At 63.7% G+C, this 57,671-nt stretch carries 43 protein-coding genes and 1 other RNA gene (1 of these 44 cut by a window edge); 19 read left to right on the top strand and 25 right to left on the bottom strand.

Annotated features, from left to right (window positions below; genetic code table 11):
- The 7 genes from PVZ78_RS16535 to PVZ78_RS16505 all read right to left on the bottom strand — a co-directional run.
- A protein-coding gene (locus tag PVZ78_RS16535) for a nitrate reductase (RefSeq protein WP_273828962.1) crosses the window boundary here: on the bottom strand, positions 1-1,429 show its 5' portion. It extends 1,289 nt beyond the left edge of the window; the window shows 1,429 of its 2,718 coding nt (coding positions 1-1,429); the start codon lies at positions 1,427-1,429; the stop codon falls past the left edge of the window.
- Positions 1,429-1,746, bottom strand: coding sequence for a nitrite reductase small subunit NirD (gene nirD / locus PVZ78_RS16530; protein ID WP_009047906.1), 318 nt, complete (start codon positions 1,744-1,746; stop codon positions 1,429-1,431). The genes PVZ78_RS16535 and nirD overlap by 1 nt, the downstream gene beginning before the upstream one ends.
- Positions 1,743-4,196, bottom strand: coding sequence for a nitrite reductase large subunit NirB (gene nirB, locus PVZ78_RS16525; protein ID WP_273828961.1), 2,454 nt, complete (start codon positions 4,194-4,196; stop codon positions 1,743-1,745). The genes nirD and nirB overlap by 4 nt, the downstream gene beginning before the upstream one ends.
- Positions 4,197-4,657: 461 nt before the next feature.
- Positions 4,658-6,328 carry a bifunctional protein-serine/threonine kinase/phosphatase gene (locus PVZ78_RS16520; protein ID WP_038631177.1) on the bottom strand — a complete coding sequence of 557 codons (1,671 nt, stop codon included), beginning with the start codon at positions 6,326-6,328 and terminating at the stop codon, positions 4,658-4,660.
- 7 nt (positions 6,329-6,335) lie between these two features.
- Positions 6,336-7,547 carry a nitrate/nitrite transporter gene (locus PVZ78_RS16515; protein WP_273828960.1) on the bottom strand — a complete coding sequence of 404 codons (1,212 nt, stop codon included), beginning with the start codon at positions 7,545-7,547 and terminating at the stop codon, positions 6,336-6,338.
- Positions 7,548-7,880: 333 nt separating this feature from the next.
- Positions 7,881-8,456: an ANTAR domain-containing response regulator gene (locus tag PVZ78_RS16510; RefSeq protein WP_007932173.1), complete on the bottom strand. Its 576-nt coding sequence runs from the start codon at positions 8,454-8,456 to the stop codon at positions 7,881-7,883.
- Between the two features lie 15 nt (positions 8,457-8,471).
- Positions 8,472-9,683 carry a CmpA/NrtA family ABC transporter substrate-binding protein gene (locus PVZ78_RS16505; protein ID WP_110176059.1) on the bottom strand — a complete coding sequence of 404 codons (1,212 nt, stop codon included), beginning with the start codon at positions 9,681-9,683 and terminating at the stop codon, positions 8,472-8,474.
- Positions 9,684-9,937: 254 nt separating this feature from the next.
- Between PVZ78_RS16505 and PVZ78_RS16500 the strand changes: the two genes are divergently transcribed.
- On the top strand, positions 9,938-10,957 hold the full coding sequence (locus PVZ78_RS16500) for a quinone-dependent dihydroorotate dehydrogenase (RefSeq protein ID WP_009047911.1): 1,020 nt from the start codon (positions 9,938-9,940) through the stop codon (positions 10,955-10,957).
- Positions 10,958-11,085: 128 nt separating this feature from the next.
- On the opposite strand, the gene rmf is transcribed toward PVZ78_RS16500, so the two are convergent.
- Complete coding sequence (gene rmf, locus PVZ78_RS16495; protein WP_002553055.1) at positions 11,086-11,301, bottom strand: ribosome modulation factor; 216 nt, start codon at positions 11,299-11,301, stop codon at positions 11,086-11,088.
- A 556-nt stretch (positions 11,302-11,857) separates the two neighbouring features.
- Between rmf and rlmKL the strand changes: the two genes are divergently transcribed.
- Complete coding sequence (gene rlmKL, locus PVZ78_RS16490) at positions 11,858-14,128, top strand: bifunctional 23S rRNA (guanine(2069)-N(7))-methyltransferase RlmK/23S rRNA (guanine(2445)-N(2))-methyltransferase RlmL (RefSeq protein WP_273828959.1); 2,271 nt, start codon at positions 11,858-11,860, stop codon at positions 14,126-14,128.
- A 126-nt stretch (positions 14,129-14,254) separates the two neighbouring features.
- Positions 14,255-16,654: a sensor domain-containing diguanylate cyclase gene (locus tag PVZ78_RS16485; RefSeq protein WP_273828958.1), complete on the top strand. Its 2,400-nt coding sequence runs from the start codon at positions 14,255-14,257 to the stop codon at positions 16,652-16,654.
- A gap of 60 nt (positions 16,655-16,714) precedes the next feature.
- On the opposite strand, the gene dacB is transcribed toward PVZ78_RS16485, so the two are convergent.
- On the bottom strand, positions 16,715-18,175 hold the full coding sequence (dacB, locus tag PVZ78_RS16480) for a D-alanyl-D-alanine carboxypeptidase/D-alanyl-D-alanine endopeptidase (protein WP_028682010.1): 1,461 nt from the start codon (positions 18,173-18,175) through the stop codon (positions 16,715-16,717).
- Positions 18,176-18,408: 233 nt separating this feature from the next.
- Here dacB and PVZ78_RS16475 point away from each other — a divergent pair, with 233 nt between their 5' ends.
- Positions 18,409-18,753 carry a YggL family protein gene (locus PVZ78_RS16475; RefSeq protein ID WP_007932191.1) on the top strand — a complete coding sequence of 115 codons (345 nt, stop codon included), beginning with the start codon at positions 18,409-18,411 and terminating at the stop codon, positions 18,751-18,753.
- 240 nt (positions 18,754-18,993) lie between these two features.
- On the opposite strand, the gene PVZ78_RS16470 is transcribed toward PVZ78_RS16475, so the two are convergent.
- A complete protein-coding gene (locus PVZ78_RS16470) occupies positions 18,994-20,184 on the bottom strand; it encodes a benzoate/H(+) symporter BenE family transporter (protein WP_009047915.1) in 1,191 nt (396 codons plus the stop codon).
- A 299-nt stretch (positions 20,185-20,483) separates the two neighbouring features.
- On the opposite strand from PVZ78_RS16470, the gene PVZ78_RS16465 reads away from it, so the two are divergent.
- On the top strand, positions 20,484-21,248 hold the full coding sequence (locus PVZ78_RS16465) for a GntR family transcriptional regulator (RefSeq protein ID WP_007932193.1): 765 nt from the start codon (positions 20,484-20,486) through the stop codon (positions 21,246-21,248).
- Positions 21,249-21,425: 177 nt separating this feature from the next.
- Here the strand turns inward: PVZ78_RS16465 and guaD are convergent, their stop codons facing one another.
- The 4 genes from guaD to xdhA all read right to left on the bottom strand — a co-directional run bounded on the left by guaD (position 21,426) and on the right by xdhA (position 27,574).
- Positions 21,426-22,730 carry a guanine deaminase gene (guaD, locus tag PVZ78_RS16460; RefSeq protein ID WP_028682012.1) on the bottom strand — a complete coding sequence of 435 codons (1,305 nt, stop codon included), beginning with the start codon at positions 22,728-22,730 and terminating at the stop codon, positions 21,426-21,428.
- A 24-nt stretch (positions 22,731-22,754) separates the two neighbouring features.
- Positions 22,755-23,597, bottom strand: a complete 843-nt coding sequence (gene xdhC, locus PVZ78_RS16455; protein WP_009047917.1) for a xanthine dehydrogenase accessory protein XdhC — start codon at positions 23,595-23,597, stop codon at positions 22,755-22,757.
- Between the two features lie 130 nt (positions 23,598-23,727).
- Positions 23,728-26,127, bottom strand: coding sequence for a xanthine dehydrogenase molybdopterin binding subunit (gene xdhB / locus PVZ78_RS16450; protein ID WP_273828957.1), 2,400 nt, complete (start codon positions 26,125-26,127; stop codon positions 23,728-23,730).
- Positions 26,120-27,574, bottom strand: coding sequence for a xanthine dehydrogenase small subunit (gene xdhA, locus PVZ78_RS16445; RefSeq protein WP_273828956.1), 1,455 nt, complete (start codon positions 27,572-27,574; stop codon positions 26,120-26,122). Before xdhA ends, xdhB begins: the two co-directional genes overlap by 8 nt.
- Positions 27,575-27,842: 268 nt before the next feature.
- Between xdhA and PVZ78_RS16440 the strand changes: the two genes are divergently transcribed.
- The 5 genes from PVZ78_RS16440 (at position 27,843) to PVZ78_RS16420 (ending at position 37,057) form a co-directional block, all read left to right on the top strand.
- A complete protein-coding gene (locus tag PVZ78_RS16440; RefSeq protein WP_053268572.1) occupies positions 27,843-28,502 on the top strand; it encodes a GntR family transcriptional regulator in 660 nt (219 codons plus the stop codon).
- A 2-nt stretch (positions 28,503-28,504) separates the two neighbouring features.
- Positions 28,505-31,993, top strand: a complete 3,489-nt coding sequence (smc, locus tag PVZ78_RS16435; RefSeq protein ID WP_053268573.1) for a chromosome segregation protein SMC — start codon at positions 28,505-28,507, stop codon at positions 31,991-31,993.
- A gap of 261 nt (positions 31,994-32,254) precedes the next feature.
- Complete coding sequence (zipA, locus tag PVZ78_RS16430) at positions 32,255-33,103, top strand: cell division protein ZipA (RefSeq protein WP_009047922.1); 849 nt, start codon at positions 32,255-32,257, stop codon at positions 33,101-33,103.
- A 128-nt stretch (positions 33,104-33,231) separates the two neighbouring features.
- A complete protein-coding gene (ligA, locus tag PVZ78_RS16425; protein WP_009047923.1) occupies positions 33,232-35,598 on the top strand; it encodes an NAD-dependent DNA ligase LigA in 2,367 nt (788 codons plus the stop codon).
- A 292-nt stretch (positions 35,599-35,890) separates the two neighbouring features.
- Complete coding sequence (locus PVZ78_RS16420) at positions 35,891-37,057, top strand: zinc-binding metallopeptidase family protein (RefSeq protein WP_273828955.1); 1,167 nt, start codon at positions 35,891-35,893, stop codon at positions 37,055-37,057.
- Positions 37,058-37,169: 112 nt separating this feature from the next.
- Here PVZ78_RS16420 and PVZ78_RS16415 read toward each other — a convergent pair whose 3' ends face one another.
- On the bottom strand, positions 37,170-37,556 hold the full coding sequence (locus PVZ78_RS16415) for a DUF6124 family protein (protein ID WP_038631199.1): 387 nt from the start codon (positions 37,554-37,556) through the stop codon (positions 37,170-37,172).
- Between the two features lie 671 nt (positions 37,557-38,227).
- On the opposite strand from PVZ78_RS16415, the gene ffs reads away from it, so the two are divergent.
- An RNA gene (gene ffs, locus PVZ78_RS16410) (signal recognition particle sRNA small type) lies at positions 38,228-38,324 on the top strand.
- A 268-nt stretch (positions 38,325-38,592) separates the two neighbouring features.
- Positions 38,593-39,081 carry an OB-fold protein gene (locus tag PVZ78_RS16405; RefSeq protein ID WP_051408725.1) on the top strand — a complete coding sequence of 163 codons (489 nt, stop codon included), beginning with the start codon at positions 38,593-38,595 and terminating at the stop codon, positions 39,079-39,081.
- A gap of 151 nt (positions 39,082-39,232) precedes the next feature.
- Here the strand turns inward: PVZ78_RS16405 and PVZ78_RS16400 are convergent, their stop codons facing one another.
- Positions 39,233-40,099 carry a LysR family transcriptional regulator gene (locus tag PVZ78_RS16400; RefSeq protein ID WP_038631201.1) on the bottom strand — a complete coding sequence of 289 codons (867 nt, stop codon included), beginning with the start codon at positions 40,097-40,099 and terminating at the stop codon, positions 39,233-39,235.
- Positions 40,100-40,201: 102 nt separating this feature from the next.
- Here PVZ78_RS16400 and PVZ78_RS16395 point away from each other — a divergent pair, with 102 nt between their 5' ends.
- Positions 40,202-41,185 carry a DMT family transporter gene (locus PVZ78_RS16395; RefSeq protein WP_273828954.1) on the top strand — a complete coding sequence of 328 codons (984 nt, stop codon included), beginning with the start codon at positions 40,202-40,204 and terminating at the stop codon, positions 41,183-41,185.
- Here PVZ78_RS16395 and PVZ78_RS16390 read toward each other — a convergent pair.
- Together PVZ78_RS16390 and PVZ78_RS16385 are read right to left on the bottom strand one after the other, a co-directional pair.
- A complete protein-coding gene (locus PVZ78_RS16390) occupies positions 41,119-41,493 on the bottom strand; it encodes a VOC family protein (protein ID WP_080710511.1) in 375 nt (124 codons plus the stop codon). The genes PVZ78_RS16395 and PVZ78_RS16390 overlap by 67 nt on opposite strands.
- Before the next feature lie 142 nt (positions 41,494-41,635).
- Positions 41,636-41,950: a helix-turn-helix domain-containing protein gene (locus PVZ78_RS16385; RefSeq protein WP_007922376.1), complete on the bottom strand. Its 315-nt coding sequence runs from the start codon at positions 41,948-41,950 to the stop codon at positions 41,636-41,638.
- 601 nt (positions 41,951-42,551) lie between these two features.
- Between PVZ78_RS16385 and PVZ78_RS16380 the strand changes: the two genes are divergently transcribed.
- Positions 42,552-44,252, top strand: coding sequence for a putative bifunctional diguanylate cyclase/phosphodiesterase (locus PVZ78_RS16380; RefSeq protein WP_103331033.1), 1,701 nt, complete (start codon positions 42,552-42,554; stop codon positions 44,250-44,252).
- 3 nt (positions 44,253-44,255) lie between these two features.
- Here PVZ78_RS16380 and PVZ78_RS16375 read toward each other — a convergent pair whose 3' ends face one another.
- Positions 44,256-45,029, bottom strand: coding sequence for a substrate-binding periplasmic protein (locus PVZ78_RS16375; RefSeq protein ID WP_273828953.1), 774 nt, complete (start codon positions 45,027-45,029; stop codon positions 44,256-44,258).
- A gap of 139 nt (positions 45,030-45,168) precedes the next feature.
- On the opposite strand from PVZ78_RS16375, the gene dnaX reads away from it, so the two are divergent.
- The 5 genes from dnaX to PVZ78_RS16350 all read left to right on the top strand — a co-directional run bounded on the left by dnaX (position 45,169) and on the right by PVZ78_RS16350 (position 50,953).
- Positions 45,169-47,277 (top strand): DNA polymerase III subunit gamma/tau, encoded by a 2,109-nt coding sequence (gene dnaX, locus PVZ78_RS16370; RefSeq protein ID WP_009047930.1) that lies wholly within the window; start codon positions 45,169-45,171, stop codon positions 47,275-47,277.
- A gap of 66 nt (positions 47,278-47,343) precedes the next feature.
- The gene (locus tag PVZ78_RS16365) at positions 47,344-47,682 is read left to right on the top strand and encodes a YbaB/EbfC family nucleoid-associated protein (protein ID WP_009047931.1); all 339 of its coding nucleotides are present in this window, start codon (positions 47,344-47,346) and stop codon (positions 47,680-47,682) included.
- Positions 47,683-47,968: 286 nt separating this feature from the next.
- On the top strand, positions 47,969-49,003 hold the full coding sequence (locus tag PVZ78_RS16360; RefSeq protein WP_009047932.1) for an NADP-dependent oxidoreductase: 1,035 nt from the start codon (positions 47,969-47,971) through the stop codon (positions 49,001-49,003).
- Between the two features lie 65 nt (positions 49,004-49,068).
- Entirely contained in the window at positions 49,069-49,671 is a 603-nt protein-coding gene (recR, locus tag PVZ78_RS16355) for a recombination mediator RecR (protein WP_009047933.1), read from the top strand.
- A 133-nt stretch (positions 49,672-49,804) separates the two neighbouring features.
- Positions 49,805-50,953, top strand: a complete 1,149-nt coding sequence (locus PVZ78_RS16350; protein WP_016704965.1) for an acyl-CoA dehydrogenase family protein — start codon at positions 49,805-49,807, stop codon at positions 50,951-50,953.
- A 74-nt stretch (positions 50,954-51,027) separates the two neighbouring features.
- Here PVZ78_RS16350 and PVZ78_RS16345 read toward each other — a convergent pair whose 3' ends face one another.
- The 6 genes from PVZ78_RS16345 to PVZ78_RS16320 form a co-directional block, all read right to left on the bottom strand.
- Complete coding sequence (locus tag PVZ78_RS16345; RefSeq protein WP_009047935.1) at positions 51,028-51,576, bottom strand: adenine phosphoribosyltransferase; 549 nt, start codon at positions 51,574-51,576, stop codon at positions 51,028-51,030.
- Between the two features lie 83 nt (positions 51,577-51,659).
- Positions 51,660-52,394 carry a Crp/Fnr family transcriptional regulator FnrA gene (fnrA, locus tag PVZ78_RS16340; protein ID WP_009047936.1) on the bottom strand — a complete coding sequence of 245 codons (735 nt, stop codon included), beginning with the start codon at positions 52,392-52,394 and terminating at the stop codon, positions 51,660-51,662.
- 308 nt (positions 52,395-52,702) lie between these two features.
- Positions 52,703-54,085, bottom strand: a complete 1,383-nt coding sequence (gene hemN, locus PVZ78_RS16335; protein WP_009047937.1) for an oxygen-independent coproporphyrinogen III oxidase — start codon at positions 54,083-54,085, stop codon at positions 52,703-52,705.
- Between the two features lie 141 nt (positions 54,086-54,226).
- Positions 54,227-54,910 carry a sulfite exporter TauE/SafE family protein gene (locus PVZ78_RS16330; protein ID WP_009042956.1) on the bottom strand — a complete coding sequence of 228 codons (684 nt, stop codon included), beginning with the start codon at positions 54,908-54,910 and terminating at the stop codon, positions 54,227-54,229.
- Positions 54,903-55,133, bottom strand: coding sequence for a cbb3-type cytochrome oxidase assembly protein CcoS (gene ccoS, locus PVZ78_RS16325; RefSeq protein ID WP_009047938.1), 231 nt, complete (start codon positions 55,131-55,133; stop codon positions 54,903-54,905). Before ccoS ends, PVZ78_RS16330 begins: the two co-directional genes overlap by 8 nt.
- Before the next feature lie 24 nt (positions 55,134-55,157).
- Positions 55,158-57,608 (bottom strand): heavy metal translocating P-type ATPase, encoded by a 2,451-nt coding sequence (locus tag PVZ78_RS16320; protein ID WP_016704964.1) that lies wholly within the window; start codon positions 57,606-57,608, stop codon positions 55,158-55,160.
- Positions 57,609-57,671 lie beyond the last annotated feature (63 nt).

Here is a 57,671-nt window from a genome sequence, read left to right as displayed (position 1 = left end):
GTGCTTCGCCCGGCGCGGCCACGGCGCGGCGCACATGGGAGATGCGCCGTTCCGAGTTGGTCACGCTGCCTTCCTTCTCGCCCCAACTGGCGGCGGGCAGCAGCAGGTCGGCAAAGGCCGCGGTCTCGGTGGTGCGAAAGGCTTCCTGCAGGACCACGAACGGACAGGCCAGCAAGGCCTCTCGTACCGCGTTCTGGTCGGGCAGCGACTGCGCCGGGTTGGTGCAGGCGATCCACAGTGCCTTGATCTTGCCGCCGCGCAGTTGTTCGAACAGCTCGATCGCGGTCAGGCCAGGGGTGGCCGGCAATTGCTCGACGCCCCAATAGGCCGCGACTTCAGCCCGATGCTCCGGGTTGGCCGCCTCCCGGTGCCCTGGCAGCAGGTTCGACAGGCTGCCGGTTTCCCGACCACCCATGGCATTCGGCTGGCCGGTGAGGGAGAAGGGGCCGGCCCCAGGGCGACCGATCTGCCCGGTGGCCAGGTGCAGGTTGATCAACGCGCTGTTTTTCGCGCTGCCGGCACTGGACTGGTTCAGCCCCATGCACCACAGCGACAGGAAGCTCGGCGAGGTGCCGACCCATTCGGCACACTGGCGCAGTTGCTCGACGCTGATGCCGCACAGCTGCGCGACCATATGCGGGGTGTAGTCGTGGACCAGGTTCTTCAGCTCGGCCAGGCCTTCGGTATGCGCCTGGATGAAGTCACGGTCGATCCAGTCCTGCCACAGCAGCAGATGCAGGATCCCGTGGAACAGCGCGACATCGGTGCCGGGCAGGATCGCCAGGTGCAGGTCGGCCAGGTCGCAAGTGTCGGTGCGCCGTGGGTCGATGACGATCACCTTCATCTGCGGCCGCAGGCGTTTGGCCTGTTCCAGGCGGCGGAACAGCACCGGATGGGCGTAGGCCATGTTGCTGCCGACGATCATCACGCAGTCGCTCAGCTCGAGGTCTTCGTAGCTGCAGGGCGGGGCGTCGGCGCCCAGGCTGCGTTTGTAGCCGACCACCGCCGAGGACATGCACAGCCGCGAATTGCTGTCGATGTTGTTGGTGCCCACCAGGGCCCGGGCCAGCTTGTTGAAGGCGTAGTAGTCCTCGGTGAGCAATTGCCCGGAGATATAGAAGGCCACGCTGTCCGGGCCGTGTTCGGCGATGGTTTCGGCAAATACGTTGGCCGCGTGCTCCAGCGCGGTGTCCCAGTCGGTGCGGCTGCGCGCCAGGGCCTTGCCCAGGCGCAACTCCGGGTACAGGGCGCGGGCTGCGAGGTCGCCGGTCAGGTGCAGGGTGGAACCCTTGCTGCATAGTTTGCCGTGGTTGGCCGGGTGGCTCGGGTCGCCACTGACGCCGAGGATGCGTTCGCCGTCGTGCTCGATCAGCACGCCACAGCCAACGCCGCAGTAACAGCAGGTCGAGGCGGTCGTCTGGCGGTTCATCAGCCGGCATCCCGCAGGGCCAGCAGCACGCGGCCGTTTTCCACCCGCGCCAGGTGGTGATGGGCGCAACCGATATCCGGTGCCTGCGCTTCTCCGGATTCCAGGTCGATCTGCCAGTTGTGCAGCGGGCAGGCGACCTTCTTGCCGTAGATCAGCCCCTGGGACAGCGGTCCGCCCTTGTGCGGGCAACGATCGTCGAGGGCGAAGACTTCGTCGTCGCTGGTGCGGAAGATCGCGATGTCGCCCTTGGGGCCGTTGACGATGCGCGAGCCCAGGGCATTGATCTCGTCCAGGGCGCAGATATCCAGCCAGTTCATAGCGGCACCTCCAGTTGCTTGACGCGGATCGGCTCGAACTCTTTTTTCAGCAGCGGCTGTTCCAGGCGCTCCTTCCACGGGTCCTGTTCGAACGACAGGGCGAACTGCAGGCGCTCGTTGAGGGCCTTGCGCCGTTGCGGGTCTTCGATGATGGCTTGCTTGATGTGCGCCATGCCGACCCGTTGCAGGTAGTGCACGGTGCGCTCCAGGTAGAAGGCTTCCTCGCGGTACAGTTGCAGGAAGGCGCCGTTGTATTCGCGTACCTCGTCGGCTGTTTTCAGCTTGACGAAGAATTCCGCGACCTCGGTCTTGATCCCGCCATTGCCGCCGATGTACATCTCCCAGCCCGATTCGACGCCGATGATGCCGACGTCCTTGATCCCGGCCTCGGCGCAGTTGCGCGGGCAACCGGAGACCGCCAGCTTGACCTTGTGCGGCGACCACATGTTGAACAGGTCGTGCTCCAGTTCGATGCCCAGCTGAGTGGAGTTCTGCGTGCCGAAGCGGCAGAACTCGCTGCCGACGCAGGTTTTCACGGTGCGGATGGACTTGCCGTAAGCATGGCCGGAAGGCATGTCCAGGTCCTTCCAGACCCCGGGCAAATCCTGCTTCTTGATGCCCAAAAGGTCGATGCGCTGGCCGCCGGTGACCTTGACCATCGGCACCTGGTACTTGTCCGCCACGTCCGCGATGCGCCGCAGTTCGGAGGGGGTGGTGACGCCGCCCCACATCCGCGGCACCACCGAATAGGTGCCGTCTTTCTGGATGTTGGCGTGGGCCCGTTCGTTGATCAGCCGCGATTGCGGATCGTCCTTGGCCTCGCCCGGCCAGGTGGAAATCAGGTAGTAGTTCAGCGCCGGGCGGCAGGTGGCGCAGCCGTTGGGCGTGCGCCAGTTCAGGTAGCTCATGGTGCCGGCGATGGTCAGCAGGTGCTGTTCGCGGATCGCCCGGCGGATCTGCCCGTGGTTGAGGTCGCTGCAACCGCAAATGGCTTTCTCGCTTTTCGGCTTGACGTCGGCCGCGCCACCTACGGTGTTGATCAGGATCTGTTCCACCAGGCCGGCGCAGGAGCCGCAGGAGCTGGCGGCCTTGGTGTGCTTCTTGACCTCATCGACGCTGAACAGGCCATGCTCCTGGATCGCCTTGACGATGGTGCCCTTGCACACGCCGTTGCAGCCGCAGACTTCGGCACTGTCGGCCATGCTCATGGCCTTGTCCTGGCCCTGGTGGCCGACATCGCCCAGGGCGTTCTCGCCGAACATCAGGTGGTCGCGGATCTCGCCGATGACGTGGTTCTCGCGGATCTGCCGGAAGTACCAGCCGCCGTCGGCAGTGTCGCCGTACAGGCAGGCGCCGACCAGGACGTCGTCCTTGATCACCAGCTTCTTGTACACGCCGCCGATGGGGTCGGAGAGAGTGATGGTCTCGGTGCCTTCGCCGCCCATGAAGTCGCCGGCGGAGAACAGGTCGATGCCGGTGACTTTCAACTTGGTCGAGGTCACCGAACCCTGGTAGCGGGCGAAGCCCAGTTGCGCCAAGTGGTTGGCGCAGACCTTGGCCTGTTCGAACAATGGCGCCACCAGGCCGTAGGCGATACCGCGGTGGCTGGCGCATTCGCCGATGGCATAGATGCGCGGGTCGTAGGTCTGCAGGGTGTCGTTGACCAGGATCCCGCGGCTGCACGGCAGGCCGGCTTTTTCCGCCAGCTCGGTATTGGGCCGAATGCCGGCGGCCATCACCACCAGGTCGGCGGGGATGATGTCGCCGTTCTTGAATTGCACCGACCCGACCCGGCCATTGCCTGAGTCATGCAGGGCCTGGGTCTGTTCGCTCAGGCGGAATTTCAGGCCGCGACTTTCCAGGGCGGTTTGCAGCAGTTGGCCGCTGGTCTTGTCCAGCTGGCGCTCCAGCAGCCATTCGCCGATGTGCACCACAGTCACATCCATGCCGCGCAGCATCAGGCCGTTGGCGGCTTCCAGGCCGAGCAGGCCGCCACCGATGACCACCGCGTGCTTGTGGGTCTTGGCGGTGTCGATCATCGCCTGGGTGTCGGCGATATCGCGGTAGCCGATCACGCCCTGCAGGTCGTTGCCGGGAATCGGCAGGATGAACGGAGTCGAGCCGGTGGCGATCAGCAGGCGATCGTATTCGGCTTCGCTGCCGTCTTCGGCGATCACCCGGCGCTTGACCCGGTCGATCTCCACCACCTTGCGGTTGAGCAGCAGCTTGATGTTGTTGTCCAGGTACCAGCTCAGGTCGTTGAGCACGATCTCTTCGAAGGTCTGTTCGCCGGCCAGTACCGGGGAGAGCAGGATGCGGTTGTAGTTGGTGTGGGGTTCCGCGCCGAAGACCGTGATGTCGTACAGTTCATTGCTCAGCTTGAGCAGCTCTTCCAGGGTGCGTACCCCGGCCATGCCGTTGCCGATCATCACCAGCTTGAGTTTCTTCATTTCGCTCTCCGCGTAGACAGGCCGTCGGGCATGCCGGCCTGGCTCGATAAACGTTGCGCAAACAAAAAAGGCGTCCCGCCAGTTGCCTGGCAGGACGCCTTTGTCCGGTCCCGTTCTCTCGGGAAAACCCATCCTTCGTCGTTGAAGGCCGGGTCGTATGTGCTGTTGGGAGAGTTAATGCAGTGGTTGTGCCAAGTTCCGCCAAGCGCGGTTTTAGCGGGGCTGAAAGCCTGCCTCAGGCCCGGGAGGGGGATTTTCTGCACCGAATCAAAGCGTCTTGCCCGTTTCTGGAGCAACCTGTAGCCGCTGCCGAGCCCCGGCGAGACTGCGATCGGGGCGCAGCCCCGTAAAACTGATAGCTCGGTGTGCCTGACCTGCACGGTCGCCTGGCTTGGCGCCCGCTACGCGGTCGAGCGCAGCCTCGCCGGGGCTCGACAGCGGCTACAGGGTTATAGTCGCTATCAGTGATGCAGGAACAGGTACAACAACAGCAGGTTGAGCAGCAGCGAGACCAGCGCCAGGGTGCGCCAGACCTTCAAGGGCTCGCGTTCCAGCAGTGGCCTGGGGCGCACGCTGAGGCTGCGGCGTTCGCCCTGTTCCAGCAGCAGCAACCACTCTTCGGCGGTTTCATAGCGTTGGGCCGGATCGGCCTGTACCGCGCGCTCCAGGCTCTGTTCGAGCCAGTCCGGCAGGTCCGGGCGATAGCGGCTGGCGCTGACCGGGGTGGTGAAGCGCGGGCGCTGGAAGGCTTCGATTTCACCGTAGGGAAAATGCCCGGTCAGCAAGTGGTAGAGGGTCACGCCCACTGCGTACAGGTCCTGGCGCGGTGTCGGCGCCACGCCGGTGAAAGCCTCCGGGGCGATATAGCTCGGGGTGCCGGGCAGCAGGTGCGCCTGATCCTCGGACAGGCCGGGGCAATAGGCCAGGCCGAAGTCCAGCAGGCGCAGTTCGCCGTCGTCGCCGAGCAGCAGGTTTTCCGGCTTGATGTCGCGGTGCAGGATCTGCCGGCGGTGCAGCAGGCCCACGGCCCGCAACAGACGCTCAGCCAGGTCCTGCCACTGCGCCAGCGGCAAGGGGCCATGCTGTTGCAGATAATCGGCCAGGGTCTGCCCCGGGTATTCGCGCATCACGTAATACAGATGCTGGCGGGCGGTCGCGGCATGCACTTCGGGAAAGTGCCGTCCAGCCACCCGCCGCAGGAACCATTCCTCTGACAGCAGCGCTTGCCCGGCCTGGTGATCGTCGTGCAGATGGCCGGGCAGGGTTTTCAGCAGCCAGGGTTGTTGTTGCGCATCGAGTACGCGGTACAGCAGGGATTGCTGGCTCTGCCCGACCACCTCGGCGACCTGCCAGCCTTCGAAGTGCTGGCCCGGCTTGAGGGGCGGCGGCAGAGGCCATTGCTGCAAGTGAATCAGGGCGTCGCCAATGGAGCTTTCGCCCAAGGCTTCGACCCGCACCAGCAGGGCGCTGGCATTGTCCTGGCTGCCGGCCAGGTGCGCGGCGCTGACCAGGGTCTGCACCGCACTGTCGAGGTCGGGCTGGTCGCGCAGGATCGCAGCGATGGCGGTGTCGCCCAGGGTGGCCCAGACCCCGTCGCTGAGCATCAGGAAGCTTTCGTTTTCCCGCAGCTCACCGTCGAGGAAGTCCACCACCAGGTGCTGGTCCAGGCCCAGGGCACGCTTGAGCACGTGCTGCATGCCGGGCTGGTCCCAGACGTGATCGTCGCTGATGCGCTGCAACTGATCGGCGTGCCAGCGATAGACCCGGCAATCGCCGACATGGGCCAGGGTAAAGCGCCGGCCGCGCAGCACCAGGGCGCTGACGGTGGTCAGCAGCGGCTGGCCGCCGCCGTTGGCCTGCAGCCAGCGGTTCTGCGCCAGCAGCAGGCGCTCCAGGGCCTGGGCCACGGCCCAGGTTTCCGGGGTGGCGTAGTAGTCCAGCGCCAGCGCCTGCAAGGTCGAGCGCGCGGCCAGGCCGCCGTCGGCGCATTGGCTGACGCCGTCGGCGATGGCGAACAGCAGGCCCTTGCTGGCGGCCAGGGTCGGCGCCGGGGTAACCAGGCGCAAGGCGTCCTGGTTCTCCGCGCGCGGCCCGATGGCGCTGGCCTGGGCGTGGCTCAGTCGCAGGCTCATGGACGGCTCAGACCCGGGCCGCGGTGACGGCGGCGGAGCCCCAGGTGGTCCGCCAGCGGCGTTTCACCCCGTGCAGGCCGAACCAGGCCAGTATGCCCAGGCTGGCGAACAGCCACAGCGCCAGCTGATAGCTGCCGGTGCTTTGCTTGATCGCGCCCATGCCCGCGGCCAGGGCGAAACCACCGATGCCGCCGGCCATGCCGATCAGCCCGGTCATCACCCCGATCTCGCGGCGGAAGCGTTGTGGCACCAGCTGGAACACCGCGCCGTTACCCGCACCGAGGCCGAGCATGGTGCACACGAACAGGGCCAGGGCCGCGTAGGAGCTGGGCAGGTTGAAACCGACCGCGGCGATGCACACTGCCGCGACGCTGTACATCACCAGCAGGGTGCGAATGCCGCCGAAACGATCGGCCAGCGCGCCACCCAGCGGCCGCATCAGGCTGCCACCGAACACGCAGGCGGCGGTGTAGTAGCCGGCGGTGACCGGGCTCAGGCCGTACTGGTCGTTGAAGTAGCCGGGCAGGGCACTGGCCAGGCCGATGAAGCCGCCGAAGGTCACGCTGTAGAAGAACATGAACCACCAGCTGTCGTGGTCGCCCAGGGCCTTGAAGTAGTCGGCCATGGATTTGGCCTTGGGCCGTTCCGGGGCGTTCTTGGCCAGCCAGGCGAACAGCACCAGAGTCAGGACCAGCGGGATCAGGGCGAAGCCGAACACGTTGCTCCAGCCGAAGGCGCCGGCCAGCAAGGGGGCGAACAGGGCCGCGAATACCGTGCCGGAGTTGCCGGCCCCGGCGATGCCCATCGCCTTGCCCTGATGTTGCGGTGGATACCATTGCGAGGCCAGCGGCAGGGCCACGGCGAACGAGGCGCCGGCCATGCCCAGGAACAGCCCCAGCAGCAGGGCCTGTTCATAGCTGTGGATGCCCAGCTTCCAGGCGCAGAACAGCGCGCCGATGACGATCACCTGGCCGATCAGCCCGGCGGTCTTGGGGGACAGGCGATCGGCCAGCAGGCCCATGGCGAAGCGCAGCACGGCGCCAGCCAGGATCGGCGTGGCCACCATCAGCCCGCGCTGCTGGGTGGTCAGTTGCAGGTCGGCGGCGATCTGCACGGCCAGCGGGCCGAGCAGGTACCAGACCATGAAGCTCAGGTCGAAGTAGAGGAAGGCCGCGAACAGTGTCGGGGTGTGGCCGGATTTCCAGAAGCTTGAATTCATCGCGCACCTCAGCTGTAAAGAGTCTCGAAAGGAGTCATGAGCTTTTGCGTGGGGCGCCATTACGGCCGCTCCACCGGCCCCGGGCTGTGGGGCCAAAACGAAAAAACGCCGCAACCCGCATCGCCTGGGGCGAGAAGGGTGTGCGACGTCTTTGTCGTAGGTGGGGCAACCGCCGTTGGTTACCTGTGTCGATTACATAGCCAGATCTGTGCCAAGAGTTGCAGTCCTGCTGTCCCTGATCGCGGGCAAGCCTCGCGCCTGCGGAAACTCACGGTCTTCTTCCGTAGGAGCGAGGCTTGCCCGCGATAGGCCGCCGCACCGCAGCCGTGGGATTCAGCCCAGCAACTCGCTCATGGCGATGATCTGCTCCGCCACCTGGATCAGCTTCTGCTGCCGGCTCATGGCCTGGCGGCGCATCAGGGTGTAGGCCTGTTCTTCGTTGCAGTCTTTCATCTTCATCAACAGGCCCTTGGCCAGCTCGATGCGCTTGCGCTCGGCCAGTTGCTGGTCGCGGGCCTGCAGTTGCGCGCGCAGGGCCTGGTCGCTCTCGAAGCGGGCCATGGCCACATCGAGAATGGGCTGCAGGCGCTGGGCCTGGATGCCTTCGACTATGTAGGCACTGACCCCGGACTTGATGGCGTGGCGCATCACGTCGGGGTCGTGCTCGTCGGTGAACATCACGATCGGCCGTGGCTGGTCGCGGCTGACCAGCACCACTTGCTCCATCACATCGCGGCTCGGTGATTCGGTATCGATCAGGATCACGTCCGGACGCACCGTTTCGACGCGCGTCGGCAGGTCGATGGTCAGCCCCGACTCGTCGATCACCTCGAAACCGGCTTCCATCAGGGCCGCCTTGAGCCGACCGACCTTCTTGGCGGTGTCGTTGATCAGCAGGATACGCAACATGGTCTCGGGCTCCTGTCAGCGGCTGGCGAGAAGAGGCGAGCTGTCGCTCATGGCGTGCAGCTGGAAGCTGCGGGCATAGGCGGCCGGGTCCGACCCATCCCACCGCTTGCCGTCGATCAACTGGCTGCTGCGCATGTCCTGGCCCCGGGACGCGACACCGACGGCGGTGGCGGCTTGACGATAAAGCTCGAGTTGCTGCACCTGACGCGCGATGCCCAGGTAGTCCGGGTCTTCGCGCAGCAGGCCCCAGCGGCGGAACTGGGTCATGAACCACATGCCGTCCGACAGATACGGCAGGTTGACCGCGCCTTCATTATGAAAGCGTAGCGCGTGCGGGTCCTGCCAGCGGTTGCCGAGGCCGTCGGCATACTCGCCGAGCAGGCGCGGCTCGATGCAGCCCAGCGGCGCATCGAGGTACTCGCGGGCGCTCAGCAGTTGCGCGGTGCTCTGGCGGTTTTCGCGGCTCTGCTCGATGAAGCGGCTGGCCTCGAGGATCGCCATCACCAGCGCGCGCGCGGTGTTCGGGTACTGCTCGACAAAGGCGCGGGTGCAGCCGAGGACTTTTTCCGGGTGGTCGGGCCAGATCGCCTGGCTGGTGGCCAGGGTGAAGCCCAGGTTCTGGTTCACCGCGCTGGCGCTCCAGGGTTCGCCCACGCAAAAACCGTCGATGCGCCCCGCCTGCAGGTGCGCGACCATTTGCGGTGGCGGCACCACCACGCTGTCGACGTCCTGCAACGGGTGGATACCCTGGGCGGCCAGCCAGTAATACAGCCACATGGCGTGGGTGCCGGTGGGGAAGGTCTGGGCGAAGGTCAGTCTTGCCCGGCTTTGGTGCACGTGTCGGTCCAACGCTTCAGGACTGGTCACGTTCAGTGCCTGCAGCTCCCGCGAGAGGTTGATGCTCTGGCCGTTCTGGTTCAGGCCCATCAGCACCGCCATGTCGTTGGCGTTGACCCCGCCGATACCCAGGTGCACGGCGTAGATCAGGCCGTACAGGCTGTGGGCGGCATCCAGCTCGCCGCTCACCAGCTTGTCCCGCAGGTTGGCCCAGGACGCCTGGCGCTTGAGGTTCAGGGTCAGGCCGTAAGGCTGGGCGAAGCCCTGGGTGGCGGCGACCACCACCGAGGCGCAGTCGCTCAAGGCCATGAAACCGAGGTTGATCGCGGTCTTTTCCGGGGCGTCGCTGCCGTTGACCCAGGCCAGCGGGCTGACGGGGAGTTCATTCATGGGGTGGCGTCCTCCATAAAAAAGCGGCCATAAAAAGCTTCCATAAAAAAACGTCGCACCCGCGCCAGGCAGAGCCGGCGGGGTAACGACGCCTTTGTCTTTCGACCCACGCCGCCATTGGCCTGGGTGCTGATGCAGCTTGTGGTGCAAGGCATATGCCATCCACCGCTGATTTCGCCGCGTGCCTCGCCTGCGAGCCCCATGCCCGGCTATAATCGCCGCCTCATTTCGCCGCCACCGAGTCAAGCCCGCCCATGTATACCCTGGCCCGCCAGCTGTTGTTCAAACTCTCCCCGGAAACCTCCCACGATCTGTCCCTGGACCTGATCGGCGCGGGCGGGCGTTTGGGCCTCAATGGCTTGCTGTGCAAGGCGCCGGCGCAGATGCCGGTGAAGGTCATGGGCCTGGACTTCCCGAACCCGGTCGGCCTCGCGGCCGGCCTGGACAAGAACGGCGCGGCCATCGACGGTTTTGCCCAATTGGGTTTCGGCTTCGTCGAAATCGGCACCATCACCCCGCGCCCGCAGCCGGGCAACCCCAAGCCACGGATCTTCCGCCTGCCGGAAGCCGAAGCGATCATCAACCGCATGGGCTTCAACAACCTGGGTGTCGATCATTTGCTGGCCCGGGTGGCGGCGGCCAAATACAAGGGCGTGCTGGGGATCAACATCGGCAAGAACTTCGACACCCCGGTCGAGCGCGCGGTGGATGACTACCTGATCTGCCTGGACAAGGTGTATGCCCACGCCAGCTATGTGACGGTCAACGTCAGTTCGCCCAACACCCCGGGCCTGCGCAGCCTGCAGTTCGGCGAGTCGCTCAAGCAGTTGCTCGGCGCCCTCAGCCAGCGTCAGCAGGAGCTGGCGGTGCAGCATGGCAAGCGGGTGCCGCTGGCGATCAAGATCGCCCCGGACATGACCGACGAAGAAACCGCCGAAGTGGCGCAGGCGCTGATCGAAACCGGGATGGACGCGGTCATCGCCACCAACACCACCCTGAGCCGCGTCGGCGTCGAAGGCATGGAGCATGGCGACGAGGCGGGCGGCCTGTCCGGCGCGCCGGTGCGCGACAAGAGCACCCACACCGTGAAGGTGCTGGCGGGCGAGCTGGCCGGGCGTTTGCCGATCATCGCGGTAGGCGGTATCACCGAAGGCAAGCATGCGGCGGAAAAGATCGCCGCCGGCGCCAGCCTGGTGCAGCTGTATTCGGGCTTCATCTACAAGGGCCCGGCGCTGATTCGCGAGTCGGTGGACGCGATCGCGGCGTTGCGCTGAGTTTTTTGCGCGGCCAATAAAAAGGGCTCCTGAAAGGAGCCCCTGGGCCGCAGCCCGCCGTCCGGATGGGACGTGCGTGGTTAAGTCGTTACGTATTCAGATTTTGGTGTCGGAATGTGTGCCCTGTTTTAGCCGACGGCGTGAAGTTCGTTGAGTCTGTGGATTCCCGCAGTGCCGGTCATACCGTCCCAGTTGTCGCCGCGTCCTTCGCGCCAGCCATTGATCCAGGCTTGGCGTACCGACGGTAGAGTAAATGGGCAAAGCTCACGGGACTTGCCATGAACGCCATACTGATATCCGCGCAAAAATGCTCTTTCCAACGGATCACGCTTAAGTCTTCTCATAGGGTGTTTCCCTCACTTGTTGACTGTCTTATGTCCCGTCGGCCTCGTTTGAGGCCGGGCAGATTGCTTCTGCCGTTGGTGCTCGCTGCCGGCGTCGCGAGCGTGGTGTTGGCGTCGTTGCGGCGCCAACCTGAGTTGATTTCTAACCAATGCGTCACAGCGTGGGAATGATCGTTTTGTCATAAGGACGTAACGATAATGATGCTAAGGCCATAAGAACGGCCTGCTTTACCTCGGCTCAGTCAGGCAAACCTCGCTCTGATCAGCCTCTTACTGGATGATGGGCTTAATGCTTTAGTGAGAATTCCACTCCGTTGCACTCAGGTATTATTCGATGAAAGGTCGAGTTATGACCTTTTGTTTCACTGACTTATTTATCTGCCCCGGCATCTAAGCTCTTTTGGCCCCCGTGGTCACCGCTAGCGGCGAGCTGAACAGCAGGGGCGGGACGGCACAGATTCGTGCCACGCGAGCGCTCTTCAAGAAAAGCGCTTGATTGAAAACCGGGCGGACGATGCGTTGTCCGTTCACTTATTGCTAAAGGCCCTGAACTCCCATGTCGGATCGCTACGAACTCTTCCTCACCTGTCCCAAAGGCCTTGAAGGCCTGCTCATCGAGGAAGCCGCCGGGCTTGGCCTTGAAGACGCGCGCGAACATACCTCGGCCGTGCGCGGCATGGCCGACATGGAGACCGCCTACCGCCTGTGCCTCTGGTCGCGCCTGGCCAACCGGGTACTGCTGGTGCTCAAGCGCTTCCCGATGAAGGACGCCGAAGACCTCTACCACGGCGTGCATGACGTCGACTGGCAGGACCACATGCTGGCGGACGGCACCCTGGCGGTGGAGTTCAGCGGCCACGGCTCGGGCATCGACAACACCCACTTCGGCGCCTTGAAGGTCAAGGATGCCATCGTCGACCGGCTGCGCACGCCGACTGGTGAGCGTCCCTCCATCGACAAGCTCAACCCGGACCTGCGCATTCACCTGCGCCTGGACCGCGGCGAAGCCATCCTCTCCCTCGACCTGTCCGGCCACAGCCTGCACCAGCGCGGCTATCGCCTGCAGCAGGGCGCGGCACCGCTGAAGGAAAACCTCGCGGCGGCGATCCTGATCCGTTCCGGCTGGCCACGTATCGCGGCCAATGGCGGCGCCCTGGCCGACCCGATGTGCGGCGTGGGCACCTTCCTGGTCGAGGCGGCGATGATCGCCGCCGACATCGCCCCCAACCTCAAGCGCGAGCAATGGGGTTTCACCGCCTGGCTCGGTCACGTCCCGGCCCTGTGGCGCAAGCTGCACGAAGAAGCCCAGGCGCGGGCCCAGGCTGGCCTGGCCAAGCCGCCGCTGTGGATTCGCGGTTACGAAGCCGACCCACGGCTGATCCAGCCAGGGCGCAACAACGTCGAGCGCGCCGGCCTCAGTGAGTGGATCAAGATCTACCAGGGCGAAGTGGCGACCTTCGAGCCGCGCCCGGACCAGAACCAGAAAGGCCTGGTGATCAGCAACCCGCCCTACGGCGAGCGCCTGGGTGACGAAGCCAGCCTGCTGTATCTCTACCAGAATCTCGGCGAGCGCCTGCGCCAGGCTTGCCTGGGCTGGGAGGCGGCGGTGTTCACCGGCGCGCCGGACCTGGGCAAGCGCATGGGCATCCGCAGCCACAAGCAGTATTCGTTCTGGAACGGCGCCTTGCCGTGCAAGCTGCTGCTGATCAAGGTGCAGCCGGATCAGTTCGTCACCGGTGAGCGTCGTACCCCGGAGCAGCGGCAGATCGAGCGTGAACAGGCCGAGGCCGACAAGGCGCCGCTGGTTCCGCAGGAGCGCCAGTACAACAAGAACGGCAACCCGATCAAGCCGGCGCCGGCGCCAGCCCCCGTGGTCGAGCAGGCGCGCCTGAGCGAAGGCGGGCAGATGTTCGCCAACCGCCTGCAGAAGAACCTCAAGGTGCTGGGCAAGTGGGCCAAGCGCGAAGGCGTCGAGTGCTATCGCGTCTACGATGCCGACATGCCGGAATACTCCCTGGCCATCGACCTGTACCACGACTGGGTGCACGTGCAGGAATACGCCGCGCCGAAATCCATCGACCCGGAAAAGGCCCAGGCCCGTCTGTTCGATGCCCTGGCGGCGATTCCGCAGGCGTTGAACGTCGACAAGAGCCGGGTGGTGATCAAGCGTCGCGAGCGCCAGAGCGGCACCAGGCAGTACGAACGCCAGAGCGCCCAGGGCAAGTTCACCGAAGTCAGCGAAGGCGGCGTGAAGCTGCTGGTCAACCTCACCGACTATCTCGACACCGGGCTGTTCCTCGACCACCGGCCGATGCGCCTGCGGATTCAGAAAGAAGCCGCCGGCAAGCGTTTCCTCAACCTGTTCTGCTACACCGCCACCGCCAGTGTGCACGCGGCCAAGGGCGGGGCGCGCAGCACCACCAGCGTCGACCTGTCGAAGACCTACCTGGACTGGGCGCGGCGCAACCTGTCGCTCAACGGTTTTTCCGACAAGAACCGTCTGGAGCAGGGCGATGTCATGGCCTGGCTGGAGACCTGCCGCGATGAGTTCGACCTGATCTTCATCGACCCGCCGACCTTCTCCAACTCCAAGCGCATGGAAGGGGTGTTCGACGTGCAGCGTGACCACGTGCAACTGCTCGACCTGGCCATGGCCCGGTTGGCCAGCGGTGGCGTGCTGTATTTCTCCAACAACTTCCGCAAGTTCCAGCTCGAGGAAAACCTGGCGGCGCGCTACTCCGTCGAGGAGATCACCGCCAAGACCATCGACCCGGATTTTGCCCGTAACGGCAAGATCCACCGGGCCTGGAAAATCACCGCCCGCTGACGTTGATTGGATCCACAGAGCCTTGATTTTCAAGGCTCTTTGCTCTAGCCAAATTAGTGGCGAATAGCTATAACTCAATGCAAGCCCATGTGACGCTCATGTTCGCTGGCGTTATGAGTTTTGCTTATGTCGTTGCACTCGGTACGCCCGAAAATCTTGGGCTTCATCAGCGAAGACGTGTCGGCCTGGCTGGTCGCGCTACTGGTATTGCTGTTTGGCTGTGTATTGACCGGGCTGCTGGCCTGGTCGACCCTCAATCTGTATCAGCAGCAGTTGCGCCAACGCTTCCAGCTGTTGGCCAGCGAACGTTATAGCCGCATCGAAGAGCGCTTCGAAGACCAGGAGCAGCGCCTGGATGGTCTCAAGCGCTTCTTCATCAATTCCGGTACGGTCTCGCGCCAGGACTTCGACGGTTACACCAAACCTCTCTTGCATCGGACCCAGGCCTACGCCTGGGCGCCGCGCGTCAGCCGCGCCGAGCGTGCGTCGTTCGAGCGCATGGCGCAGGAGCAGGGGGCGCCGGATTATTTCATCGCCGACCTGAATGCCGAGGGCAAGCTGCAGCGAGCCGCCGAGCGCGATGAGTACATACCGGTGCTCTACAGCCAGACCCAAAGCCCGCTGGGCTCGCCCCTGGGGTTCGACCTGCTGGCCCAGCCGATGCGTCGCGATACCCTCGAACGGGCGCGGCAGCGCGGGGGCGTGGCGGTTTCGCAGCCGGTGCGCTTGGTCGGAGTCGAGCCTTCCTACGCGCGTGGCATCATCCTGGCGACTCCGGTCAGCCTGCGCGCCGATGTGGCCCTGTCGACCCCCGAGCCATACGGTTATGTGATCGCGGTGATCAGCATGCGCCAGCTGGTGGTCGATGGCCTGCCCGAGCAGAGCCAGGACAACCTGTTCGTGCAGATCATCGACCTGTCGACCGCCGAGTCGTACGGCAAGCTCTATGAATCGAGCAACGGCCCGGGGGACAGCCCGCTGGCGGTGAGCCGGGTGCTGAGCCTGGCTGATCATGATTACCAGGTGAACATCCGCCCCAGCGCGGTGTTCCTCCAGGCCAACCATTCTTCGGTGTCCAGCCAGGTGATCCTCGGCACGCTGCTCAGCCTGCTGCTCAGCGCCTTGCTGTATGTCCTGGTCAGCCAGCGGCAGCGCGCGCTGCGGCTGGTGGAACAGCGCACCGAGGAGCTGCGGGTCCGGGAGCAGGAATTGCGCGGCACCCATGGGCAGCTGCGCAGCGTGCTCAATGCGGCGACCCAGGTAGCGATCATCGCCACGGACCTGCGGGGTGTGATCAGCACCTTCAATGCCGGCGCCGAACATATGCTCGGCTACAACAGCGCCGAGGTGGTGGGCCACCTGACCCTGGAAAGCCTGCACCTGCCCGCGGAGCTGAATGCGCGCGCGCAAGCCCTCAGCCAGCGTTACGGCCGGCAGATCCCGATGTGCCAGGCGATGCTGGTGGACGGTTCCGAAGAGCGTGGCGAGGAAACCCGCGAGTGGACCCTGGTGCGCCGCGATGGCAGCCATCTGGTGGTGAACATGCTGGCCACCCCGGTCCTGGACGATCACGGTTTATGGGTCGGGCACCTGGCCGTCTGCATCGACATCACCGAACGCAAGCGGGTCCACGAGGCGCTGGCGGCCCGCGATCGCCTGCTGAAGAAACTCAGCGCCCATGTGCCCGGCGCTATCTACCAATTCCAGGTGGATGCCGAAGGCCATTCCAGCTTCAGCTACGTCAGTGACGGCATCCGCGACATCTACGAGATCGATCCGCAGCAGTTGCAGCGCGATGCCAACCCGGTGTTCGAGCGTATTCACCCGGACGATGTGGCCCGGGTGCGTGGCTCGATCTGGACCTCGGCACGCAACCTCAGCCCCTGGCGCGAGGAGTATCGGGTGCAGCTGCCACAGCGCGGCCTGCGCTGGGTGCGTGGCGAGGCGACCCCGGAAAAGCTGGCGGGGGGTGGAGTGCTGTGGCATGGCTATCTGTCGGACATCTCCGACCTCAAGCGGGTCGAGGAGGAGTTGCGGGCGCTGTCGGTCACCGACTCCCTGACCGGCATCCACAACCGCCGCTATTTCCAGGAGCGCCTGCAGACGGAAATGGCGCGGGTCGAGCGCGGGGTGGGCAATCTGGCGGTGATCATGCTGGATATCGACCACTTCAAGCGGATCAACGACCAGCATGGGCATGCCATCGGCGACATGGTGCTGCGCGGTGTCTGTGAGCGCATCAGCCTTCGTCTGCGGCGCACGGATGTGTTTTGCCGCTTGGGCGGCGAAGAATTCATGGTGCTGTGCCCGGACACCGATGGCCAGCAGGCCTATGTCCTGGCCGAGGAGCTGTGGCGCGGGCTGCGCAGCTCGCCGATCGATGGCGTGGGCATTGTCACGGCCAGTTTCGGCATCGCCAGCTGGCGGGAGCACGAAGGGGCCGACGGGCTGTTGCTGCGGGCGGATTCCGGGGTCTATGCGGCCAAGCAGGCAGGGCGCGACCGGGTCCAGGCCGAGATGGCTTGAGGCGAGTGGGGCAGAGGAGCGAGGTGGCGCGGGGTTGCCGCGCCACCTGCAAGTGACGGCTTACAGGGTCGAAGCGGTGTCTGCCAGTTTCGGCTGGCGATACAGATCCAGCAGCACCTGGTCGAGCACCGAGGACGCGCCCCATGGCTTAGGATCGTTGAGGATCGCCACCACGGCCCAGGTGTTGCCGTTGCTGTCGCGGCTGTAGCCGGCGATGGCGCGCACGGTGTTCAGGGTCCCGGTCTTCACATGGGCTTCACCGGACATGGCGGTGCGCTTCAGGCGCTTGCGCATGGTGCCGTCCATGCCGGCGATCGGCATCGAACTGATGAACTCCGCCGAGTACGGGCTTCTCCAGGCCGCTTGCAGCATGGAGGCCATTTCGCGGGCGCTGACCCGTTCGGCACGGGACAAGCCCGAACCGTTCTCCATCACCAGATGCGGCGCGGTGATGCCTTTCTTGGCCAGCCACTGACGCACCACTCGTTGCGCTGCCTTGGCATCGTCGCCATCGGCTTCGGTGCGGTATTGCGCGCCGAGGCTGAGGAACAGCTGCTGGGCCATGGTGTTGTTACTGTATTTGTTGATGTCGCGGATGATTTCCGCCAGGTCCGGCGAGAAGGCCCGGGCCAGCACCTTGGCGCTGGATGGCACGGCGGCCAGGCGGTCCTTGCCCTGGATGCTGCCGCCCAGTTCCTTCCAGATGGCGCGTACGGCGCCGGCGGTGTAGGTCGCGTGGTCAAGCAGCGACAGGTAGGTCTGCGAGCTGCAGCCGTCGCCCAACTGGCCGTTGACGGTCACGGTGACGCCGCCGTCCGCCTGCGGGACCGGGTTGTAGCGAACGTTGCCGGTGCACTGTTTACCGCCGACGGCCTTGACCTGATTGTCGATGCGAATGCTGGCAATCGGCGGTTCGACGGAAATCAGCACCTTGCCCGAGTCATTGCGCGCCACGAAGCGCAGGGCCTTGAGGTTGACCAGCAGCGAGTCGGGCTTGACCAGGAACGGCTTGTTCTCGTCATTGCCGTCGTCGTTGAACTGCGGCAGTTGCGGCTGCACGAAGAAGTTGCGGTCCAGCACCAGGTCGCCGGTCACTTGCTGCACGCCGTTGGCCCGCAGGTCGCGCATCAGCAACCAGAGTTTTTCCATGTTCAGCTTGGGGTCGCCGCCGCCCTTGAGGTACAGGTTGCCATTGAGGATGCCGCCGCTCAGGGTGCCGTCGGTATAGAACTCGGTTTTCCACTGGTGGGTCGGGCCGAGCATTTCCAGGGCGGCGTAGGTGGTGACCAGTTTCATGGTGGAGGCCGGGTTGACCGACACGTCGGCGTTGTAGATCGTGGCCGTGCCCGGGCCGTTGAGCGGGATCATCACCAGCGACAGGGCGTTGTCTTGCAGTTTGCTGGCCTTGAGGGCCTGTTGAACCTTGGGCGAAAGGGTGGTGTTGACGGGGGCTGCGGAAACGGAAATGGCCAGGGGCAGAAGAAGACCGGCAAGAAAAAGTGGGCGCAAAGATTTGATCATGTGAAGTAAAACCCTACAGCCGAGGGGAGAAAAGACGAGGGCATGACGATAAATTCCCTCAGTGGTCACGAAAGTGTCGGCATTATGCCCCAAGGTATAGCGGCTTGTGCCGTGCCGCGTCGGGCGAATCCGCTATTTTTTTCCCAATGGCCGGCCAAGGCCCTCATAGAGTCAGGCAATCGGTTGCTTAAACTGGTAAAGTGCCGCCCGTTATTACTTATGAGGATTGTTCCATGGCCACTAACCGTTCCCGCCGTCTGCGCAAAAAACTGTGCGTAGATGAATTTCAGGAGCTGGGTTTTGAGCTGAACCTGGATTTCAAAGAAGATCTGGCCGAAGAGGCTATTGACGCTTTCCTCGACGCGTTCCTCAAAGAAGCGATGGAAGCCAACGGCCTCGGCTATGTTGGTGGCGATGACTTCGGCCTGGTTTGCCTGAGCAAACGCGGTTCGGTCAGCGAAGAGCAACGTGCCAAGGTCGAAGCCTGGCTCAAGGCCCGCACCGAGCTGACCAGCGTTGAAGTCAGCCCGCTGCTGGACGTCTGGTACCCGGAAAACTCGATCAATCCGGTAGCCTGATGTGCTGAGTCGTGAGTCGGTGGCCCGTCCGGGCTACCGGCTCACGGCTGTCGCTGTACAGCCTTCATCTATTTATTCCCCCCGCAGAACCTTTATATGCCTCGGGCCTGTTTCCCGGGATTTCGCGTGGGCAGGTTGTAGCCGCTGCCGTAGGCTGCGATAAGCCCGAAGGGCTTCAGCGATCCTGAGGCCTTGCGCACCCTTCGGTCGCGATCGCAGCCTGCGGCAGCGGCCACAGGCTTATTCGTTGTTCCAGTTCAGGATCACCAGGGTCAGCACGCCGGCCACGATTCCCCAGAACGCCGAGCCGACGGAAAACAGGGTCAGGCCCGAGGCCGTCACCATAAAGGTGATCAACGCTGCCTCGCGCTCCTTCACCTGGCTCATGGCGATGCTCAGGCCGTTGATGATCGAGCCGAACAGCGCCAGGGCGGCGATCGACAGCACCAGCTCCTTGGGCAGTGCCGCGAACAAGGCCGCCAGGGTGGCGCCGAAGATCCCGGCGATGCCATAGAAAATCCCGCACCAGACCGCCGCGGTGTAGCGCTTGTTGCGGTCCTCGTGGGCATGGGGGCCGGTGCAGATCGCCGCGCTGATGGCCGCCAGGTTGATGCCGTGGGAGCCGAATGGCGCCAGCAGCAGGGAGGCGATACCGGTGGTGGTGACCAGCGGCGAGGCGGGCACGTTGTAGCCGTCGGCGCGCAGCACCGCGACCCCGGGCATGTTCTGCGAGGTCATGGCCACCACGAACAGCGGGATGCCGATGCTGATGGTCGCCGCCAGGGAGAAGTGCGGAGTGGTCCACACCGGTGTGGCGACTTCCAGGTGGAACTGGCTGAAGTCCAGCAGGCCCATCACGCCGGCCAGCGCGGTGCCGATCAACAGCGCGGCGAGCACCGCGTAGCGTGGTGACAGGCGCTTGACCAGCAAGTAGCTGAAGAACATGCCCAGCACCAGGCCAGTGCGGTGCTGCGCCGCGACGAAGATCTCGCTGCCGATCTTGAACAGGATGCCCGCCAGTAGCGCCGCGGCGAGCGAGGCCGGAATGCGCTTGACCAGGCGTTCGAAGCTGCCGGTCAGGCCGCAGATGGTCACCAGCACCGCGCAGGTGATATAGGCGCCGATGGCTTCGCCGTAGCTCACCCCGGACAGGCTGGTGATCAACAGCGCGGCGCCGGGGGTCGACCAGGCGACGGTGATCGGGGTGCGGTAGCGCAAGGACAGGCCGATGCTGCACACGGCCATGCCGATGGAGATGGCCCAGATCCAGGAGGAAATCTGCCCGCTGGTCAGCCCGGCGGCCTGTCCGGCCTGGAACATCAGCACCAGGGAGCTGGTGTAGCCGGTCATCATGGCGATGAAGCCGGCGACTACGGCCGAGGGCGAAGTATCGGCCAGGGGACGTAACGGCGCGAGGGAGGCGTCGGACATGGAGCACTGTTCCTTGTTCTGATGAAGATATCTGCCACCCGAAAGCCCGGTGCAGGGGCGTTGGGTGGCGAAAGCAGGGGCCAAGCCTAAACGTAAAAGTAACCATTCATTGCAATACAGCCAGGGCGGCAAATGGCCGTACAGTCGTTGCGACAGCCCGTGGACCATAGAGTTATTGCGAATAAACCCTATGGGTTGTGTACAATGTGCCATTGTTTTTACGCGATACTTGTCAGCGACCCACTGTGCCGTATTACAGTCACGGTCAATTCGCCGCAGTTCTCCCGACTCGAGTGCCCATGAACGAACAGTTGCAACCCCTCAAGAAACAACCGCGAGCAGGCAAGGCCGGTCGCAGCGGGACCCAGGACGATATTGTCTACGCGCATATCTTCGAGGCCATCCTCGAACAGCGCCTGGCGCCCGGCACCAAGTTGAGCGAAGAGGCGCTGGGGGAAATTTTCGGGGTCAGCCGCACTATCATTCGTCGGGCGCTGTCGCGCCTGGCCCATGAAGGCGTGGTGCTGCTGCGGCCCAATCGCGGCGCGGTCGTGGCCAGCCCGAGTGTCGAGGAAGCCCGCCAGGTGTTCATGGCGCGCCGGCTGGTGGAGCGGGCGATCACCGAACTGGCGGTGCAGCATGCCACGGCCGAGCAGCTTGCCGAGCTGCGGCAGATGGTCAACGACGAGCGCGACAGCTTCTCCCGCGGCGATCGCGGCGCCGGTATCCGCTTGTCGGGCGAGTTCCACCTGAAGCTTGCCGAAGCGGCGAAGAATGCCCCGCTGATCAGCTTCCAGCGCAGCCTGGTGTCGCAGACATCGCTGATCATCGCCCAGTATGAAAGCGGCAACCGCTCGCACTGTTCCTACGACGAGCACACCCAGTTGATCGACGCCATCGAGGCCCGCGACGCGGAGCTGGCGGTGACCCTGATGATGCATCACATGGATCACATCGACAGCAAGCTCAACCTCGACGAAGAAAGCGCCTCGGACGACCTGCACGCGGTGTTCTCGCACCTGCTGCAAACCAAGAAGCCGGGCCGTTCTCCCGCCAAGCTGTAACGCCATCTCTCTGTAGGAGCGAGCTTGCTCGCGATAGCCGCGAAGCGGCGACCTGTCTGCCAAGACGCGTCATCGTTGGCGATCTTTTCGCGAGCAAGCTCGCTCCTACAGGGTTTACAGCAGGTAAAAAAATCCCCCGCCCCAGAATCTGAGGCGGGGGATTTTTCGTTTTCGGGATTAGCGCTGGTGCACCAGATTACCCGCGGCATAGGTCTGCGCCACGGTGCGGTCGTCGCCCAGGGTCATCAGCACGAACAGGGTCTCGGCGATGCTCTTGGACTGCTTCAGGCGATAGCTCAGCAGCGGCGTGGCGTTGTAGTCGAGCACCAGGAAGTCGGCGTCGGTGCCCGGCTGCAAGGTGCCGATCCGCTCTTCCAGGCGCAGTGCGCGGGCGCCGCCGAGGGTGGCCAGGTACAGCGACTTGAACGGGCTCAGGCGCGCGCCCTGCAGTTGCATGACCTTGTAGGCTTCGTTCAGGGTCTGCAGCAGCGAGAAGCTGGTGCCACCGCCGACGTCGGTACCGAGGCCGACATTCAGTTTGTGTTTCTCGGCCATCGGCAGGTTGAACAGGCCGCTGCCGAGGAACAGGTTCGAGGTCGGGCAGAAGGCCACGGCCGAACCGGTCTGCGCCAGGCGCGCGCATTCGTCGTCGCACAGGTGCACGCCGTGGGCGAACACCGAGCGTTCGCCCAGCAATTGGTAGTGGTCGTACACATCCAGGTAGCCCTTGCGCTCCGGGAACAGCTCCTTGACCCATTCGACTTCCTGCAGGTTCTCGCTGATGTGGGTCTGCATGTACAGGTCGGGGTACTCACCGAGCAACTGGCCGGCGAGGGTCAGTTGTTCCGGGGTGCTGGTCGGGGCGAAACGTGGTGTCACCGCGTAGTGCAGGCGACCCTTGCCATGCCAGCGCTCGATCAGTGCCTTGCTTTCCAGGTAGCTGGATTCGGCGGTGTCGGTCAGGTAGTCGGGAGCGTTGCGGTCCATCATCACCTTGCCGGCGATCATCCGCAGATCGAGCTTTTCGGCCGCTGCGAAAAAGGCATTCACCGATTGCGGATGCACGCTGCCGAAGACCAGGGCGGTGGTGGTGCCGTTGCGCAGCAGCTCCTTGATGAAAATCTCCGCCACTTCCTCGGCATGGGCCCGGTCGGCGAACTGGCTTTCGCAAGGAAAGGTGTAGGTGTTGAGCCAGTCCAGCAACTGCTCGCCGTAGGCACCGACCATACCGGTCTGCGGCAGGTGGATATGGGTGTCGATAAAGCCTGGGGTGATCAGCGCATCCTTGTAGTGAGTGATCTCGGTATCGGCGGGCAAACTGGCGAGCAATTCGCTGGCGTGGCCGAGGGCACTGATCTGGCCATTGTCGACCACCAGCAGGCCATCCTCGAAGTACTCGTAGGAGGCTTCGATGCCGACCTCGGCGGGGTCGGCGATGCTGTGCAGGATGGCGGCACGGTAGGCTTTGCGAGTCAGAGGCATGAGGCAGTCTCGGTTCGTGGCTTTTTAATGGGAGGCATGGCTGCGGCGCGAGGCCGGCAGCAGCTTGGCAATGGGTTCGGCGCGGGCGCTGTGCTGGCCGAAATTGGCGTTATAGGTGGCGATGATTTCGCCGGCGATGGAGATGGCGATTTCCACAGGCAACTTGCCTTTGACCTCGCCCAGCCCCATCGGGCAGCGCATGCGTTGCAGCACGCTGTTGTCGAAGCCGCGCTCGCGCAGGCGGTGTTCGAACTTCACCCGCTTGGTCTTCGAGCCGATCAGGCCGAAGTAGGCGAAGTCGTTGCGCTTGAGAATCGCGGCGGTGAGTTCCAGGTCGAGCTGGTGATTGTGGGTCATGACGATGCAGTAGCTGCCGGCGGGCAGGTCGTCGATTTCATCGACGGGCTCTTCACTGACGATCTTGCGCACGCTCTGGGGGATCTGCTCGGGGAATTCCTGTTCCCGTGAGTCGATCCAGCGCACCTTGCACGGCAGGCTGGCGAGCAGCGGCACCAGGGCGCGGCCGACATGGCCGGCGCCGAAGACCGCGATCTGCGCCTGGACCTGGCCCATGGGTTCGAACAGCAACACGGTCACGCCGCCGCAGCACTGGCCGAGGCTGGCGCCCAGGCTGAAGCGCTCCAGGTGGGTGTCCTGCTTGCCGCTGGCGAGCATCTCGCGGGCGATCTGCATGGCCTTGTATTCCAGGTGGCCACCGCCGATGGTGTCGAAACTCTGGGTGGCGCTGATGACCATTTTCGAGCCGGCATTGCGTGGCGTCGAACCCAGCTCTTCGATGATAGTCACCAGCACGCAGGGTTCACCGCGGGTTTGCAGGTCGGCGAGGGCGCTGATCCAGTTGTACATGTTTCACCTCAACATCGCTGTTGTCTGTTCGGCCATCATCGCGGGCAAGCCTCGCTCCTACAGGTTATGCGTCGTTCGCGTGTCACCTGTTCGTAGGAGCGAGGCCTGCCCGCGATGGGCGCACCTCGGTCTAGAGCGGTGCCAGTTCAGACTCGGCCTCGACGGCCTTGGTCACCTTCAACTGGCGCATCTGCTCGCAGCCCCACAACACCCGCTCCGGCGTGGCCGGCGCGTCGATCCTTGGCTGGTGCCGGTAATCGCCAAGGCTGGCCACGGCGTCCTTGATCGCGCACCAGACAGCGATGCCGAGCATGAACGGCGGCTCGCCCACGGCCTTGGAGTGGAACACCGTGTCTTCCGGGTTCTTGCGGTTTTCCACCAGCTTGACCCGCAGGTCCAGCGGCATGTCGGCCACTGCCGGAATCTTGTAGCTGGCCGGGCCGTTGGTCATCAATTTGCCCTTGGCGTTCCACACCAGCTCTTCCATGGTCAGCCAGCCCATGCCCTGGATAAAGCCGCCTTCCACCTGGCCGATGTCGATGGCCGGGTTCAGCGAGGCGCCGACGTCATGCAGGATGTCGGTGCGCAGCATCTTGTACTCGCCGGTCAGGGTGTCGACTATCACCTCGGCGCAGGCGGCGCCGTAGGCGAAGTAGTAGAACGGCCGGCCACGGGCCTGGGCACGGTCGTAGTAGATTTTCGGAGTCTTGTAGAAGCCGGTGCTGGACAGCGAGACCTGGGCGAAATAGGCCTGCTGGATCAGCTCCTCGAAGCTCAGGATCTGGTCGCGGACCCGCACATGGCCGTTGTGGAATTCCACATCTTCCTCGCTGACCTTGTACTGCCGGGCAGCGAACTCCACCAGGCGTTTCTTGATGGTTTCGGCGGCATTCTGCGCGGCCTTGCCGTTCAGGTCGGCGCCGCTGGAGGCGGCAGTCGGCGAGGTGTTGGGCACCTTGTCGGTGTTGGTTGCGGTGATCTGCACCCGGTCGATTTCCACCTGGAACACTTCGGCCACCACCTGCGCCACCTTGGTGTTCAGGCCCTGGCCCATTTCCGTGCCGCCGTGGTTCAGGTGGATGCTGCCGTCGGTGTAGACATGCACCAGCGCGCCGGCCTGGTTGAGGAAGCTGGCGGTGAAGGAAATGCCGAATTTCACCGGGGTCAGCGCCAGGCCTTTTTTCAGGATCGGGCTGCCTGCGTTGTAGCGGCGGATCGCTTCGCGGCGCTCGGCGTACTGGCTGCTGGCTTCCAGCTCGGCGGTCATTTCTTCGAGCATGTTGTGCTCGACGGTCTGGTAGTAGTGCGTAATGTTGCGTTCGATCTTGCCGTAGTAGTTGGCCTTGCGCACCGCCAGCGGGTCGAGCGCCAGATGGCGGGCGATGGCGTCCATCACTTCCTCGATGGCGACCATGCCTTGCGGGCCGCCGAAACCACGGTAGGCGGTGTTCGACGCGGTGTTGGTCTTGCAGCGATGGCCGTTGATGGTGGCGTCGCCCAGGTAGTACGAGTTGTCGGCGTGGAACATCGCCCGGTCGACGATCGAGGCCGACAGGTCCGGCGAGCAACCGCAGTTGCCGGCCAGCTCCAGCTGGATGCCGTGCAGGCGCCCGGTGCTGTCGAAGCCGACGTCGTACTCGATATAGAAGGGGTGGCGCTTGCCGGTCATCAGCATGTCTTCGACCCGCGGCAGGCGCATCTTGGTCGGCTGGCCGGTGAGGTGCGCGATCACCGCGCACAGGCATGCCGGGCTGGCGGCCTGGGTTTCCTTGCCGCCGAAACCACCGCCCATGCGGCGCATGTCGACCACGATCTTGTTCATCGACACGTCCAGCACCTCGGCCACCAGCTTCTGCACTTCGGTGGGGTTCTGGGTCGAGCAGTAGACGATCATGCCGCCGTCTTCGGTGGGCATCACCGAGGAGATCTGGGTCTCCAGGTAGAAGTGTTCCTGGCCGCCGATGTGCAGGGTGCCCTGCAGGCGATGCTCGGCGCTGGCCAGGGCCTTGGCCGAGTCGCCGCGCTGGTGGGTGTGGCTGTCGAGGACGAAGTGGCGTTTGCGCAGGGCTTCGACCACGTCCAGCACCGGCTCCAGGTCCTCGTATTCGATGACCGCGGCCATGGCCGCCTTGCGCGCGGTTTCCAGGTCGCGGGCGGCCACCGCCAGCACCGGCTGGCCGACGAACTGCACATCGTCGATGGCCAGCAGCGGGTCGCCGGGCAGCAGTGGGCCGATGTCTTTCAGCCCCGGAATGTCCTTGTGGGTGATGACGATACGCACGCCGTCGAAGGTGTAGCAGGGCGCGGTGTCGATGCTGAGGATCTTCGCGTGGGCCCGGTCCGAGAGACGCGCATAGACATGCAGCTGGTTGGGGAATTCCAGCCGGTCATCGATGTACACCGCTTCGCCGGACACATGCTTGACGGCGCTGTCGTGCTTGACGCTGCGCCCGACGCCGGTGGTCAGGTCCTGCTGAAACAGGGCGCTCAGTTCGGCTTGAGTCTTCTCGACGTTGTGATGATTAGACATAAGCGGTCACCCGGGTCTCGATGTGCGGTGTTTGCAGTTCGATGAAGTATTTGCGCAGCAGGTTCTGGGCGCTGAGCAGGCGGTATTCCTTGCTGGCGCGGAAGTCCGAAAGCGGGGTGAAGTCCTCGCCCAGGGCGGCGCAGGCACGTTCGACTGTGGTCTCGTTCCAAGCGGCGCCGAGTAGTGCGGCTTCACAGTGCTTGGCGCGTTTCGGGGTGGCGGCCATGCCGCCGAAGGCCACGCGGGCGTCGGCGATCACGCCGTTTTCGATGCGCAGGTTGAAGGCTGCGCAGACCGCGGAAATATCGTCGTCCAGGCGCTTGGACACCTTGTAGGCGCGGAACAGCTGCTGGGCGCTGGCCCGCGGCACGATGATCTTCTCGATGAACTCGCTTTCCTGGCGCGCAGTGACGCGGTAGTCGATGAAATAGTCTTCCAGGGCCAGGGTGCGGCGGGTGTTGCCTTTGCACAGGACGATCTGCGCGCCCAGGGCGATCAGCAAGGGTGGCGAGTCGCCAATGGGCGAGGCGTTGCCGATGTTGCCGCCCAGGGTGCCCTGATTGCGGATCTGCAGCGAGGCGAAGCGTTGCAGCAGCTCGCCGAAGTCCGGGTACTCGGCCTTGAGGGCGTCGTAGCAATCGGAGAGGGCGGTGGCGGCGCCGATTTCCAGGCGGTCGTCGAAGCGTTCGACGCGTTTCATTTCGGCGACGTTGCCGACGTAGATCATCACCGGCAGCGGGCGGTGGAACTGGGTGACTTCCAGCGCCAGGTCGGTGCCGCCGGCCAGCAGCCGGGCTTGCGGGTAGGCGTCATACAGGTCGGCCAGGTCGGATACGGTCAGCGGTACCAGGCAACGTTTGTCGCCACTGTTCAGCTCGCCGGTGTCGCTGGGGGCGATGGCTTTCAGGCGCGCGATGGTCTCGGCTTCGCGGGCGTCGAACTGGTCAGGCTGCTTGTTGCAACAGGCCTGCTCGGCGGCGGCGAGGATCGGACGGTAGCCGGTGCAGCGGCACAGGTTGCCGGCCAGGGCTTCATGGGCCTTGTGCGAGTCGGGTTGCTCGGAGTTCTTCTGCAGGGCGAACAGTGACATGACGAAGCCCGGCGTGCAGAAGCCGCACTGCGAGCCGTGGCACTCGACCATGGCCTTCTGCACGCTGTGCAACTGGCCCTGGTGCTTGAGGTCTTCGACGCTGATCAGCTGCTTGCCGTGCAACGACGAGACAAAGGTCAGGCACGAGTTGAGGCTGCGATAACGGATGTACTCCGCGCCCGTGTCATCGGTGTGCAATTCGCCGACCACCACGGTGCAGGCGCCACAGTCGCCACTGGCGCAGCCTTCTTTGGTGCCGGGCTTGCCCAGGTGCTCGCGCAGATAGTTGAGCACCGTCAGATTCGGGTCCAGGCTGTGCTCGCTACGGAGTTCCTGGTTGAGTAAAAACTGGATCACGGAAGGCCTCGCAGACTCATTATTATTGGTAACCGATGTGGGCCGAATTTAGTCATGTCTGACTTTTCGGTCAATTAATTTCTGACCTAAGGGTCAAGAAATTGCTTTTTGCCGATCAACAAGCGCTTTCAAACAGTATTGACCCTCCCGGGCCGCAGTGCTTTTTGCTTATTCCGTGCCAAATTCAGGCCCTTGGGCACTCCGCCATGAGGTAGCAATTGCGCTACACTGCGCCGCTTGTACCGATCTAAGAGTTTGAAGGAAAACCATGACGTTCAAGGCGCCGGACAGCCTCGCCGAGCAAATCGCTCACCACCTCGCCGAACGCATCATTCGCGGCGAGCTCAAGCCTGGGGAGCGCATTCAGGAACAGAAGGTCACGCTGGCCCTCAACGTCAGCCGCGGCTCGGTCCGCGAGGCCCTGCTGATCCTCGAACGCCGTCACCTGATCGCCATCCTGCCGCGTCGTGGCGCCCATGTGACCGAACTCACCCCGCACAAGGTGCAGAGCCTGTGCACCCTGATGAGCGAGCTGTACATCCTGCTGGGCAACTCGGTGGCCAGCGGCTGGGAACTGCAAGCCGACATGGCGCCATTCCTGCAGATCCAGCAACGGCTGATCGCCGCCTACGAGCGCCAGGATATTCGCAGCTTCGTCGAAGACAGCTTCAACGTGATGCGCGCCGCTTACCCATTCGCCAACAACCCGTACCTGCAGGAAACCGTCGAGAACCTGCAGCCGGCGATGAGCCGTGCCTATTTCCTGGCCCTGGAGCAGCGCAAGGCGGAAATGAGCGAATTCCTCGACCTGTTCGAGCAACTGCTGGCCGCTGTGCTGGCCCGTGACCTGTCGACCATCCGCCTGGTGTTGACGGCCTATGCCCGGCGCAGTTGCGACCTGGTAGTCGCCGCCTTGACGGTTGCCTGAGCGTGCGGCTCAAGTGCATCAAGCTGGCGGGGTTCAAATCCTTCGTCGACCCGACCACGGTGAACTTCCCCAGTAACATGGCGGCGGTGGTCGGGCCCAATGGGTGCGGCAAGTCGAACATCATCGACGCCGTGCGCTGGGTAATGGGCGAGAGCTCGGCCAAGAACCTGCGCGGCGAGTCGATGACCGACGTCATCTTCAACGGTTCCACCAGCCGCAAGCCGGTGAGCCAGGCCAGCATCGAGCTGGTCTTCGACAACTCCGACGGCACCCTGGTCGGCGAGTACGCGGCCTACGCGGAAATCTCCATCCGCCGCAAGGTCACCCGCGACAGTCAGAACAGCTATTTCCTCAACGGCGCCAAGTGCCGCCGTCGCGACATTACCGATATTTTCCTCGGCACCGGCCTGGGGCCACGCAGCTACTCGATCATCGAGCAGGGCATGATCTCCAAGCTGATCGAAGCCAAGCCGGAAGACCTGCGCAACTTCATCGAAGAAGCGGCGGGGATTTCCAAGTACAAGGAGCGTCGCCGGGAAACCGAAAACCGCATCCGCCGTACCCACGAAAACCTGGCGCGCCTGACCGACCTGCGCGAAGAGCTGGAGCGCCAGCTCGAACGCCTGCACCGCCAGGCCCAGGCGGCCGAGAAGTACCAGGAATACAAAGCCGAGGAGCGTCAGCTCAAGGCCCAGCTGTCGGCGTTGCGCTGGCAGGAGCTTAACGAGCAGGTCGGCCAGCGCGAATCGATCATCGGCAACCAGGAAGTCGGCTTTGAAGCCCTGGTGGCGGAACAACGCAATGCCGACGCCGCCATCGAGCGCCTGCGCGACGGTCACCATGAGCTGTCCGAGCGCTTCAATCTGGTGCAGGGGCGCTTCTATTCGGTCGGCGGCGATATCGCTCGGGTCGAGCAGAGCATCCAGCACGGTCAGCAGCGTCTGCGCCAGTTGCAGGACGACTTGCGCGAGGCCGAGCGTGCACGCCAGGAGACCGAATCCCACCTGGGTCACGACCGCACCTTGCTCGCCACCCTCGGTGAAGAGCTGGAAATGCTCGAGCCCGAGCAGGAAGTCACCAGCGCCGCCGCCGAAGAGGCTGCCGCGGCCCTGGAAGAAGCCGAAGCCACCATGCACGGCTGGCAGGAGCAGTGGGACGCATTCAACCTCAAGTCCGCCGAGCCGCGGCGCCAGGCCGAGGTGCAGCAGTCGCGTATCCAGCAGCTCGAAGGCAGCATGGAGCGTCTGGGCGAGCGCCAGCGGCGTCTGGTGGAGGAGCGCGCGTTGCTCGCCGCCGATCCGGAAGACGCGGCAATCCTCGAACTCAATGAACAACTCGCGGCGAGCGAGGCGACCCTGGAAGATTTGCAGGCCAGCGAAGACGGTCAGGTCGAGCGCCTGGAGCAACTGCGCCAGGAGCTGCATCAGGCGACCCAGGCCCAGCAGCAGGCCCAGGGCGAATTGCAACGTCTCAATGGTCGCCTGGCCTCGCTGGAGGCTTTGCAGCAGGCAGCGCTCAATCCGGGGACTGGCACGGCGCAATGGCTACAGGAGCAACAGCTGGCCGAGCGTCCGCGTTTGGCCGAAGGCTTGAAGGTTGAGGCCGGTTGGGAACTGGCGGTGGAAACCGTGCTCGGCGCCGACCTGCAAGCGGTGTTGGTCGACGACTTTGCCGGCTTTGACCTGGCCGGGTTCGAGCAGGGCGATCTGCGCCTGCTCCAGCTGGCGGGCGAGGGCGCGCGGATACCCGGCAGCCTGCTGGACAAGGTCGATGCCCAGGTCGACCTGGCGCCCTGGCTGGGTCAGGTCAAACCGGTGGAAAACCTTGAACAGGCTCTTGCCCTGCGTGGCCAGTTGGCGGCCGGCGAGAGCCTGATCAGCCGCGACGGTTTCTGGGTCGGCCGGCATTTCCTGCGAGTGCGCCGCGCCAGCGAAGCGGAAAGCGGCATGCTCGCGCGCAACCAGGAAATCGAGCAGTTGAGCCAAGAGCGCGACGAGCGCGAAGCCAGCGTGGAAGACCTGGAAACCCACTTGCAGAACCTGCGTGCGCAACAGCGCCAGCAGGAGAACGGTCGCGAACACCTGCGCCGCCTGCTGCAGGACGAAGCCCGTCAGCAGGGTGAATTGAAAGCCAAGCTTTCCGCCGGCAAGGCCAAGGCCGAACAGCTGGCCCTGCGCCGTACCCGTCTGGATGAAGAAGTGGCGGAGCTGGGCGAGCAGCGCGCCGTGGAGCACGAGCAGGTGGGCGAAGCCCGTCTGCAGCTGCAGGAAGCCCTCGACAGCATGGCCCTGGACACCGAGCAGCGCGAATTGCTGCTGGCCCAGCGCGACAGTTTGCGTGAGCGCCTGGACCGGGTGCGCCAGGAGGCTCGCCAGCACAAGGATCACGCTCACCAACTGGCGGTACGCCTGGGTTCGCTCAAGGCCCAGCACGATTCCACCCGCCAGGCCCTGGAACGCCTGGAGCTGCAATCGGAGCGCCTGACGGAGAAGCGCGAACAGCTCAGCCTGAACCTGGAGGAGGGCGCCGCACCGCTGGAAGAGCTGCGCCTGAAGCTCGAGGAGTTGCTGGAAAAACGCATGACCGTCGACGTCGAACTCAAGAGCGCGCAGATCGCCATGGAGGATGCCGACCGCGAATTGCGCGACGCGGAAAAACGCCGGACCCAGGCCGAGCAGCAATCGCAATTGATCCGTGGCCAGCTCGAACAGCAGCGCATGGAATGGCAGGCCCTGAGCGTGCGCCGCAAGACCTTGCAGGACCAGTTGCTGGAAGACGGCTACGACTTGCAGGGCGTGCTCGCCACGCTGACCGAACAGGCCAGCGAGAAAGAGGCCGAGGAAGAGCTCGAGCGGATTGCCGCGCGTATCCAGCGCCTGGGGGCGATCAACCTCGCGGCCATCGATGAGTACCAGCAGCAGTCCGAGCGCAAGCGTTATCTGGACGCCCAGGACGCCGATCTGGTGGAAGCCCTGGAAACCCTGGAAAACGTGATTCGCAAGATCGACAAGGAAACCCGTAATCGTTTCAAGGATACCTTTGATCAGATTAACGGCGGTTTACAGGCACTCTTTCCAAAAGTTTTCGGTGGCGGCAGCGCTTATTTGGAACTGACGGGCGAAGATCTACTCGATACAGGGGTAACGATCATGGCGCGTCCGCCAGGGAAGAAGAACAGCACCATTCATTTGTTGTCCGGTGGTGAGAAAGCATTGACGGCCCTGGCGCTGGTATTTGCCATCTTCAAGTTGAACCCGGCGCCGTTCTGCATGCTCGACGAAGTTGACGCTCCGCTGGATGACGCTAACGTTGGACGCTACGCAAGGCTGGTTAAAGAGATGTCGCAGACGGTGCAGTTCATCTATATCACCCACAACAAGATCGCCATGGAAATGGCCGATCAATTGATGGGCGTGACGATGCACGAGCCCGGCTGTTCACGCCTGGTAGCCGTGGATGTCGAGGAGGCGATGGCGATGGTGGACGCCTGATATCCGGGCGACCAAAGCCGGTATGTAAGTGACAAGTAAGAGTTTTTTACCTGCGCCGAGTACAGGCTGATCGACATATTGAATGAAGCCGTTGCGACAGACGGTGTAAAGTTGTCTTTGGTCGTGCTAGTTTAATGTCAATTTTTCCTATACGTGGGCAAAAGGCCAGTCAGAACATAGAGTTGGCGCCACGTTTTAAAGCGGTTTGCAGTTTGCTAAACCTCTTATTTTTCAGCATTTTTCATAGAGGCACGGGATTACATGGAAATCGGTCTGCGCGAGTGGCTGATCGTCATCGGCATCATTGTCATTGCCGGTATTCTTTTTGATGGCTGGCGCCGTATGCGCGGCGGCAAGGGGAAGTTGAAATTCCGTCTGGATCGTAGCCTGTCCAACCTGCCGGACGATGACAGCAGTGCCGAACTGCTGGGCCCGCCCCGCGTGCTGGATACCCATAAGGAACCGCAACTCGATGAGCACGACCTGCCGTCGATGAGCGCGCCGGCGCGCGAACCGCGCGAGTCTGGTTCCAAGCGTGGCAAGCGTGGCAGCGAGCCACAGCAGGGCGACCTGAACCTCAACCTGGACCTGGACGGCGGCCCGAGCTTCAGCAGCCGTGACGACGACTTCCCGGATGAAACCAAGGCTTCCGGCTACGCCGACAAGGACCAGCCGCAAGCCGAAGAAGTGCTGGTGATCAGCGTGATCTGCCGTGATGCCGGCGGCTTCAAGGGGCCGGCGCTGTTGCAGAACATCCTGGAAAGCGGCCTGCGCTTTGGCGAGATGGATATTTTCCACCGTCACGAAAGCATGGCTGGCAATGGCGAAGTACTGTTCTCCATGGCCAACGCGGTCAAGCCAGGCGTGTTCGACCTGGACGACATCGACCACTTCAGCACTCCGGCCGTGAGCTTCTTCCTCGGCCTGCCAGGCCCGCGTCATCCGAAGCAGGCTTTCGACGTGATGGTGGCTGCGGCGCGCAAGCTGTCCCAGGAACTGAACGGCGAACTGAAGGACGACCAGCGCAGCGTACTGACCGCCCAGACCATCGAACACTACCGTCAGCGCATCGTCGAATTCGAGCGTCGCGCCCTGACCCAGAAGCGCTGAGCGCTTCGCGAGCCAGCCGCTCCGGCATAACCCTTGGCCTGCCGGAGCAGGCTCGCGACAGGGTCGCAAGACCCTCCAGACAAATATTGAGCAGCCTAGGCTGCTCTTTTGCTTTTTGAGAGAACACCATGACCGCCGTCGAAACCCGCATTCTTGAGCTGCGCGCTGAGCTGGATCAGCACAACTACCGCTACCACGTCCTCGACGAGCCGAGCATTCCCGACGCCGAATACGATCGCCTGTTCCACGAACTCAAGGCGCTGGAAGCCGAGCACCCGGAGCTGGTCAGCAGTGATTCGCCGACCCAGCGCGTGGGTAGCGCGGCGCTCTCGGCCTTCACTCAGGTGCGCCACGAAATCCCCATGCTCAGCCTGGGCAACGCCTTCGAAGAAACCGACATGCGTGAGTTCGATCGTCGGGTGACCGAGGGGCTCGACCTGCCGGTGGGCGATCTGTTCGGTGGCGGGGCGGCGGTGGAATACAGCTGCGAGCCGAAGCTCGATGGCCTGGCGGTCAGCCTGCTGTATCTGGACGGTGTGCTGGTGCGCGGCGCGACCCGCGGCGACGGCACCACCGGCGAAGACATCAGCGTCAACGTGCGCACCGTGCGCAACATTCCGCTGAAGCTGCACGGCAGCGGCTGGCCGGCGACCCTCGAGGTGCGCGGCGAGGTCTACATGTCCAAGGCCGGTTTCGAGCGGCTGAATGCCGCGCAGCTGGAAGTGGGTGGCAAGACCTTCGCCAACCCGCGTAACGCCGCGGCCGGCAGCTTGCGCCAGCTGGATTCGAAGATCACCGCCAGCCGTCCGCTGGAATTCTGCTGCTACGGGATCGGCCAGGTCACTGCGGATATCGCCGACACCCATATCGGCAATCTGGAGCAGCTCAAGCACTGGGGCATGCCTGTCAGTCGCGAGCTGAAGCTGGCCAAGGGCATCGACGAATGCCTGGATTACTACCGCGATATCGGCGAGCGCCGCAATGGCTTGCCCTATGAAATCGACGGCGTGGTGTTCAAGGTCAACAGCATTGCCTCGCAGCGCGAACTGGGCTTCCGGGCGCGGGAGCCGCGCTGGGCAATCGCCCACAAGTTCCCGGCGATGGAAGAGCTGACCGAGCTGCTGGACGTGGAATTCCAGGTCGGCCGTACCGGCGCGGTAACCCCGGTGGCGCGCCTGAGGCCGGTCAAGGTGGCGGGTGTCACCGTCTCCAACGCGACCCTGCACAACATGGACGAAGTGGCGCGCCTGGGCCTGATGATCGGCGACACCGTGATCATCCGCCGCGCCGGCGATGTGATTCCGCAAGTGGTGCAGGTGGTCACCGAGCGCCGTCCGGAAAACGCACGCCAGGTGCATATCCCAGAAACTTGTCCGGTGTGCGGTTCTCACGTCGAGCGCACGCAACTGATCAAGCGCAGCAAGGGCAAGGAAACCATCAGCGAGGGCGCGGTGTACCGCTGCGTCGGTCGCCTGGCCTGTGGTGCGCAGCTCAAGCAGGCGATCATCCACTTCGTTTCCCGTCGGGCGATGGATATCGAAGGGCTGGGCGACAAGACCATCGAACAGCTGGTGGACGAAAAACTCATCGGCTCACCGGCCGACCTCTACAAGCTCAAGTACGAGCAGATCATCGACCTGGAAGGCTTCGCCGAGGTCTCCAGCAACAAGCTGCTCAAGGCCATCGAAGACAGCAAGAAGCCGGGCCTGGCGCGCTTCATCTATGCCCTGGGCATTCCCGATGTGGGCGAGGAGACGGCCAAGGTCCTGGCGCGCTCCCTGGCCTCCCTGGAGCGCGTGCAGCAGGCCTTGCCGGAAGTGCTGACCTACCTGCCGGATATCGGCCTGGAAGTGGCTCACGAGATTCACAGCTTCTTCGAGGACAGCCATAACCGGCAGGTCATCGGTGCCTTGCTCGATCCGCAGCAGTGCGGGCTGCAGTTGCAGGATCAGGGTGACCTGGGCGCCGAGTTCGCTGCCAGCACCACCCTGGGTGGCATGCTCGACAAGCTGAACATTCCATCGGTGGGGCCGGGTGCGGCGCAGAAGCTGGCGGACAAGTTCGGGACCCTCGAGGGTGTGGTCAAGGCGGACTGGCTGGACATGCGCCAGACCCTGCCGGAGAAGCAGGCCAAGGCCGTGCGCGAGTTCTTCGATATCGCCGAGAACGCCACACGGGCGCTGGCCATCGAGGCGCAGTTGCAAGCCTTCGGCATGCACTGGCAGAGCGAGAAGAAGGTGGTGGAAGGGCTGCCGCTGGCTGGCCAGACCTGGGTGCTCACCGGCTCGCTGGAGCTGATGAGCCGCGACGTGGCCAAGGACAAGCTGGAAAGCCTGGGCGCCAAGGTTGCCGGTTCCGTTTCGGCCAAGACCCATTGTGTGGTGGCCGGTCCTGGCGCCGGCTCGAAGCTGGCCAAGGCCAACGAGTTGGGCCTCAAGGTGCTGGATGAAGAGGCCTTCGTGGCCTTCCTCGGCCAGCACGGCATCTCGGCATAACCCTGTAGCCGCTGCCGCAGGCTGCGATCGACCGCGCAGCGGGCGTTGCTTTGTCGGGCGCCGGAAGGTCCTGCGGACCTTATCGCAGCCTGCGGCAGCGGCTACATGGAATCGCGTTTCCTTGTAGGAGCGAGCTTGCTCGCGAAAAAATCTCCAGGCTTGCACGCGATGCGATATGGAAATCGTTTCGCGAGCAAGCTCGCTCCTACAGAAAAGCGGATCGCCAGCAAGGTGATGGAACAATAGTCCCGTTCCCATGATCTAGTCTTGGCAAGCCCAGGGAGAGATCGCCATGTACCGCTTTTTCGAACAGCTCAGTTCCCGTATCGCCGCGCCCTTTGTCCGTGAGAACAGCCGCAACAGCAAGGTCTGGTTGTGCCGCTGCGGGCAGTCGCTGTTCTTTCGCAACAGTCAGTGCCTGGCCTGTTCGGCGGCCCTGGGTTATCAACCGGAACAGAGTCGCCTGTCGTCGCTGCAGCCAGGGCCGGAGGTCGATACCTGGCTGCTGGACGTCGACCCGCAAGCGGGGCTGTTCCGGCGCTGCGCCAACCTCGATACCCCGGCGGCCTGTAGCTGGCTGCTGCCGGCTTATGGCGCCGGCACCTTGTGCATGGCGTGCCGGTTGAACCGGACCATTCCCGATCTTGGCGTGGTGGAAAACCCCGAGCGCTGGCGCAAGGTGGAAATCGCCAAGCGCCGCCTGGTGGCGCAACTGATGAGCCTGGGGTTGCCGCTGATCGCCAAGAGCGAGGATGAAGAGGCTGGCCTGGCTTTCGATTTCCTCGGTGTCGATCGGCAGGGCAAGGCGCCCATGACCGGCCACGCCAACGGTCTGATCACCCTCGACATCAAGGAAGCCGATGACGCCTATCGCGAGCAGGTGCGGGTACAGATGCGCGAACCCTATCGCACCTTGCTCGGCCACTTCCGGCATGAGGTGGGGCATTACTACTGGGACCGCCTGATCGCCAACAGCCATTGGCTGGAACCCTGTCGCGCGCTGTTCGGCGACGAGCGCGCGAGCTACGCCGAAGCCCTGGACCGGCATTATCAACAGGGTGCGCCCAACGATTGGTCGCAGGCCTACGTCAGCGCCTACGCCACCATGCACCCCTGGGAAGACTGGGCGGAAACCTGGGCCCACTACCTGCACATGATGGACGCGGTGGACACCGCGCTGGGCTTCGGCATGAGCGCCCGGGAAATGGACTTCGACTACCAGCCGTTTCCGCTGGACACCCTGTATGACCCACAGCATCCCGGCGGCCCGGCGTTCCTCTCTTTCGTCAACGCCTGGATCGAACTGGCGGGCATGCTCAACGAATTGTCACGCAGCATGGGTCAGCCCGACTTCTATCCCTTCATCCTGCCGCCCGCGGTGATCGCCAAGCTGCACTTCATCCACCTGGTGATCCAGCAAGCTGGCGGCAAGGCCGACGAAGTGCTCGAACAGGCCTGAACCCACCACTTGCCTCTGCAGGAGCGAAGCTTGCTCGCGATGCAGGCGACTCGGTCCGGCAGAAGGCCGCGGCGATGCTGTCGCGAGCAAGCTTCGCTCCTACCAAGGGCGGTTAGCGAGCTGTGCGCACGCCATCGAGCAGGGCATCGACCACTGCGCGAGCCATCTCCACGGAATGCACCATGGACCAGATCAGCCCGCGTTCGATGCCGCTGCCTTGTTCGGTGATTTCATCCGAGACTTCTTCGGCGCATTTGAGCAGCAGTGAAACATGCATCAAGGCTTCTTCGGCATTCACCCCGGCCTGTACCGCGAACAGTGGGCGCTGCTGGGCGTCGCGCAGGCCGAACGGCTGGCTGCGGGTTTCTTTGAGTTGTGTGAGCAGCGGTTGCTGCTGGTCGTTGAGCGACAGGAGCAGGGAGATATTCGCCGCATCCAGTTCAGGATCGCGTAGTCGGCGCGGGGGAGTGAGTGGCGGATCGGGAACGAGCTTTTTCATGTGGGTACCTACGACTCTCTGAAAGATGAAAGCCGCCAGTCTCGCTTCCACACGAGAGGGTGGCAGCCATGCGTGGGTGTGGAAGACCGGGGAGTCCTTGGTACCCAAAGCCCGGCGCACCCGAAGGTGCCCCACGCATGGTCGCCATAACACGGATCTGCGGACGCAAAACGTCAGCAGTCGCTGTTGAGCGCTGTACCAATGACTTTTCCAGACTTCCACATCCGGGTCGTTGAAACTGCAACGACCCCCGCAGACTGCCCGATCAAATTCAGGGGTACAACCCGCCCAAAGGCGTTCCAGAGTTTCTAGGAAACCCCTTACAAAACAAAGCGAAAAATCGACTGCCAGCTCGCCGCAAAACTGCCATTCCACTCATGCGCGGTCCCCTGTAGCCGCTGCCGCAGGCTGCGATCGACTGCGAAGCAGTCGCCAGCCATTTGCCGAGCTGCAACCGAAACATCGTGTCATCCGCGATTACGGCCGCTGCGCGACCGAACGCAGCCTGCGGCAGCGGCTACAGAAATCGACGAGCGGGCGGGGGAGAGGGGTAATGATCCAAGTACTTGAAGCCGTTCAGATTTTTTAATCTTTACAGAGCGGTTGTAACTTCGCCGCAGATAGGTACAATGGCGCGGCTCGCCGTCAGGTGAGCGTCGTTATGGTGACCCCATTGGTCCCCTCGCAACGATCAGCCGTGAACCCGGTCAGGCCTGGAAGGGAGCAGCCGCAGCGGTGACATTGTGTGCCGGGGTGTGGCTGGTGGGGTTGCCTCCATAACGCCCAAGCGATTCATAGTCGCCCCTCTGTTTATGCCCCTCTTCAGTTCTTTCTGTAGCAACGCACGATATTGATGATCTGCGCTGACTCTCCGTTCTGATATTTTTTACTCCTTCATTGCCTGTTAAACCTTTAATGGCCCTTTGCCTTGCTTCCCTTCCTGCTATTGGGGAGAATCCTCGCCGCTTTGATACGCAATTTGTGTCATGGCATGGATGTTGTTACGGAAGTTATTCAAAAGGGTAGGGAGAAGGGCGTGAAGAAATTATTTAAGTGGGTAGGTATCATCTTTGGTTGCCTGGTGGTTATCGGGATGGTTTCCAACGCAATGAAGTCTCCTGAGCAAAAGCAAGCCGAAGCTGCGGCGCTTGAGCAGCAGCGTGTAGAGCAGGCTGCAGCTGAAAAGGCTAAGGTAGTCGCTGAATTGGCGGCGATGCCTGTCGTAACTGCCTCTGCTATTGCCTCGGCTTATGATGCAAACACGGTCGCGGCTGACCAGCAGTTCAAGGGTAAGAAGTTCAAGGTGTCGGGCACTGTTGCAGATATCAACACCAACTTCATGGGGCAGCCTTATGTAACGTTGCGCGGTGGTGTGAATCAGTTCATGGAGCCGCAATTTGCCTTTGAAAAGTCTGATGCTGAGCAGTTGGTCAGTCTCAAAAAAGGTTCGAAGGTTACCTTGCTTTGCACAGGTAAAGGCGATGTGGCGAAAGTTCCGATGTCGGATTCTTGCTCGCTGCTCTGATTTATTTAACAGGCTCCATAAGAAGGGGTTCATTAAAAATGAACCCTTTTTTGCATTCGGCCTTTGCTCATTCTGTATTTGACGGAAAAGCGTCAGCCGACGTTTATCCAGGTCAACATTACAAGGTGTATTCAAAGGCCAGTCGCTCGTTTCATTTCCCCAATCGTTCCTGCAACAACTGCGCAAACGCGTCCCGTGCGGTGTGGCGTTCTATTTCCTTGTTCCAGACAAAACGAATGTCGATCGGCTGCAGGTCGGCGAAGCGGTGGCGCGTCAGGCCCGCGGACAGGGTGTAGCGCTCGAGCACGCCTTCCGGGGCCAGGGTCATGCCGGCACCGGCGCTGACACAGTCGATGATGGTGCCCCAGCTGGCATAGCCGATGATGGTCGCGGTCACGTCGTGGGCGTTCAGCCAATGCTCCAGGGCGCGGCGGTAAGGGCAGCCGCCGGGCCACATGAACAGGGTCTGGTCTTGCAGGTCGCGCGGGCTTAGTACAGGTGCCGCATCGGCGCTGGCGACCAGCACCAGGGGCTCGCTGTAGAGGGCGGTGCGCTCCAGCTTTGGCTGGGGCGTGTCGACCGCAACCAATGCGCCGTCGATCCGGTGGTGTTGCAGCTCTTCGAACAACTGCGACCAGGTACCGGTTACCAGCTCCAGAGTGACCTGGGGAAAGCGCTGATGGAACTCCGCCAGCAGCGGCGGCAGGCGTCCGCCGGCACAGGACTCGATGGCGCCGATGCGCAGGATGCCGCTGGGTTCGGCCTGGCGATCGACGGCGCGTTTGGCTTCATCCACCAAGGCCAGGATGCGCTCGCTGTAACCCAGAAAGATTTCCCCATCCGGACTGATTTTCAGCCCGCGGCCCGCGCGGATAAACAGACTGGTGCCCAGCTCGCCTTCCAGTTGCTTGAGGCGGTTGGTGATGTTGGAGGGCACGCAATGCAGTTGTTCGGCCGCCCGGGCAATGCTGCCGGTACGGGCGACTGCTTTCACCATCTTCAGCTGGCTCAGTTCCATTGCTCATTTCCAGTGAGGTCTGGTCTCAGTATCCGTTAATTGTGGTGAGTTGTGGCGGGCGGGAGACTGAAGGCCTTCCTTGTGCTACCGAGTGCCTGTGTCTTGAGCATCTCCCCTGCGTTGAAACTGGTCCTGGCGACCGCCGCGGTCATTCTGTGTTGGGCTTATTCCCCGGTGGGTATCCATATCGGCCTGGAGGGTTACGAGCCTGGCCATCTGGCGTTGCTGCGCTTTCTGATTGCCTCACTGTTCATGGGCGCCATTGCCCTGGTGAAAAGAATCACCTTGCCACGCTGGCGTGATCTGCCCTGGTTGCTGGTGCTGGGCTTTTTCGCCATCACCCTGCATCACGTCAGCCTCAACTATGGCCAGCAGGGTTTGAGCGCGGGGGCGTCCAGTGTGCTGGCGCAGTCGGCGCCGATCTTCAGCACCCTGATTGCGTTTTTCTGGTTGAGGGAGCCAGTCAGCGGTTGGCGCTGGGGCTGTGTCGGGCTGGGGTTGCTCGGCGCGGTCGTGGTGGTCTGGGGCGACCAGGGCGTGGCGTCGATCAAGCCTCAGGGATTGCTCGTACTGCTGGCGGCCTTCTCCTGGGGGTTGTACTTCGTGTTGCAGCGGCGTTATTCGGGGCGTTACGACCTGCTGACCACCGTCTGCTACATGGTCTGGGCCGGCACCTTGCTGTTGAGCCTGTATTGGCCGGGGCTGGCGGTCGCGGTGGTCCAGGCACCGTGGCGGGTGAACCTGGCGGTGTTGCTGCTGGGGTTGTTTCCCAGTGCGCTGGCTTACCTGGCGTGGGCCTATGTGCTGGCGCGGGTCGAGGTCAGCCGCGCGTCCATCGCCATGTACCTGATACCGCCAATCGCCATGCTGCTGGCAGCGCTGGTCCTGCATGAGCGAGTGCATGGCGCGGTGGTCGTGGGGGCGGCGATCGTCCTCGGCAGCGTGATGGCGATGCAGTTGGAGGGGCGTTGGTCGCGGCGTCGCTCGGTACTGCCGGAGGCTATCGCCGCGACTCCCGTTCACTCCAGGGTCGGGCAGAACACCCTGAGTCGATGTCCGTCCGGGTCCAGGGCGACGAAGGTGTAGCCGAAGTCCAGGGCGGTCGGATCCTGGGCGATGCTCACGCCGGATTCGGCCCATTGGCTGTGCAGTCGGTCGACGGTCTGGTTGTCGGCCACCCCTAAGGCCAATTCGCCGCCGCCACCGGCGACCTGGGTGGCTGGCTCGACATCCTGCCTGGACCAGAGGCCGAGCTTGAGCCCCGAATCGAGGATGAACAGGGCGAAGGTCGGCGACAGCTCGACCGGCGGCCTGTCCAGCAGGCGGCTGTAGAAATTGGCGCTGGTGGCGGGGCTGTCGACGTATAGCAGAAGGTAAGTGCTGGTAGCGATCATCCGGACTCCTGGAAAGGTTGGGCTGCGCACGCCAGCTTAAGGGGCGCCGTTGTCAGTTCCTGTCAGGAGTCATCTGGGGGAAATAAAAAGGAGGCAGGCTATCGGCTTCGATAGGGCTGCCTCCTCTGCGTGTTGCTCGGCTCTAAGGCTTGGACAAGGCCAGGTCTACCGCTGCTATCAGCTTTCCCAGGTCCTTCGGGGTGGCTTTGTGAATGACACCGAACAGATACGCCCGCTGTTCGTCTTCGTCGCCCAGATCTGCGAAAAAGGCTTTCAGCTTCACTCCCAGTACATCGGCCAGCAGGAACAGCGCTTCCACACTGGGGGTGTAGGTGCCGGTTTCGAAGCGGCTGATGGTTTTAGGGTCAAAACCGGTTTTTTCGCCTAGTTCAGCCTGAGTAAGCCCCGCTACCTTGCGGTAACGCCTGATGGCTGGACCCAAACTTGAAATTTGCATCGCTCAATTCCCATTTAGAATCAAGAACTTAACGATAAATCTTTGCATTAGGCAACGCCATGATTCATCACCTTGCCTTGCAAAATGTGATGCAATTCGTAGAATCGACGCTTCGGACAGGCATTTGGTGATCTAGTTTCAGAAGATGAACTGATGAAACAAGAACTCATTGCATTTTCCTTGTTCACCAGAATCGAGGGTATGGCGCAGGCGCGAACGTCTCGCTGATGATTGCCAGTGTCCCACCCGCCAAATTCGGCTGATCCTTAAGTGATTTTAGTTGGTCTTCGTCGATTCGAAGGTCAATGACGGTGTCGGTCGCTGTACGGTTGCAATTGTGTCAGGTGGGGCAAGACGGTGCGCCATTTTCCGTGAGTCGGCCTCTTGCCGGCTTGTCTGGGCTGGCATTGTCGAATGCTGTCTATGGAGTTTTAACGTGCGTCTGAATGTGCCGGTCACCTCTGTTGAACAGATATTTTCGGACCAGCAGCCCAGGCCTGCCTGGGATTGCGAAAATATTGAGAGTGAACGCCCAAACATCTCTTCCGGGCTCCGTGCCCTGGTCGAGCGGTTCAACCGCTAGCGACAGTGAGTCAGACTCATGGATGAGAAATACCGCAGGGCCGTGGATGCAGCCGCCATTTTTTCCGAGACCGACCTGACCGGCCGGATCACTTACGTCAACGACCAGTTCTGTTCGATTTCCGGCTACAGCCGAGAAGAGCTGCTGGGCGCCAATCACCGGATTCTCGGCTCCGGCCTGCACCCTCCCGAATTCTTCAGCAGCATGTGGCGCACCATTGCCCTGGGCCAGGTCTGGAAGGGCGAGATCTGCAACCGGGCCAAGGACGGGACCTTGTATTGGGTCGACAGCACCGTCGTACCTTTGCTCGATGAGGCCACTGGTCGGGTCCAGCGTTATGTGGCGATCCGCTTCGATATCAGCGAAAAACGGCGCTTGCTGCACTCGCTGCAATGGCGGGTCGGCCACGATGTGCTGACCGGTTTGCCCAACCGTTCCTTCCTTTCCGACCTGCTCAACCAGGCGCTGGATTACTCGCGCAAGGAGAACATCGCGCTGGCGGTGTGCATGCTCGATCTCGACGGCTTCAAGGCGGTCAACGATGGCTACGGGCACGCCAGCGGCGATCTGTTGCTGGTGGAGGTAGCGGCGCGCCTGCGCTCGATCATTCGCGGCGAAGACGTGGTGGCGCGCCTGGCCGGGGATGAGTTCGTGCTGATCCTGCGCCATGTGCGCGACATTCGCGAGTTGCGGGCGGCGTTGCATCGGGTGCTGGGGGTGATCTCCACGCCCTATCTGATCCAGGACAAGGAGATCAACGTCTGCGCCAGCATCGGCGTGACGCTGTTTCCCGCCGACAACGATGACGCCGACACTTTGCTGCGGCATGCCGACCAGGCGATGTACGTGGCCAAGCAGAGCGGGCGCAATCGCTTTCACTTGTTCGATGTGTCGCGGGACCGCGAGGTCAAGGCTACCCACCAGACCGTGGAGCGGGTCCGGCAGGCGTTGGCGTCCGGCGAGCTGTGCCTGCACTTTCAACCCAAGGTCAATATGCGCAGCGGCGAGGTGGTGGGTTTCGAGGCGTTGCTGCGCTGGCAGCATCCACAGCGGGGCATGGTCGCGCCTCGGGAGTTCCTGCCGCTGGTGGAGGAGACCGACCTGATCGTCGATATCGGCGAGTGGGTGATGGAGCAGGTCATGGCCCAGTTGCGGCAATGGCAACTGGCCGGACAGCGCTGGCCGATCAGCGTCAATATCGCAGCGCGGCATTTCCAGCGGGCGGATTTCGTCGACCGACTCAAGGCGGTGCTCGAGCGCCATCCGCAGATTGCCCCGCAGTTGCTGGACCTGGAAATCGTCGAGGCGGTGGCGGTGGAGAATATCCAGCATGTCAGCGCTTGCCTCGAGGCCTGCCAGGCGCTGGGGGTGCAGTTTTCCCTGGGGGATTTCGGAACCGGGCATTCGTCCCTGAGTTACCTCAAGCGCTTGCGCACCCAGACCATCAAGATCGACCGCATGTTCGTGCGCGACATGCTGCACGACCAGGGTGACCTGGCGCTGACCCAGGCCTTGATCGGCCTGGCCCGGGCGTTTGACCGGCAGGTGGTGGCCGAGGGCCTGGAAAGCATGGAGCACGGCGAGTTGCTGATGTCGCTGGGCTGCGACGTGGCGCAAGGCTATTTCATCGCCCCGCCCATGCCGGCCAGCGAGGTGCCGGGTTGGGTGGCGACCTTCCTGCCGCCGCTGGAATGGTGTCCGCAGGACGAAGTCGGCTGACGCCTAAGGTGCCTCGTAGCTCTGCGGGGCGCTCTCGGTCGGCCTGCGGCCGGTGTACAGGCCGATGAGGTCGTCGATCTCTCCCGACATTTTCATCCGCAACAAGGTGCGCAGCACGCGTTGCACCGGTAGCGCCGGATCGTTGCGGATGACACAGCCGACCGCCTGTTCCTGCAGGATGGCCACGCTGTGCAGTTGCTGCTCGGGCGGCAAGGTCTGATTGAACCAGTCCAGCGTCCATTGGTTGCTCACCGCGTAGCGGTAGCGGCCGGCCCAGAGTTTCTGCAGTACCTGTTCCTGGTTGCGTGCGTCGTCGCGGAGCAACTGGTGGCTGTCGAACAAGGGTTGCAGGGAAGGGTAGACATAGCTGAGGACAGTGCCGATGGGTTGCGTCGGCAGGTCCTTGGGAATGACCGGGAGCGTGGGCTGCTCGCGGCTGATCAGCAGGTCGCGCTGGATGAACAGCGGGATACTCCAGACGTAATCGCCGGCCTGGTTGGGCAGCCAGGACTGGGCGGCATAACAGCGGACATCGATTTCCCCGTGATCCATGGCCGCCTGCACGCGGGCCCGGGCCAGGACGTGGAATTCGGCCGGGGTGCCGACCTGGGTGGCGAGGCTGGCCATCATGTCGTGGAGAATGCCCTGGGTGGGCCGGCCACGTTCGATCTGTACCACGGGCATGGCCCAGCTGTCGGGGATCGAGAAGCGCAGGGCCGGTTCTGCGGCAAAACCATTCATGGCAACCAGCAGAAAGGCGCCCAAGGCTAAACGCATAGAGTCTCCACGCAGGAAAAGGCCGCTGACGAGCCTGACAAAAAGCAGCTTAGCCAGATTAGACGAGCGCACCGGATGCAATTTCGCCCTTGCTCCGCTAGCATTACGGGCTTCCGCTTCCCAGTTGCGACGGTTTTCGATGAGTTATCAGGTTCTTGCACGTAAATGGCGTCCGCGCTCGTTTCGCGAAATGGTCGGCCAGACCCATGTGCTCAAGGCTCTGATCAATGCCTTGGACAGCCAGCGGCTGCACCATGCCTATCTGTTTACCGGCACCCGCGGGGTGGGCAAGACCACCATCGCGCGGATCATTGCCAAATGCCTGAACTGTGAAACAGGCATTACTTCCACACCCTGTGGCACCTGCTCGGTATGCCGCGAGATCGACGAAGGGCGTTTCGTCGACCTGATCGAGATCGACGCCGCGAGCCGGACCAAGGTCGAGGACACCCGCGAGCTGCTGGACAACGTGCAGTACGCACCGAGCCGCGGACGCTTCAAGGTCTACCTGATCGACGAAGTGCACATGCTGTCCAGCCACTCGTTCAACGCCTTGTTGAAGACCCTGGAAGAGCCGCCGCCCTACGTCAAATTCATTCTGGCGACCACCGACCCGCAGAAACTTCCGGCAACGATTCTTTCGCGCTGCCTGCAGTTCTCCCTGAAGAACATGACCCCGGAGCGGGTGGTCGAGCACCTGACCCACGTGCTGGGCGTCGAGAACGTGCCGTTCGAAGACGACGCGTTGTGGCTGTTGGGCCGCGCCGCCGACGGTTCGATGCGCGATGCCATGAGCCTCACCGACCAGGCCATTGCCTTCGGTGAAGGCAAGGTCATGGCCGCCGATGTGCGGGCGATGCTCGGCACTCTCGATCACGGCCAGGTCTACGACGTCTTGCATGCGCTGATCAACGGCGATGCCAAGGCCTTGCTCGAGGCTGTGCGCCACCTGGCCGAACAGGGCCCGGACTGGAACGGCGTGCTGTCGGAGATTCTCAACGTCCTGCACCGCGTGGCCATTGCCCAGGCCTTGCCGGACGGTGTCGACAACGGGCATGGCGACCGCGATCGGGTGCTGGCCCTGGCCCAGGCGTTGCCGGCCGAAGATGTGCAGTTCTATTACCAGATGGGCCTGATCGGCCGGCGTGACCTGCCGCTGGCGCCGGACCCGCGCGGTGGTTTCGAGATGGTCCTGCTGCGGATGCTCGCCTTCCGGCCAGCGGACTCGGCAGATGCGCCGAGACAGCCGCTAAAGCCAGTGGGGATCAGCCAGGCCACAGTTGATTCCGCTCAATCCGTGGCTGGCGCAGCCGTTGCTGCTCCGGTAAGTGTTGCCGCCGCTCCGGTTGCGGCGCCGGTGGTCGAGGCCGCTCCAGCGGTTGCCCCTGTCGTTGCACCCGCGCCTGTTCCAGCAGCGCCCGTGGCGCCTGCGCCACAGCCTGTGGTCGAGACGCCAGCGCAAGCCGCGCCTGTCGCCGCCGAAGAGGTGGTCGACCTGCCGTGGAACGACCCGGTCGAACCAGTCGTCGCACAGCAGCCGGCCGTCGAGCCCGTGCTGGAGACCGCCGCGGAGCAGCCTGAGCTGACCCCGATGCCGACCCCGACCCCGGACAGCGTAGTGCCGGATGCGCCGGAATGGGTCAGTGCCCCGGTGCCGGAGCCCAGCGTTGCCGAGGTCGATGCCGCGACACCGGGCATCGACCTGGATGACGAGCCGCCGCTGGACGAAGACTACATCGAGCCGGACATGGATTCGGCCTACAGCTACCTGGACGAACTGGCCAGCGAACACGCCGCCGATCCCGAGCCGGAACCCGAGCCGCTGCCGGCTGCCCAGCCGGCCACCGGCCTGGCGCTGGAGTGGCTGGAGCTGTTCCCGAAACTGCCGATTTCCGGAATGACGGCGAGCATCGCCGCCAACTGCACCTTGATCGCCGCCGAGGGCGACAACTGGTTGCTGCACCTGGATCCGGCCCACAGCGCCCTGTTCAACGCCACTCAGCAGCGGCGCCTGAACGATGCCCTGAACCAGTATCACCAGCGCACGCTGACGGTGAGCATCGAGCTGATCAAGCCCGAGCAGGAAACCCCGGCCCAGGCCGCGTCGCGTCGCCGTGCCAATCGCCAGCGCGAAGCCGAGGAGTCGATCCACGGCGATCCGTTCATCCAGCAGATGGTGCGGGAGTTCGGCGCGGTGGTCCGTCACGATACTATTGAACCTGTCGAGGCCCTGGTCAGCCAGGGTTAATAACTGAAGGGCGCCGGGCCTTGAGGCCGGGCGCTGTTTTTATCCAAGTACTTTGAGGTGATTCCCATGATGAAAGGTGGCATGGCCGGCCTGATGAAGCAGGCGCAGCAGATGCAGGAAAAGATGGCCAAGATGCAGGAAGAGCTGGCCAACGCCGAAGTCACCGGCAAGGCGGGTGGCGATATGGTCACCGTGGTCATGACCGGCCGTCACGACATCAAGCGCGTGAGCATCGACCCAAGCCTGCTGGAAGGCGTCAGCGAAGATGACCGCGAAGTGCTGGAAGACCTGTTCGCCGCTGCCGTCAACGACGCGGTGCGCAAGATCGAAGCCAACAGCCAGGACAAGATGTCCGGCATGACCGCTGGCATGCAACTGCCACCGGGTATGAAACTGCCGTTCTGATTCGCGCCAGCGCATCGGTCGGACTTAAAAATGCCAGGCATCGCGCCTGGCATTTTTGTTTGTGCCGCCCGTAGCCGCTGCCGCAGGCTGCGAACGAGCGCGCAGCGGTCGTCATTCAGGCGATGGGGTCTGGCTGGATGATTGCGGTTGCAGAGTTTGCGATTGCCGTGCAACCGATCGCAGCCTGCGGCCGCGGCTGTGGGAGGAGAAACATCGAACGCTGGGCGCTGTACGATGGTCTGCACTCTGTATGGCCCGATTCAATTCTCGATAAGGAGTTGCTCTGATGTCGCAAGCATTGACCCTCAACCAGCGCATCGTTCTGGTCTCCCGGCCCCAGGGCGCGCCCGTGCCGGAAAACTTTCGCCTGGAGCGGGTGGCGTTGCCGGATCTGGCGGATGGCCAGGTGCTGCTCAAGACCCTTTATCTGTCGCTGGACCCTTATATGCGCGGGCGCATGAGTGATGCGCCGTCCTACGCCGCTCCGGTGGAAATCAACGAAGTGATGACCGGCGGCGCGGTCAGTCGGGTCGAGCGCTCGCTGAATCCGAAATTCCAGGAGGGCGACCTGGTGGTGGGTGCCACCGGGTGGCAAAGCCACAGCATTTCCGATGGCCGTAACCTGATACCGGTGCCGGCGGGTTTGCCCAGCCCCTCGATGGCCCTGGGCGTGCTGGGTATGCCGGGCATGACCGCGTACATGGGCCTGATGGACATCGGCCAGCCCAAGGCCGGAGAGACCCTGGTGGTGGCCGCGGCCTCGGGGGCTGTGGGCTCGGTGGTGGGGCAGGTGGCGAAGATCAAGGGGCTGCGGGTGATCGGTGTGGCGGGTGGTCCCGACAAGTGCCGCTATGTGGTCGAGGAGCTGGGGTTCGATGCCTGTATCGACCACCACAGCCCGAATTTTGCCGACGAGCTGGCGCAGGCCTGCTCCGAGGGCGTGGACATCTACTTTGAAAACGTCGGCGGCAAGGTGTTCGATGCGGTGTTGCCGTTGCTCAACCCCAAGGCGCGGATTCCGCTGTGCGGGCTGATCGCCCAGTACAACGCCCAGGAATTGCCGCCGGGGCCTGACCGCCTGCCATTGTTGCAGCGCCAGCTGTTGACCAAGCGCGTGCGCATCCAGGGGTTTATCGTGTTCGACGACTACGGCGATCGGCAACCGGAGTTTGTCAGCGCCATGGCGCCCTGGGTGCTGCAAGGCAAGGTCAAGTTCAAGGAGGATGTGGTCGACGGCCTGGAGCGCGCGCCGCAAGCCTTCATCGGGCTGCTGGAAGGGCGCAACTTCGGCAAGCTGGTGGTGCGGGTCGCCCCGGACTGAGCATTTGACGCTAATCGGAGGCGCGGGTATAAACCGCGTCTCGTCGTTTTGTCGGACCTTTCCCCATGAGCTTCAGCCCCCTGATTCGCCAACTGATCGATGCCCTGCGCACTTTGCCGGGCGTGGGTCAGAAAACCGCCCAGCGCATGGCCTTGCAGCTGCTGGAGCGCGACCGCAGCGGCGGTACGCGGTTGGCCCAGGCGCTGAGCCAGGCCATGGAGGGCGTGGGCCACTGCCGCCTGTGCCGCACCCTCACCGAGGACGATCTGTGCCCGCAATGCGCCGATCCGCGCCGTGACGACACGCTGTTGTGCGTGGTCGAGGGGCCGATGGATGTCTATGCGGTGGAGCAGACCGGTTATCGCGGTCGCTATTTCGTGCTCAAGGGCCACCTGTCGCCTCTCGACGGCCTCGGCCCGGAAGCCATCGGTATTCCCCAACTGTTGGCCAGGATCGAAGAGCAGGGCAGTTTCACCGAGGTGATCCTGGCCACCAACCCGACGGTGGAAGGCGAGGCGACCGCCCATTACATTGCCCAGCTGTTGACCAACAAAGGCCTGATCACCTCGCGTATCGCCCATGGCGTGCCCCTGGGCGGCGAGCTGGAGCTGGTGGACGGCGGCACCCTGGCGCACTCGTTTGCCGGGCGCAAGCCAATCAGCCTGTAAGCGTTTTGGCCAGCAAGCTCGCCGCTGCCAGAGGGGCTTGCTTGCTGGCCGCGCTCTGTCGCTTAAACGCGACTTTTCTTGAAAACCAAGCAAGCGCTAGGTAAGTTTCCTCAACCTTCAGAGGAGCTTGCCGATGTCTGCCTGCCAGGAATACTTCGACCCTAGCCATCAGTTGGTCCGCGACAGCGTTCGACGTTTCGTCGAGCGGGAAATCCTCCCGGACATCGATCAATGGGAGGAGGCGCAAGGCTTCCCCCGCGAGCTGTACCTCAAGGCTGGCGCGGCCGGCATCCTGGGCATCGGCTATCCAGAAGCCCTGGGCGGCAGCCACGAGGGCGACCTGTTCGCCAAGATCGCCGCCAGCGAGGAACTGATGCGTTGTGGCTCCGGCGGCCTGGTGGCGGGCCTGGGCTCGCTGGACATCGGTTTGCCGCCGATCGTCAAATGGGCGCGCCCCGAGGTCCGCGACCGGGTGGTGCCGCAGGTATTGGCGGGCGAGAAGATCAGCGCCCTGGCGGTTACCGAGCCCGGCGGCGGTTCGGACGTGGCCAATCTGCAGACCCGGGCGCTGCGCGATGGCGACTGCTACCGCGTCAGCGGCAGCAAGACCTTTATCACCAGCGGCGTGCGCGCCGACTTCTACACGGTGGCCGTGCGCACCGGCGAGCCTGGTTTCGGCGGCATCAGCCTGCTGCTGATTGACAAGGGCACGCCGGGATTCACCGTCGGCCGGCCACTGAAGAAGATGGGCTGGTGGGCGTCGGATACCGCCGAGCTGTTTTTCGACGATTGCCGGGTGCCGGCCAGCCATTTGATCGGGGTCGAGAACATGGGCTTCGCCTGCATCATGGGCAACTTCCAGAGCGAGCGCCTGGCGCTGGCCCTGATGGCCAACATGACCGCGCAGCTGGCGTTGGAGGAGAGCCTGAAGTGGGCCCGGGAGCGCGAGGCGTTCGGCAAGCCCATCGGCAAGTTCCAGGTGATCAAGCATCGTCTGGCGGAGATGGCGACCGCGCTGGAGGTGTCCCGCGAATTCACTTATCGCCAGGCAGCGAAGATGGCGGCGGGCCAGAGTGTGATCAAGGAGATTTCCATGGCCAAGAACTTCGCCACCGATACGGCCGATCGCATCACCCACGATGCCGTGCAGATTCTCGGTGGGCTGGGCTACATGCGCGAAAGCCTGGTGGAGCGGCTGTACCGCGACAACCGCATCCTTTCCATCGGCGGCGGCACCCGGGAAGTGATGAACGAAATCATCAGCAAGCAGATGGGGCTGTAGACCTGCCGGAGGCCCCTGTAGGAGCGAAGCTTGCTCGCGATAGCGCCGGCCCTGGCAACCCAAATGGCAGCGATTTACCGTTCGCTCAACGAGAACTGCGTCAGGCAGAAGGTTGGAATGTCCATGTCTCGCAGGCGCTGCGAGCCGCCCAGTTCCGGCAGGTCGATGATGGCGGCGGCTTCGTAGACGCTGGCCCCCATGCGGCGCACCAGGTTGGCCGCGGCGATCAGGGTACCGCCGGTGGCGATCAGGTCATCGAACATCACCACCGAATCGCCTTCGCACAGGCTGTCGGCATGGACCTCGAGAAAGGCTTCGCCGTATTCGGTCTGGTAACCCTCGGCAAGCACGTCGGCCGGCAGCTTGCCTTGCTTGCGGAACAGGATCAGCGGTTTGTTCAGCTGGTAGGCGAGGATCGAGCCGATCAGGAAGCCGCGGGCGTCCATGGCGCCGATATGGCTGAAGTCTTCTTCGACATAGCGCTGGGCAAAGCTGTCGGCGACCAGGCGCAAGGCCTTGGGCGACTGGAACAGCGGGGTGATGTCACGGAAGATCACGCCCGGTTTGGGGAAGTCGATGACTGGGCGGATCAGGGATTTGATGTCGAAGGAATCGAAGGCCATCGTGGCAGTGTCCTGGCGGGCATGAAGTGGAGCGCGCCAGTATAGCCTCGCCCGAGCCGCTTGGCTCGGGCGGGGGCTCTGCCTCAGCCTTCCAGGGAGCCGCCGGCGAGGGCGCACAGCTGGATCGGGTCGAGAATGTGCACCTCTTTGCCTTCAGCGGCGATCAACGCGTTCTGCTGGAAGCGGGTGAACACCCGGGACACGGTTTCCACCGCCAGGCCCAGATAGTTGCCGATCTCGTTGCGCGACATGCTCAAGCGGAACTGGTTGGCCGAGAAACCCCGGGCGCGGAAGCGTGCCGACAGGTTGACCAGGAAGGTGGCGATGCGCTCGTCGGCGGTCTTTTTCGACAGCAACAGCATCATCTGCTGGTCGTCGCGGATCTCGCGGCTCATCACCCGCATCAGCTGGCGGCGCAGTTGGGGCAACTGCAGGGCCAGTTCGTCGAGGCGTTCGAAGGGGATTTCACAGACCGACGTGGTTTCCAGGGCCTGGGCGGAAACCGGGTGGATCTCGGTATCCATGCCGGACAGGCCGACCAGTTCGCTGGGCAGGTGGAAGCCGGTGATCTGTTCTTCGCCGCTGTCGCTGAGGCTGAAGGTCTTCAGCGCACCGGAGCGCACAGCATAGACGGAGTCGAATGCGTCGCCCTGGCGAAACAGGAACTCGCCTTTTTTCAGGGGGCGACCGCGTTTAACGATTTCGTCCAGCGCATCCATGTCTTCCAGATTCAGAGAAAGTGGCAGGCAGAGGGGGGCCAGGCTGCAATCCTTGCAATGGGCCTGGTTGTGAGCGCGCAGTTTTACTGGCTCGGACATTCAATAGAATCCTTGTGGGAAAACACACATAAGCCGTAAGGGTAACTCACGGGAGGAGGTTCCGGCCAGTCCGTGCCGTATTGGCGCTTAGTCGTAAAGCTGTCCGTTTGTGGCCTCCAGGCCACTCCGGAAAAGTGCGCTCGTGCAGTCCGTTCAAGGTATTTCCAGCGCTGGCCGTCACTTGCACTCGCCGATTGTCTCGGCGTCAAGTATCAGGCTTGCTTGCGCCCTGTCTCTCCCGACAGTTTTTGCCCGCAATCTGCGACAAGTTGTCGCGTCTGGCGCTCAGGCTGCCGCGCCTGATGCCCCTAGATGACCCGGGAAAAACGCTGTCGATTCTGTTGCTCCAGATACGCGTCGAACACCATGCACACCGAACGCACCAGCAGGCGCCCGGCAGGCAGGACTTCGATGTTTTCGTTGCTCAGCTTGATCAGGCCGTCTTCGGCCATGGCTTGCAGCTGTGGCCACAGCTCGCCGAAATACCCGCGAAAGTCGATGTTGAACTGCTGCTCGATGGTCTCGAAGTCGAGGCTGAAGTTGCAGATCAGCTGCTGGATCACCGCGCGTCTGACGCGGTCGTCCTGATTGCACACCAGGCCACGGCTGGTGGCCAGTTGCGCGCCACCCAGCAGGTTCTGGTACTGGTTCAGGTCGCTGCTGTTCTGGCAGTACAGGTCGCCGATCTGGCTGATGGCCGAGACGCCCAGGCCGATCAGGTCGCAGTGGCCATGGGTGGTGTAGCCCTGGAAGTTGCGTTGCAGGGTCGACTCTTCCTGGGCGATCGCCAGCTCGTCGTCGGGCAGGGCGAAATGATCCATGCCGATGTAGCGGTAACCGGCGGCCGTCAGTTGTTCGATGGTGCGCTGCAGCATCTGCAGTTTTTCCGCCGGGGCCGGCAGCTCGTGGCTGTTGATCCGCCGTTGCGGCATGAAGCGCTCTGGCAGGTGCGCGTAGTTGAACACCGACAGCCGGTCCGGCTGCAGGTTGATGACTTCCTCGACGGTGCGGGCGAAGTTGTCCGGCGTCTGTTTCGGCAGGCCGTAGATCAGGTCGATGTTGATCGAACGAAACTGCAGGGTGCGCGCCGCTTCGATCACCGCCCGGGTTTCTTCCAGGCTCTGCAGGCGATTGACCGCGCGCTGTACCGCCGGGTCGAGGTCCTGCAGGCCGATGCTGACCCGGTTGAACCCCAGCTCGCGCAGCAGGCCCATGGTCGACCAGTCGGCTTCGCGCGGGTCGATCTCGATGCCGTAGTCGCCCGAGTCGTCGTCCAGCAGGTTGAAGTGCTGGCGCAGATGGCCCATCAGTTGCCGCAGTTCGTCATGGCTGAGAAAGGTCGGGGTACCGCCGCCAAAGTGCAGTTGCTCGACCTTCTGCCCGGGGTCGAGATGGCAGGCGATCAGCTGGATTTCCTGTTCCAGGCGCTGCAGGTAGGGCAGGGCGCGCCCGCGGTCCTTGGTGATGACCTTGTTGCAGGCACAGTAGTAGCAGATGTTCGCGCAGAACGGCACATGCACGTACAGCGACAGCGGGCGCAGCGCCTTGCGGCTTTCGCGCAGGGCGTGGAGCAGGTCGAAGGTGCCCACCTGGCTGTGGAATTGCACAGCGGTGGGGTAAGAGGTGTAGCGCGGTCCCGCCAGGTCGTAACGGCGGATCAGATCGGTGTCCCAACGAATGGCGTCGAGCATGCGGGAATTCCCCCGGTAGGCAGGCAGTGTTCGCGAGTCTAGGGGGTTGGCGCCCGGGCCATCTTGATTTGCATCAAGGCTGGCGGGTGCGCGCTGCCTGCCGGGCGGGCCTTGTATGGTTGTTGGCGATGGCCGGCAGCCTCAGTGGCCCATCAACCAGTGCTGATGCGGACCGGGCAAGGTCCAGATGCCGAACAGGATCACCAGCAGGCCACCGGCCATGCGCACGCTGCGCCGACGCAGCAGTGCGGTGACCCGCTCCGCCGCGAGCCCGGTCGCCAGCAGCACCGGCCAGGTACCCAGGCCGAAGGCCAGCATCAGCAGGGCGCTGTCGAGGGCGTTGCCCTGGCTGGCGGACCACAGCAGGGTGCTGTACACCAGGCCGCACGGCAGCCAGCCCCAGAGCGCGCCCAGCAGCAGGGCGCGCGGCAGGCTCGACACCGGCAGCAGGCGGTTGGCCACGGGCTGTATATGCCGCCACAGGCCGCGTCCAAGGCTTTCGATACGGGTCAGGCCGCTCCACCAGCCGGCCAGGTACAAGCCCATGGCGATCAGCAGCAGACCGGCCAGCACGCGCAGGGCCATGGCCGCCGGACTGCTGGCCACGGCCCAGCCGGCCAGGCCGATCAGCAGGCCCGCGGTGGCGTAACTGAGGATGCGCCCCAGGTTGTAGGCCAGCAGCAGGCGAAAGCGCCGGCTGCGCTGCTCCTGGGGAATGGCCAGGGTCAAGGCGCCCATCAGGCCGCCGCACATGCCCAGGCAGTGACCGCCGCCGAGCAGGCCGAGGATCACCGCGGAAACCAGCAGCGGCGCCAGCTCAAGCATGGGGCGGCGCCTGGTCTTTGTGCGGCGGCTGTTCGGCCGCCGGCTGGCCCTTGGCCTCGTCGATCGCGGCGGTGTGCTTGGGGTCCTGGTCGTCGAACAGAATGCTGTGGGCGGGGCCATCGAGGTCATCGTACTGACCGCTGTCGACCGCCCAGAAGAAGATGTAGATGGCGATGGCCACGATCAGCAGCGCCGCCGGAATCATCACGTAGAGAGCTGGCATGGGTAGGCTCCATGCCCGCGCGGCTCAGGCCGGCAGCGGGCGGGTTTGGGTCGTGGCCTCGGCCTGGGGCTGACGCGGCAGGCGAGTCAGGCGCAGGGCATTGAGCACCACGGTCAACGAACTGATGGACATGCCGATGGCGGCCCATACCGGAGTGATCCAGCCGAGGGCGGCGAACGGCAGCATGAGGCCATTGTACAGCCCGGCCCACAGCAGGTTCTCGATGATTATCCGGCGCGTGCGACGGGCCAGGCTGAAGGCCTGCACCAACGCGTCCAGGCGGTTGGACAGCAGCACCGCGTCGGCGCTGGTCTTGGCCAGGTCGGTGGCCGAGCCCATGGCCACGCTGATATCGGCGGCGGCCAGCACCGGGACATCGTTGACCCCATCGCCGAGCATCAGCACTTTGCGGCCCTGGCGATGCAGTTGTTGCAGCACCTGCAGCTTGTCGTCCGGGCGCAGGCCGCCGCGGGCTTCGTCGATGCCCAGTTCGGCGGCGACGCTGGCGACCATCGGCGAACTGTCGCCCGAGAGCAGCAGGGTGTTCCAGCCCCGCGCCTTGCAGGCGGCCAGCAAGGCCGGCGCATCGCTGCGCAGGCGATCGTCAAGGACAAACCAGGCCAGTGGCCCCTGGGTATCGCCCAGCAGCAGCCATTGGCCGGCTTCGTCCGGCATCGCCGGGACCGTGCAGGCGCTGAGCTCGCAGACGAAGGCGGGCTGGCCGATGCGCAGGCGTTGCTCGCCCACCAGGCCTTCCAGGCCCAGCCCGGGCATGCTCAGGACTTCCTCGGCGGCCAGCGGCGCGCGGCCGAAGGCCCGGGCAATCGGGTGTTCGGAGCGGTTTTCCAGGGCGGCGGCGAGGCCCAGGCACTGCTGGCTGTCGAGGTCGCCCAGGGGCCGAATCGAGCGCAGGGCCAGGCGCCCTTCGGTGAGGGTGCCGGTCTTGTCGAAAATCACCGTGTCGATCTGGTTCAGGCCTTCGAGCACGTGGCCGCGGGTCAGCAGCAGGCCGAGTTTGTGCAGGGTGCCGGTGGCGGCCGTCAGCGCGGTCGGGGTGGCCAGGGACAGCGCGCAGGGGCAGGTGGCGACCAGCATCGCCAGGACGATCCAGAAGGCCCGGGAAGCGTCCAGCTGCCACCAGAGCAGACCGATGGCGGCCGCGGCAATCAGGGAGAACAGCAGGAACCACTGGGCGGCGCGGTCGGCGATTTCCGCCAGGCGCGGTTTCTCCGCCTGGGCCCGATCCAGCAGGCGGACGATGGCCGACAGGCGCGTGTCCTGCCCCAGGGCCAGGACTTCCACGGTCAGCGCGCCCTCGACATTCAGGGTGCCGGCGGTGACCGCATCGCCGATGCTGCGCGGTTGCGGCAGGTATTCGCCGGTGAGCAGGGACTCATCGATGCTCGACTGGCCATCGAGGATCTTGCCGTCCGCCGGCAGGATGGCGCCGGGGTGCACCAGCACCTTGTCGCCCAGGCGCAGTTCGCTGAGCAGGATGCGTTCGCTCTGGCCGTCAGTACCCAGGCGCAGGCACGAGGCCGGCAGCAGGTTCACCAGTTGCGCGGTGGCGGCGGCGGTGCGTTCGCGGGCGCGGCGTTCCAGGTAGCGCCCGGCCAGCAGGAACAGGGCGAACATGCCCACGGCATCGAAGTACAGCTCGCCGACCCCGGTGATCGAGGTCCAGATCCCGGCGATGTAGGCGGCGCCAATCGCCAGGGACACGGAAACGTCCATGGTCAGGTGGCGGGTACGCAGGTCACGCAGGGCACCCTTGAAAAACGGCGCGCAGCTGTAGAACACGATCGGCGTGGTGAGAAACAGCGCGACCCAGCGCAGGATGGTGTGCAGCTCGGGGCTCAGGTCGATATTGAATTCCGGCCAGGTGGCCATGGTCGCCATCATCGCCTGGAACCACAGCAGCCCGGCCACGCCCAGCTGGCGCAGGGCCAGGCGGTTTTCGCTGGCCAGTTGCTCGGAGGCGCGGTCGGCCTGGTAGGGATGCGCTGCATAGCCGATCAGGCGCAGTTCGCTGAGCACCTGGCTCAGTGGCAACTGGCTGTCGGCCCAGCGCACATGCAGGCGATGGTTGGACAGGTTCAGTCGCGCTTCGGCCACCGCCGGCAGGCTGCGCAGGTGTTTCTCGATCAGCCAGCCGCAGGCGGCGCAGCTGATGCCTTCCATCAGCAGGGTGGTTTCGGCCAGTTCGCCTTCATGCCGGACAAAGGGTTGCTGCACATCCGCGCGGTCGTAGAGCGCCAGTTCGTCCACCAGTTGCACGGGAAGCGCTTCGGGGTTGGCCGAGGCTTCGCTGCGATGCTGGTAATAGCTTTCCAGTCCGCCGGCCACAATCGCTTCGGCCACTGCCTGGCAGCCCGGGCAGCACAGTTCGCGGCGCTCGCCGAGAATCACTGCGGTAAACCGACTGCCCGACGGGACGGGGAGGGCGCAGTGGTAGCAGGGGGTTGGGGTGGTCATGGCGTGATCTTTATGGGCTGGAAGGACCTCATCGCCGGCAAGCCGGCTCCTACGGGAGATTAC

Origin of the sequence: Pseudomonas sp. SBT1-2, from assembly GCF_028640875.1 — a bacterium.
GTDB lineage: Bacteria > Pseudomonadota > Gammaproteobacteria > Pseudomonadales > Pseudomonadaceae > Aquipseudomonas > Aquipseudomonas chlororaphis_I.
This window is presented reverse-complemented; position numbering and strand designations above follow the sequence as displayed.

Bases quoted from the DNA above. Each gene is read 5' to 3' on its own strand.
- nirD (WP_009047906.1), bottom strand. From the start codon at position 1,746: ATGAACTGGCTGGATATCTGCGCCCTGGACGAGATCAATGCCCTGGGC.
- nirB (WP_273828961.1), bottom strand. From the start codon at position 4,196: ATGAAGAAACTCAAGCTGGTGATGATCGGCAACGGCATGGCCGGGGTA.
- PVZ78_RS16520 (WP_038631177.1), bottom strand. From the start codon at position 6,328: ATGAGCCTGCGACTGAGCCACGCCCAGGCCAGCGCCATCGGGCCGCGC.
- PVZ78_RS16515 (WP_273828960.1), bottom strand. From the start codon at position 7,547: ATGAATTCAAGCTTCTGGAAATCCGGCCACACCCCGACACTGTTCGCG.
- PVZ78_RS16510 (WP_007932173.1), bottom strand. From the start codon at position 8,456: ATGTTGCGTATCCTGCTGATCAACGACACCGCCAAGAAGGTCGGTCGG.
- PVZ78_RS16505 (WP_110176059.1), bottom strand. From the start codon at position 9,683: ATGAATGAACTCCCCGTCAGCCCGCTGGCCTGGGTCAACGGCAGCGAC.
- PVZ78_RS16500 (WP_009047911.1), top strand. From the start codon at position 9,938: ATGTATACCCTGGCCCGCCAGCTGTTGTTCAAACTCTCCCCGGAAACC.
- rmf (WP_002553055.1), bottom strand. From the start codon at position 11,301: ATGAGAAGACTTAAGCGTGATCCGTTGGAAAGAGCATTTTTGCGCGGA.
- rlmKL (WP_273828959.1), top strand. From the start codon at position 11,858: ATGTCGGATCGCTACGAACTCTTCCTCACCTGTCCCAAAGGCCTTGAA.
- PVZ78_RS16485 (WP_273828958.1), top strand. From the start codon at position 14,255: ATGTCGTTGCACTCGGTACGCCCGAAAATCTTGGGCTTCATCAGCGAA.
- dacB (WP_028682010.1), bottom strand. From the start codon at position 18,175: ATGATCAAATCTTTGCGCCCACTTTTTCTTGCCGGTCTTCTTCTGCCC.
- PVZ78_RS16475 (WP_007932191.1), top strand. From the start codon at position 18,409: ATGGCCACTAACCGTTCCCGCCGTCTGCGCAAAAAACTGTGCGTAGAT.
- PVZ78_RS16470 (WP_009047915.1), bottom strand. From the start codon at position 20,184: ATGTCCGACGCCTCCCTCGCGCCGTTACGTCCCCTGGCCGATACTTCG.
- PVZ78_RS16465 (WP_007932193.1), top strand. From the start codon at position 20,484: ATGAACGAACAGTTGCAACCCCTCAAGAAACAACCGCGAGCAGGCAAG.
- guaD (WP_028682012.1), bottom strand. From the start codon at position 22,730: ATGCCTCTGACTCGCAAAGCCTACCGTGCCGCCATCCTGCACAGCATC.
- xdhC (WP_009047917.1), bottom strand. From the start codon at position 23,597: ATGTACAACTGGATCAGCGCCCTCGCCGACCTGCAAACCCGCGGTGAA.
- xdhB (WP_273828957.1), bottom strand. From the start codon at position 26,127: ATGTCTAATCATCACAACGTCGAGAAGACTCAAGCCGAACTGAGCGCC.
- PVZ78_RS16440 (WP_053268572.1), top strand. From the start codon at position 27,843: ATGACGTTCAAGGCGCCGGACAGCCTCGCCGAGCAAATCGCTCACCAC.
- zipA (WP_009047922.1), top strand. From the start codon at position 32,255: ATGGAAATCGGTCTGCGCGAGTGGCTGATCGTCATCGGCATCATTGTC.
- ligA (WP_009047923.1), top strand. From the start codon at position 33,232: ATGACCGCCGTCGAAACCCGCATTCTTGAGCTGCGCGCTGAGCTGGAT.
- PVZ78_RS16420 (WP_273828955.1), top strand. From the start codon at position 35,891: ATGTACCGCTTTTTCGAACAGCTCAGTTCCCGTATCGCCGCGCCCTTT.
- PVZ78_RS16415 (WP_038631199.1), bottom strand. From the start codon at position 37,556: ATGAAAAAGCTCGTTCCCGATCCGCCACTCACTCCCCCGCGCCGACTA.
- PVZ78_RS16400 (WP_038631201.1), bottom strand. From the start codon at position 40,099: ATGGAACTGAGCCAGCTGAAGATGGTGAAAGCAGTCGCCCGTACCGGC.
- PVZ78_RS16390 (WP_080710511.1), bottom strand. From the start codon at position 41,493: ATGATCGCTACCAGCACTTACCTTCTGCTATACGTCGACAGCCCCGCC.
- PVZ78_RS16385 (WP_007922376.1), bottom strand. From the start codon at position 41,950: ATGCAAATTTCAAGTTTGGGTCCAGCCATCAGGCGTTACCGCAAGGTA.
- PVZ78_RS16380 (WP_103331033.1), top strand. From the start codon at position 42,552: ATGGATGAGAAATACCGCAGGGCCGTGGATGCAGCCGCCATTTTTTCC.
- PVZ78_RS16375 (WP_273828953.1), bottom strand. From the start codon at position 45,029: ATGCGTTTAGCCTTGGGCGCCTTTCTGCTGGTTGCCATGAATGGTTTT.
- dnaX (WP_009047930.1), top strand. From the start codon at position 45,169: ATGAGTTATCAGGTTCTTGCACGTAAATGGCGTCCGCGCTCGTTTCGC.
- PVZ78_RS16365 (WP_009047931.1), top strand. From the start codon at position 47,344: ATGATGAAAGGTGGCATGGCCGGCCTGATGAAGCAGGCGCAGCAGATG.
- PVZ78_RS16360 (WP_009047932.1), top strand. From the start codon at position 47,969: ATGTCGCAAGCATTGACCCTCAACCAGCGCATCGTTCTGGTCTCCCGG.
- recR (WP_009047933.1), top strand. From the start codon at position 49,069: ATGAGCTTCAGCCCCCTGATTCGCCAACTGATCGATGCCCTGCGCACT.
- PVZ78_RS16350 (WP_016704965.1), top strand. From the start codon at position 49,805: ATGTCTGCCTGCCAGGAATACTTCGACCCTAGCCATCAGTTGGTCCGC.
- PVZ78_RS16345 (WP_009047935.1), bottom strand. From the start codon at position 51,576: ATGGCCTTCGATTCCTTCGACATCAAATCCCTGATCCGCCCAGTCATC.
- fnrA (WP_009047936.1), bottom strand. From the start codon at position 52,394: ATGTCCGAGCCAGTAAAACTGCGCGCTCACAACCAGGCCCATTGCAAG.
- hemN (WP_009047937.1), bottom strand. From the start codon at position 54,085: ATGCTCGACGCCATTCGTTGGGACACCGATCTGATCCGCCGTTACGAC.
- PVZ78_RS16330 (WP_009042956.1), bottom strand. From the start codon at position 54,910: ATGCTTGAGCTGGCGCCGCTGCTGGTTTCCGCGGTGATCCTCGGCCTG.
- ccoS (WP_009047938.1), bottom strand. From the start codon at position 55,133: ATGCCAGCTCTCTACGTGATGATTCCGGCGGCGCTGCTGATCGTGGCC.
- PVZ78_RS16320 (WP_016704964.1), bottom strand. From the start codon at position 57,608: ATGACCACCCCAACCCCCTGCTACCACTGCGCCCTCCCCGTCCCGTCG.